The organism is Escherichia sp. E14V7 (assembly GCF_004212225.1).
Taxonomy (GTDB): domain Bacteria; phylum Pseudomonadota; class Gammaproteobacteria; order Enterobacterales; family Enterobacteriaceae; genus Escherichia.
Window position 1 is genome coordinate 1 of record NZ_RHJJ01000020.1, and the last position, 57,671, is coordinate 57,671.

The window sequence follows — 57,671 nt, forward strand, 5'->3', positions numbered from 1 at the left end:
GATCGCTCGGATGAACTGAGTACCCAGAGCAACCGTTATGTTCTGCAACTTGGCGGCGATCTTGCGCAATGGAGCAGTAACGCACTCGATCGCTGGCATCTCGGCCTGATGGCTGGCTATGCCAACAGCAAGAGTCACACGCATTCCAGCCTGACCGGGTACAGCTCACGTGGGCAAATCGACGGCTACAGTGTGGGCGTGTATGGCACCTGGTACGCTAATGAAGCAGACAAAACAGGGACTTATGTTGACAGCTGGTTGCTCTATAACTGGTTTGATAACACCGTCTCCGGCGAATATCTGCCCAGTGAGAAATATCACTCTGACGGCATCACCGCCGCCATTGAAGCGGGTTATACCTTCCGTCTTGGTGAAAGTGCAGATGCGCGTACCAGCTACTGGCTGCAGCCCAAAATGCAACTGACATGGATGGATGTGAAGGCAGACAACCATACGGAAGACAATGGCACGCTGGTTGAGGACAGCACCGAAGGCAACCTGCAAACGCGTCTGGGGGTGAAAGCATATCTGCAGGGTCATCATGCTATTGATGATCATAAAGAGCGTTCTTTCCAGCCTTTCGTGGAAGCCAACTGGATTTATAACTCCCGCAATTACAGCGTGAAGATGGATGGCATCAGTGATGAGATCATCGGCGCGCGTAACGCAGGCGAGTTAAAAGTCGGGGTGGAAGGTCAGCTTACTCCGCGTCTGCAACTGTGGGGTAACGTCGCCCAGCAGTTGGGCGACAATGGTTACAGTGATACCCAGGGAATGCTGGGCATGAAATATCTCTTTTAATGCCACTTTGCCACCTGTCACGTACAGGTGGCACTCTTTTGAGATCCACGGTCTTTGTGATCGCGCTCGCATTCAGTCATTTTTACTATAAATATGATGAAGTTAATTCAGCTTATTTATGGGTGAAATCACTATGGACCCTTTGCACGCCGTTTACCTGACCGTCGGACTGTTCGTCATCACCTTTTTTAATCCGGGGGCGAATCTTTTTGTCGTGGTACAAACCAGCCTGGCCTCAGGCCGTCGTGCAGGTGTACTCACCGGGCTTGGCGTGGCGCTTGGCGATGCCATCTATTCCGGGTTGGGATTGTTTGGGATGGCGACGCTCATTACCCAGTGTGAAGAGATATTCTCACTCATTAAAATCGTCGGCGGCGCTTATCTTTTATGGTTTGCCTGGAACAGTATGCGCCGACAATCAACACCACAGATGAGTGCATTACAGCAGCCGCTTAATGCTCCCTGGTATGTATTTTTCCGCCGTGGACTCATTACCGATCTCTCTAATCCACAAACAGTTTTATTTTTTATCAGTATCTTCTCAGTGACGTTAAGCGCAGAAACGCCGACCTGGGCGCGGTTTATGGCCTGGGCAGGGATTGTGCTCGCATCTATTATCTGGCGTGTATTTCTTAGTCAGGCGTTTTCTTTACCCGCCGTGCGTCGTGCATACGGGCGTATGCAGCGCGTTGCCAGTCGGGTTATTGGTGCGATTATTGGTGTCTTCGCGCTACGGCTGATTTATGAAGGAGTGACACATCGGTGAGCTGATAATTGTAACCAACCCAATTGAGAAATTGGACCGCCATCGAGGCCTCGAACCCCGTACCATACAACAATCCTGGTTGTCGTCTGCTCTTCCTGATGAGCTAATGGCGGTTTTTTGATACGAACCTTACAGCATATTTCCTGTCAGGCCCTGGTGCGATGCATAAGATACAGAAACTGCCCTACGCGAACATGACGGAATTATGATTTTTTTCATATGAATGTCAACTCATACATTCACAAAATATCTTTGTTGATCATTTAGTAAGCAACACTGAGTTTATGTCGGCTGAGCACTTTACACAGGCAGCGAACTCTTGCCCCTGCGCTGAATGTTGTCGCTCTCTTAGTGCCGGAGAGCGACGTTATATGCAGCACTACGCGCTATATTTAATTTTTCAGTCCGTTAGCGTGCCATTATCAATCACAAAGCGATATTTCACATCGCCGCGCAACATTCGCTCATAGGCTTCGTTAATTTGATCGGCCCGAATCATCTCTATATCAGCTACGATGCCATGTTCGGCGCAGAAGTCGAGCATCTCCTGGGTTTCCGGAATGCCGCCAATCATCGAGCCGGCAATTGAGCGACGTTTCATGATCAGGTTGAAAACCTCCGGCGACTTATGCGGCGTTGCGGGAGCGCCAACCAGCGTCATGGTGCCATCGCGTTTCAGCAAAATCGTAAAATCATCGAGATTATGCGGCGCAGCAACTGTATTTAAGATGAAATCGAAACTCTTCACATGGGCCGCCATTTCATCGGCATTACGCGAGTTAACGACTTCATCAGCCCCCAGGGCTTTTGCCGCTTCGCGTTTTGATTCAGAAGTGGTAAACGCCACCACATGCGCCCCCATCGCGTGGGCCAGCTTGATTCCCATATGCCCCAGACCGCCAATGCCGACCACGCCCACTTTTTTACCTGGCCCGGCCTGCCAGTGGCGCAGCGGTGAATAGGTCGTAATGCCTGCACACAGCAACGGCGCAACGGCGGCAAGCTGCTCTTGCGGGTGGCGAATACGCAAAACGTAACGCTCATGAACAACAATTTGCTGCGAATAACCGCCCAGAGTATGGCCCGGCTCGTCTGGCGTCGGCGCGTTATAGGTCCCTGTCATGTGGTCACAATAGTTTTCCAGCCCGTCTTCACACTCTTCGCAGTGTTTACAACTGTCGACAATACAGCCGACGCCTACCAGATCGCCTGGCGCATGTTTTTCCACCTGATCACCAACGGCCACCACGCGACCCACAATTTCATGGCCTGGCACGCAGGGATAAACCGTCCCCGCCCACTCCGAACGGACCTGGTGGATATCGGAATGGCAGACGCCACAATAAGCGATTTCGATTTTGACATCATGCGGTCCCGGTTCACGGCGGGTGATGTCCATCGGTTCCAGCGGTTGTTTAGCGGAATATGCACCAATAGCTTTGATCTTCATTGCGTTTACTCCTGATTAGCTATGTGTATTTGGCGATGCCTGATATGTCATCGCGGCAAAACGCGTCCATTGAATATAGCCAATATTTAAGCCGCCCGATCCAGCCCCAACATACCGCGTACCTGAATGAAACAGAGCAGCAACGTTCCCCACAGGGCCAATAGAGGTGTTTTTTGCCATGCGTAAAAGCGCAAAATAAATAAAACTGGCGATATTTATGTTGGTTTTTGGGCGCAGATAAATTAATTATCTACACAACGTCAATAAGGGCATACTCTTCGAAGATAATGTCCATTTCTGGCGAATAACTTCCTTCCGCCTCGAAAAAACGACGGTGTTCATTACGCCAATATTTAAGACTGAGATCACCTTCGCCTTCCTTACGGGCAAACTCTTCAGTGACATCAGAAAAGCGCAGTAAATGCAGGCCAATAATTCTGATTACACAAACAGGCTCGCCAGCGCTATTTTGCACAATCTTATACTCACCAATCATCGGAAACGCGTTGTCCTCAATACATCCCGCCAGCGAACCACAGGAAGCAGTTTTAACACCAGTCGCAATCAACGTTGCGAGGTGATCGGCCAACGCTGCTGAATCGCCAAAAGTACAACAGGAAGCATGAGGATATTTTTGTGAAATATTTTCTTCTATGGACATGGGAATATTTACGCAATCATGGAAAAATAAATCACATCATAATTACTCTTGATAATAATCAGCAAGAGTATCATTGGTTTTTCTACGCTTAATCTTTTTTATCCGAAGCAGGTCACATTTATGGCTTGATAAATATCTTTGTTAACACTCTTTTTTTGTGTATTTCTCTCAAATAATCCCCTAAAAATTATGCCTGGAGATTATAAAGTTCAGGATGATTCATGAGCAAACCACTGCCGACACACTCATATTCAGATAGCCCCACTCCCTGGGGCTTTAAATCTCTTACTTTCACCGTTGCAAACACATCAAATGCGTATCAACCTGCCACACTCCCCCACACCAGCTGTCCTTTATGGAACGTCGCCGTTCTCGGCGAGATACGCGCCACCGCCTCGGCGGAACAGGAGGCGTCCACCAGCACAAAGCTGGCGTCATCCTGCGCTTTTGGCCATACACGCTCGCCTTTTTCATTCAGCGGCAATACATCGCCAGTGGCTAAAAACAGCGAACGGGAGAGGTTCTGTTCGTTAGGACGAATATAGAGCTGCGCGTACAGATTGGCTTTTTCCAGCATGTCGCCCAGGCCGTAAGGCGACCAGTGGTCGATAACGCTGTCAGTGCCAGTCATCACTTTTACACCTTTGTCGTGCAGCTGTTTAAGCGGCATATGTAACGTGCCAATCGGCACCGTCGAGGCGATAGAAATTTGCTGTGCCGCCATCCGGTGCGCCAGTTCATTTACCTGTTGCTCGTTGAGCGTTGCCAGCGCAAAGGCGTGACTGATGGTCAGTTTGCCTTTCAGCTGTGGCGTTTTCTCCACCGTTTCAACCATATAATTGATGGCTGCCACGCCCGCCGGAGTGGTTTCGTGCAGGTGAATATCGACGCCTTTGTCGTAGTCCAGCGCAATCTGGAACATAGTATCGAGGGATTTTTCCATCGCGCCATCAACACTTGTTGGGTCCAGCCCGCCGACGTAATGCGCCCCTGCCTGCATCGCTTCGCGCATTAAGGGTTCCGATTTCGACAGCAGCAAACCGTGCTGCGGGAAGGCGACGATTTCACACTCGAAGCCCGCCTGACGTCGCGCCAGCACCGCCTGCAAATTTTGCAGATTTTTCAGGCCGGAAACCGGTTCGATATTGCAGTGGCTGCGGGCAATGGTGGTGCCTTTCGACTGTAATAAATCGATCAGCTTTTCTGCCCGCTCCTGAGTGTACGGTTGCAACTCCGGCAGCATTTTTTGCTCGAGTTTGATCATGTCCTGGATGGTGGTGCCTGCCGGGCGATTGAGCGAGCGCCACGGCCCGCCGTAAAAGGTTTTGTCGAGATGAATATGCATGTCGCGGGTGGTGGGCAGCATCAACTTACCGCCAGCGTCATAGTGCGGCAGCGTGGCGTCCGGATGCTGCTTGTTCTCGCGCAGGGCAACAATTTTGCCGTCCTGAATCTCCACGGTCTGGCGCGCCGTGCGGGTCTGCACCGCCACGCCATTTTCGTAGTCAAATCCAGTTTCCAGCAACACGTTATCGAGATAGTAATGCGGGTCAGTGATTTTCATGGTGTTGTTCGCTTCGCAGTTTAGGGTGCCAGCTACCGCCGCATGGGCGAGCGGCACAGAGGTACCGAACAGCGCGGCGGCGGTGACCATCTTACTGCTCTGGCTCAAAAACTCACGACGGCTATTGCTTTCTTTCATCTTACGTCCTTACGTTTTAATAATATGGGTGCCCGTTTCCCCGCGCAGCGCCGCAGGCAGGCATTCCGGCGTGGTGATAATCACTTCTTTGCCGCCCTGTTCCAGGAACGTCAGGCTGGCGATGATTTTTGGCAACATGCTGCCGGGCGGGAAATGCCCTTCCTGCATATAGCGGGTCATGGTGGCAATATCCACCCGATCGAGCGCCTGCTGCTGCGGCTTGCCAAAGTGAATACACACTTTTTCCACGCCAGTGGTGATCACCAGAATGTCGGCGTGAATTTCGCGAGCCAGTAGCGCGGTGGAGAGGTCTTTGTCGATAACCGCGTCCACGCTTTGGTAATCCCCCGCTCCGCTGCGCACCACCGGAATTCCGCCGCCGCCCGCGCCAATCACCACAAAGCCTTGTTGGATAAGCGCCTTAATGGCAGGCGCTTCGACAATACGTTTCGGTTCCGGCGAGGCGACTACGCGGCGATAGCCCCGTCCGGCATCTTCAACAAAACGCCAGTCAGGGTTTGCCTTTTGTAGTTCGTCACGCTGGCTTTCACTGAAGAATGCGCCGATGGGCTTGGTGGGATGAGCAAAACCCGGATCGTTTTTATCCACTTCCACCTGAGTCACCACGGTGACGGCTTTTTTCTCGCCGTGACGCGCCAGTCGGTTGTTCAACGCCTGTTGGATCAGATAGCCAATGCCGCCTTGCGTATCCGCCACACAGTTCGCCAGCGGCGTTAAGGGCAGCCCTTCGCGCTCGTGGGCAATCTCCGCACGGCGTAAATCCAGCCCGACCTGCGGCCCGTTGCCGTGGGTCAGCACAATGTCGTAATCGGAAGCCAGCATTTCCAGCACCGTATCGGCCACGGCTTTCACCGCCTCCGCCTGATGCTCAATCGACTGGCTGGCGTTATCTTTGATAATGCTGTTGCCACCAATGGCAACGACCACAAGTTCTTTCATGTTGTTATGTCCGCTACAGAGGGTGATGAGGTTATGACCAACGCCAAATTGCCTGATGCGCTACGCTTATCAGGCCTACAATTCTTGCGCCATTCGTAGGCCGGATAAGGCGTTCACGCCGCATCCGGCAGTGGTGACAAATGCCTGATGCGCTACGCTTATCAGGCCTACAGACTCTTGCGCCATCCGTAGGTCGGATAAGGCGTTCACGCCGCATCCGACAGTGGTGACAAATGCCTGATGCGCTACGCTTATCAGGCCTACAAATTCTCGGGCCATTCGTAGGCCGGATAAGGCGTCCACGCCGCATCCGGCAATCGTGACAAATGCCTGATGCGCTACGCTTATCAGGCCTACAATTCTCGGGCCATTCGTAGGCCGGATAAGGCGTTCACGCCGCATCCGGCATAGACATGTAAGTCAGACGCCGTAACGTTCGCACCAGCCAAGAATGGCTTTCTCGAAGCAGGCGAATGGTGGATGCACAATGCCCGCGCCAATCATGCCGACGCCCGCATCTTTATGGGCAATGGCGGTGTTGATCACCGGCAGAATGCCGCTGCTGCCCACGCGGGTGATATCGATTGCCGACGGCACGCCCATAAAACCGAGCAGCGGAATGGTGACGTTGGGGTTTTCGCCAAGGGTGATTTCGCGCATCTGACGGGAGAAATCGATAGCTTCTTCCACCGTACCGCCCACCAGCGCGACGATTGCGGGCGCGGTCGCCATAGCAAATCCGCCAATGCCGTAGGTTTCAGTGATGGCGCTGTCGCCGATATCCAGCCCCGAATCTTCCGGCTTATAACCGGCAAACATCGGGCCGATGACCTGCTGCGCTGGGCCGGTAAACCATTGCCCCGGCAGGCCGCTGACCCGCAGGCCGAACTCGACGCCGTTACGCGCCATGGTGGTCACCACGGTGCTGTATTCGATGCCGTGCGCCGCATCCATCGCCGCTTTACACATCGCCATCCACGTCGGGCCGGAGAAGTAATCGCTGCTGGCGACAAACTCAAACACTTCACGCTGTTGTTCGACGGAATAACCTGCCTGAATAATCCCCGGCGTCAGCGCCTGAATCAGCAGCGTCGTCCCGGCATTATTGCGGTTATGGCATTCATCGCCCATATGCAGCGCTTGCGCCAGCATCAAGCGCAGATCGATCTCGCCGATAATTTTCATCGCGTCGCGCAGCATTGGCCCCTGCACATCGCGCATCCAGTTCAGGCGGTCAATCACGCTCTGGTCGTTAGCGCCCATACGCAAAATCTTCGCCATCTGCTCGCTCATATTGGTATAAGCGATGTTGCCGTAGGTTTTGTTTTTCACGATGTGCATAAACATCGAGGCCGAGGTAACACCCGCCATCGAACCCACGCAGTCGTGTTCGTGGCACGGCGAGAAGGTGATCTCCCCGGAAGCCGCCAGGTCAGCCGCCTCGTCGAGATCTTTCGCCAGCCCTTCAAACACCAGCGCCCCGGTGACCGCGCCTTTCATCGCGCCGCACATTTTTTCCCAGGTCACTGGTGGCCCGGCGTGAAGAATGGTTTTCGCCGTCATGCCCGGCACCACGTTAATCGCCTGATCAAAACCAATCAGCACCGGATGCGACTGGATAATGCGTTCCAGCGCCTGCTGGTTAGCGGCGGCGATTTTGTCTGCCAGCGGCGAATCGGCAATGTTATCCAGCGCCTGCACCACCTGCATATTGCCCTGCCCCGGCGGCGTCCAGTCGAGTTGAGTCACTTCTACATGCTGCTTTTTCAGGTCATCGCTAAACATGGCGATGCCGACGTTAATAACGTTCAATGGTTGGCTAAACAGTGACTGGCTCATCAGGCTTCCTCCCCTTTGCAGATAAATTCACGCGCCAGCAATCCGGTATTGGTGCTGCTGCTCGCCAGAATCACTCCGGCATCAAGCAGCATCTGGCTTTGTTGTTCTAACGATGGCGTATCGAGATCGGTACCCAGCACATAGGCGAGAATGATCAACTCGCGTCCTTCGGCTGCGGCGATCGCTTTCGCTTCTTTGATCGCCTCGAGGGTGGAGCCGACCGGATCTTCATGCGATCCAAATCCGAGCACAAAATCCATCACGATCACCGCCACTTCTGGATCGCGCGCTTCTTCGATCAAGCGGCTGATGCGGTTGGTGGGGTCAATCATTGGATGCGGCTTGCCGTTGGTGAAGTCGTCATCGCCAAAGTCGAGGAAGGTGTGTTTGATGCTGCGGTTGATATCTTTCAGGCGGAATTCAGGATCGGGCTGAATGTTGCTGTAGACATCGCCATGTTTTTCCATCACCGCGAACATGGTTTCGTCGCACAGCGTACCGCCGCAGAACAGGCCACGAATGTATTTCTGTTGCGGCTTCAGGCGAGCGCGCACGTCAGCAATCAACGGCTGGTTCAGGGTATGCAGGTCGAGATGTTCTTGTTTCACGCCGGAGAGCATTACCGCTTTCAGCGCCGCTTCTTTGGTGCCGCGAGCAAACTGTAGCCCCTGCTCATCCACTGGCGTTTCGCCACGACCGAGGAAGCAGACCACCACCGGCTTGCGGCAGGCGCGTGCGCGTTCCAGCACTTTGCGGGCCACCGCAGGCGCGGGCGGTTTGGAGATAAGCACAATGATTTCAGTTTGCGGATCGTTTTCCAGCATCCCGATAGCGTCGAGCATCATCAGGCCGCCGATTTTCTCGCTCAGGTCGCGCCCGCCGGTGCCAATCAGTTGCGAAACGCCGCCGCCAAATTCATGGATACGGACGCTCAGTTCCTGGCTGCCGGTGCCAGATGCGCCAACAATACCGATGTTGCCACGACGCACGGCGTTACCAAAACAGAGCGCCGCGCCGTTAATAATCGCCGTGCCGCAGTCTGGCCCCATCATCAGCAGCCCTTTTTCGTGGGCCAACTGTTTGAGCGCCAGTTCATCTTCAACTGAGACGTTATCGGAAAACAACATCACGTTAAGATCGTTTTGCAGCGCCTGACGCGCTTCGCGCGCGGCAAACAGGCCGTTGACCGAAATCACCGCCAGGTTACTTTCCGGGATATGCTTTTTGGCGCTGGCAATAGTGGCGTAACGCGCCTCGTGCGAGCCGCTTTGTGCTTTGGTGTTGAACAGCTCTTCAATCTCCACCAGCAACTGCTCGTTGTCCGCGCCCGCTTTACCGTTGATGACAATCATCAGGTCGCCGTTTTTCGCCTGTTCCAGCTCCGGCGTCAGCAGTCCTAAATTCTTCAACACGCCTTTGTTCATTTCGGTCGCCATCGCCACAAATGCCTGCTCGACGCCGTCGAGTTTATTTGCACGCGTGGAGATAGACATCAGCGAGACAGAATCAAAATAGGTATTCGGTTTAATGACTATTTTAACTGACATAATTCCCTCCGTAGGTTTGGCTCAGCGCACAACCATCGGCCATGCCGTACAGCATGTCGCAGCCGGAACTGGAGCCAATATGTTTAATTTTTTCTATTGCCTGAGTTGCGTTCCCAGGGATGTCATAAATAATGTTGTGAATAAAGCGATGAATATTTTCCCGGCAGCGCTGTTGTAATGCGGCTTCCAGCGTTATGGCACTTAATAACGTGGTATTATTTTTGCCGCGTTGCAGACCGAGATAAAATTCCTCTTTGTATTTTTCCGCCGGATGCCCGGATATAAATAAAATAAGCGCCAGTCCTGTTAAATAATCGTCAGCTGATGGCGTAAGGCCAATCCCTAAGCCCATCATACTGGCGACCGCTGCGGCGATATTTTGTTTTTCGTTTACGGCCTGAATAACTGCTTGTCGTTTAATATGTAGTTCTTTATTTAACGCCTGATAAAACGGATTATCGCCGCGATAATTAAACAGGGTTTCATTTTCCCCCAGGTGCTGATGAATAATGTCGTGCCACTGTTGCCAGGCGATAAGGTGAAAATTCACAGCGGTCATTTGCAAGGTTGGGGACAGCCAACGCCGACAACGACTCATCTCTATATGAAGATGTTGACCAACCGTAATGCCTTGATCGTCAAACTGAACCTTATCACCATGCCGGAACAGACCATCAAAGTGAGTGAGTGCCAACCGACAACTGTTTGGCGCATTGTCGTACTCTTCACAAAGCAGCGTCAGCAACTGGTGGCAGGCCGGGAGTGCGATATTTACCGCTCTGGCAAAGACCTGTTCAACCTGTCCTTGCCCCCGCTGCGCCAGAAAATCTGCATCCGCAGTTAGCGCCCACACACACCGTCTTTCTGGTGTGTTGATAGCCAGCCTCCCGGTTTATGCGCCTGCGGCAATCAGTAACTGCGCAATCTCTTCAAAGCCCCGTTCCCGCGCCAGTTCCAGCGGCGTTTTGCCATATTTATCCGTCATGTGCGGGCTGGCCCCGTGTTCCAGCAATAGCTGGACAATCGCCTGCTGTTTAATCCCGCCATCATTAAGCACAATCGCTTCCAGTAGCGGCGTCCAGCCAACATGGTTGGTCTGGTTAACGTTAATCTCCGTATGCGCCAAAAGCTCTTTTACAATACTTAAATGACCTTTTTCACAGGCAGGCGTCAGGCCGACACCACCGAAACGGGTGACGCAATTAAGGTCTGGTTTAGCCGGTAAAATAATTCGTAGCAGCGTTAAATCACCGTTCAGGCAGCTCATTAAAAAAGGATTTAAACATGTCAGGTCTTGTTTATTAATATCCGCTCCGGCATCAATTAATGCCTGAACGCAAGCATATTGCTGATATAAACTTGCCAGCGTAATTGCCGTTTTCCCCTGGCGATCGCAGGTATTAATATCGACACCCAGCGCAAGACAGGTTTTTACTTTATCGATATCGCCCTGTTGTGCAGCCAATAAATAGTCGGCATGTAGATTTTTTATCGTCATTCACATTCCCCTGGTTTTTGTGGCTGTTTTCGATGAATTGAGAATAGCAACGATAATCTGATAAAAGAACCCGCTTAAATTTAATTCGCCGTATTTCGCCTTTTTGTTGAATGATGTTCAACAATCTTTTCGCAGTGTGCGGTAGTGCAATATTTGTTTCTTTGACCCGATACCCTTTCACTCAATCAGGTTTTATTTCTCTATAGTCTGCACATGTAAGCGCAGCTTTCGTCCATGTCTAACCAGAGGGGAACAAGATGAACGGACTCACTGCAACGGGTATAACCGTCGGTGTTTGTGCAGGGCTTTGGCAGTTAGTGTCTTCACATGTCGGGCTCTCTCAGGGATGGGAATTATTAGGTACGATTGGGTTCGTCGCCTTTTGCAGTTTTTATGCCGCAGGCGGCGGTAAATCGGGGTTTATCAGAAGTCTGGCGGTTAATTATTCCGGGATGGTGTGGGCGTTTTTCGCCGCACTGGCTGCCGGTTGGCTGGCCTCTGTAAGTGGACTGTCCGCGTTCTGGGCGAGCGTAATTACTACCGTACCCTTCTCGGCGGTGGTGGTCTGGCAAGGGCGTTTCTGGTTACTGTCATTTATTCCCGGTGGCTTTCTCGGCATGACGCTGTTTTTTGCCAGCGGGATGAACTGGACGGTGACGTTACTGGGTTTTCTGGCGGGTAACTGCGTGGGGATAATTTCAGAATATGGCGGACAAAAATTAAGCGAAGCGACGACTAAACGCGACGGGTATTAAAAGTTATTCAAAAATGATTATCTATCTTTAACCGATACCTCTACAGTCATAGCTGGAGAAATTCATAGTAGATAATGGCGGGAATGGTTTAATGAACTCAATTTTTACCGAAGAGAATCTGTTGGCATTTACTACCGCTGCGCGTTTTGGCAGCTTCAGTAAAGCCGCAGAAGAGTTGGGTTTAACCACTTCCGCCATTAGCTACACCATCAAGCGTATGGAGACGGGGCTGGATGTGGTGCTGTTCACTCGCAACACCCGCAGCATTGAGTTAACCGAGTCCGGGCGTTATTTTTTCCGCAAAGCTACCGACCTGCTGAATGATTTTCACGCCATTAAACGCAGTATCGATACTATTTCGCAGGGCATAGAAGCGCGTGTGCGCATTTGTATTAATCAGCTGCTTTATACGCCCAAACACACCGCACGCTTATTACAGGTGCTGAAAAAGCAGTTTCCTACCTGCCAGATTACCGTGACGACCGAAGTATATAACGGCGTCTGGGATGCAATTATTAATAATCAGGCAAATATCGCCATCGGCGCACCCGATACACTACTGGACGGCGGCGGTATTGATTACACTGAAATTGGCGCGATTCGCTGGGCTTTTGCTATCGCGCCGGATCACCCGTTAGCCTTTGTGCCGGAACCGATCGCCGAAAGCCAACTGCGTCTCTACCCTAATATTATGGTGGAGGACACCGCGCATACGATTAATAAAAAAGTGGGCTGGTTGCTGCACGGGCAGGAGTCAATTCTGGTGCCAGATTTCAACACCAAATGTCAGTGCCAGATTTTAGGTGAAGGAATTGGTTTTTTGCCGGATTACATGGTCCGTGAGGCGATGACGCAATCCCTGCTGGTTACCCGACAAATCCATAATCCGCGCCAGGATTCGCGCATGTTACTGGCGACTCAGCATTCTGCTACGGGTCAGGTGACGCAGTGGATTAAAAAACAATTTGCGCCAAATGGCATATTAACGGGGATCTATCAGGATTTACTGCATCGGGAGAATTAATCGCTGCCAACCTCCCGATGCGCTGTGAATAGCGGTTTACATCAACCACCTGCTTTCATTACCCATTCAGAGATAAATTTATTACCCGGAACTGGCGGGGAGTACAAATAGCCCTGCAAAAAGTGAACGCCTTTACCGATCATTAAATCCGCCTGCTCCTGGGTTTCTACCCCTTCCGCTACGATACTCAGACCAGGCTTACGCGCCAGTTCGACAATATTGTCGACAATATGACCGGAGATTTCGTCCACGCTCGCCATTTGCACAAATGACTTATCGATCTTAATAAAATCGACCGGGAACGCCTGCAAGTAACGATAGGTCGCATAACCCGTACCAAAGTCATCCAGCGCAAAGGTAATATTGTGCTGATGAAGGCTATCAAATATCGCTCTGGCTTCTGGCGTTACCGGAATAGGATTACGTTCCGTCAACTCAAGAACCAGCTTGATTTTATCGTTACCTAATTTCTTAACCAGGTTCAGACACTCTTTTTCAAATCCCGCAGCCAAAAAACAGCCCGCCGAGACGTTGATACCAATATGGAAGTTGTCCGGCAGCAAATGTTTTACCGGCATCAGAATATCCGCAGTCTGTTTCATCAACTGGCGGGTCATTATGACGATAAGACCAGATGACTCCGCCAGAGGAATAAATTGATCCGGCGGGATGATTCCCGTTTGCGGATGTTCCCAGCGAACAAGCACTTCACAACCTGTCAGTACTCCTGTCTGAGCACAAAATACCGGTTGGATCCATGGTTTGAATTCATGGTTTTCCAGCGCCAGACTGATGGCTTCAGGTGTGACAATATGGTGACAACGGTTGTCAGGAAGATAAATTTTATTTTTATTTCCCGTGGCAGTGGTTACCTGCGGGTGATACTGAAAAAAGATATCCCGCCAGAAGGTAATATCACTCTGGATGCCTAATTTCTCATACAACTGCTTCTTTTGATGTGAAATTGTCTTTGCACTGCGATTTCTGTACTGTGAGATTTCTGTAACCGACATCCCCTCCATTAGCAGCTTGAGTAAAAGCCGTTCTTTTTCGGACACAATACCAGGCAACGTCAAATTCACCGTTGCGCCGAACTCTTCCAAAAAAACACTCAAATCATGCGAAGCCATTGAACACACCTTGATTAAATCTTGTGCGCCAGCTTAATCTGCTTGTCTTCACTCTGGCAGGAAAAGCTGGCTGCAAGAAAATGACACAGAGAGCCGAATTAGCACCCATTCGGCTCTCTCCTTTTACTTATTATTCAGATCAGAATTGCCACTTAACGCCAATCATTGCAGAGGTGTCATTATATCCCTTATCGGCAACCTGAACGCCCACATTTCCCCAGACATTCAGGTTGGCATTTAGCTGTCCTTCCACACCCGTTTTTATCTCGGCAATATTTCGGGCTCCATCCTGAGTGACTGACACGCCATCCATGCTGGTGCTGAAATCCTTACTGTTATGCAGCCAGTTCACTTCTACAAACGGCTGGAACTCGCGGGATTTACCGTCGTCCATTTTATGATGACTCTTCAGCCAGGTTTTTACACCAAGTCGAGTCTGAATGTTGCCATCACCGTTGCTATGAACGAGGGTTCCGTTGCTTTCGCGGTGCTTATCGGCTTTGACTCCCATCCAGGTAACCTGTGCTTGTGGCTGAACATACCATTCATTACGCGTTCCCTGGCTGCCATTAAATTCAGCTAATTTGTGTTTGTATCCAGCTTCCAGTGAAGCGGTAAATCCTTTTGATTTATAGGATTCACTTTGTAAATCATCACCTTTCACTGTGTTATCAAACCAGCTGTACTGCGCCCAACTGTCGAGATACGCGCCATTATGCGATTCGTCATCGGCATACCAGGTGGCATACAGGCCGGTGCTATATCCGTTCACACTCGCTTTTGCACGATAACCGGTTCGCGAGGAAATGGTTTTGCTGTCGCTGTTGCCATATCCCGCCATGACCCCAACATGCCAGCGGTCGCTGCCGTTTTGGCTCCACTGCGCGATATCACCTCCCAGTTGCAGAACATAGCGATTGCTTTGGGTTTTCAGCTGGCCGCTGCCATCGCGCCATTTATTATGACCACCTTCATGGCGCATCCACATAGTGGTTTGTTTCTGCTCACCCGTCACCATGTCGGTATAGTACGTATTACCCAGACGCTCATGCAGACGCGTGGTGAACATGGTATTCGCTGCTGCAAGGTTCGCGATGTAGCTACCCGCCTCCGGTCGCAGGTCATTATCCACATTCAGATCCGGACCCGGCGTAGGTGTCGGGTTAGGGGTCGGCTCTGGATTCGGGGTTGGCTCCGGCTCCGGATTTGGCTCCGGGTTCGGCATCGGCTCTGGCTCCGGTTGCGGTTCAGCTGAATCACCACCACTGGTCAGATACCAGTTTCCGCTGTTTGCCCCCTTACCACGCGCGAGAGTGTAGTCATACGCGCCCGCAACGATACGCCCCGCCTGAACAAATTCCCCCTCAGACTTACCATCAACATGGATAAGTTCAATGCCGTTAAGCGTTTTAGCACCTGTACCACCAGCGTTATTCACCGTAACGGAGGTCGTGCCGCTGGTATCGCCCTCAACAACCAGTTTATCCGTGACTGAATCATCGCCATTCAGTGCCGTATTCATCACCAGTCGGCCGTTATCACCATGGTAGTTCCCCTTCACCACTAACGCGTTGCCCGCTTGCTGTCCAGACTCTCCGGTCATCAGCGTACCGTTGTTAGTCAGGTTGCCGCCAAGGGTGTAATTCACAGGCACAGCCGCTCTTTTTTCAGCGCTATTATTCAACACCAGGGTACCGTTGTTCTCAACATTTGCGCTACCCAATCCCTGTGCATGACTTACCAGAACATTAGCCGAGCTAGCAATATTCATATTAGCCGTCAGGTTGCTGTTATCGCCCGCAAGGTCCAGCGTGCCGTCCTGAATATTCAGCTCCCCGTTACCCGTTAACGAACCGGCTGAAGTCCCCCCGTTGGCAAGAGTCAGGCTGCCGCCGTTTAAGTTCAGCAGCGAATCGGCGCTCCCATTGAGCGTATCCACGGTCTGGCTGTGACCATTCATATCCAGTTCAGTCTCTGCCGCCAGACGCAGTTCACGGGTATTCCCCAACACGTTATCGTTATTCAACAAGAGCGTCCCGCTGCGCAGATCGGTAATACCGGTATAGTCGTTGTCTTTGTTAGAAAGCGATACGGTCTGACCTTTCTGGCTGCTGAATGCCAGGTCACCACTGCCGGTAATCTTTGCGCTGAGATCGGCGGCATTCTCGCTTTTACCGTTAGAGCTCAGCACCAGAGCATCGCTGTCGGTAGCGTGTAAATCAAGCTGGGTCAGGCCGTAACCGATATACAGACCGTCATTGTTTACCCCACTCGTCAGACGATAGTCGTAAGTGCCGACGGCGGCTTTTTTCCCATTCTGCTGAATATCACGTTGGGCGCTGCTGGAGAGGATTTGCCCATTTTTATCCTGCAATTGCAGATTGCCCGCATCGCCCAGAACTTCCGCACCTTGCGCATCAACCAGTTTGATTGCGCTGTTACCATCATCAACTTCAGTAAGCGATAACGCGGAGTCAATATCACGAGATACTGAGCGGACAACGTCACTGTCAGAAACCTGAATCACACCCTCGCCGCGCAAATCCAGCGTTTTACTAACGTTGACCGTCCCTTCTGTCATCTGTGCATCTGCTGTCAGGGCACCAAAATCAACGGTTCCGCCGGAGAATCCCAAAGTGTTAATGGAGTGAGCGCCCTTACCCACCGTTACCAGGCTTCCCTGACCCGCAGTGATCCCGCCTCTCTGCAGAAACTCAGCATTCTTTTCCAGGTTAAATGTCGTGTTCTGGAACGCCAGTGAACCCTGGAACCAGTCTGTATAAGCAAAATCATCGAAGGAGAATTCGTGATTCCCCATGTTTATTTCAACAATGCCTTTACCTTCAAGATCGTTATCAAATACCCAATCTTTGTTGGCATTAATTTGCAATTTGCCATCAACATCCAGATCCGCGTTGCCAATGTTTTTTTCTTCAGAAATAACCGCGACAGCATCGGAAGCAACATCAATATATCCGCTGAATGCATAGTTATTGCCGGTCAACTCCACCGTCCCACTGTCGATACTTATTGTACCGTTGCCGGAGATCTTATTGGCAAAGGTCATGCTATCCTCAGCCTTCAGGTGTAATTTCCCGCGGTTGGTGATATCTGCAGTGCCTATATTTTGGGTGATCCCCAACGCCCCATTTTTCTCAATCGTTACTTTGCCGCTAAAGGCAGAGTTATCACCGGTTAAGTAAGTCGTGCCATTGAGCGCATTGATGTAACCCAGGCCATCGCTGCCACTGACAATATCCGCGGAAATAGTCGCATTTTTATCCGTGTGGTTTAAGGTGATTTTCTTCTCGGATGTCTTTGCCCACACAAACTCAATTTTTTCGGCATCAATAATCCCTGCTGCTTTCGCATCACTCCCTTGCTGTGCACCTAACGCCAACTCAGAGTTGGTGCTTAAACTAATAGTCGGCGCAGAAATTTTACCACCTTCTGAAACAGCAAGTGTTGTATCGGAGACTTGATCATAATAGCCCAGGCTAATTTTCTCACTGGCATTAACTTCACCGCCGTTATTAACTGACAGGTACTGATTACCACCGTAACTGCCGTAAACGCCCATAAAGAAGGTTTTAGAATTTACCTGGCTGCCTTCACCACTGACATTTCCCTGCAAATAGGTCAGACGACTGGTGCCCTTAACATGGATTTTGCCGCCGTTGGAGACGTTAAAATAGCCTCTATCGTGGGTAATATTAGAGTAAGACTCATATAAATCATCAGCATATAACTCACTGCCGGCATTGGAGACGTTCAGAAACCCCGTCCCTTTTAACAAAAAGTTAAGTGGGCCATTGATACGCACCTTCCCTCCGGTGATATCCAGCCCACCACCAGAAGCGAGAGTCAGACGTGGACGAGAAGAGTCTGTCGCATTGATAACCAGATTAGCATTATTGGTCACCGTAATATGGTAATCAATGCTCTTGTTCTCTTTGCCAAAATCAATAGTCGCATCCTGGTTTACGATGACATTATCAGCGAACGCCAGAGATGAATATAAACTTATCGCGCTAATTAAAACAGCCCGGGATTTTTTGCCTTTTATTTTGCTTCCCAGTTCAGAGCAGACGCTCCAACAGTTACGGGACCTGTTCCACTTTAGCCGATATATTTTATTCATCACAATCTCCAGCAATACATCCAAATAAAACCAAGATTGCATAAACAGCAACGCATAAAATGCCATCCCGGTTGCTGCTCATGGCATATATAAATTCAAAAAAATCGCATAACATTGATAACCACATACCTGGGTATGCAGTTCAGAGAGTAATAATAGATTAACTTACTACCGGACACCTATTTCAAATTAACAATCTTAACTTTACCCTTACATTAGCACCCAGTCTCAAACATATGCGCATTATATGTATCTGAAAGCTCAAATCAACTCAAAATATAAACAAGAAGCAGGCATTACACCCATAATATATAACCAACGAAAGTGATAACTCTAATTAGGTATTTAAATATAAGAATTGTCTTATTAAGAAATATATATGCGCATAAGACTGAATCCATTCAGCTTTCATTCATATAAAATCGTTAATTAATAGAATATAAGATTTACAAGTGACTAAGAGGAATTACAAGATATGAAATTACAACTATATATAATATATGCATAAAATTCTACAGTGGGTCAATAATTCCCGTACCATATGCAGAGATGGCGCAGTTTTATGCACGTCCTGGAACATCACACTATTTCCTGTGTGTCGATTGTCAGACCGATGAACAGCTCAACGAACTTGTGCGTAATTGCACCGAAACCGCCTTTCCCCCGTGCGATGCGTACAGAACAGACTACGACGAGACGGCGGGCCGTATACGAACTGGAGGGCCTGCGCGTGGTGGATGCATCAATTATGATTGGCGAGAAGCACGGCTGCGTATTTTGTGGCGAATGGAATGTCGCTGAGAGATAAAAATTCCGTCGCGACTTGATTTGACTGTAGGCCTTGCAAGGTTGAGAGTTACCGTATTGATATGGGACCGAATCCTGCTATAAAAACGTGAGGTAACTCTCATGCTACTCCCTCTCAGCAATCCTCAATAATCAGGTACACCGCTTTCACCGGGCCATGAACCCCGACGACTTTAATAAGCTCAATATCCGCCGTTGAACTAGGACCGCTAATGATGTTAATGCAGGACGGCATACGCTCACCAGACAGCGCTTTCTGATGCAATTTTTCTGCGAGTTGCGCCACACGTGGCAGGATGGTGCTTTTGCGCAGGATAAAAATTGAGGACTCAGGGAGCAAACTCAACGAGCGCCCACGCTCAGCAGCGGAAAAAAGCACCACGCCTCCCGATTCTGTTAAGCCATATTCAGCATACACTACGCCAACTTTAGCCTGCTCTGCCTGCGAGATATTCTCGGCACCTTTCAGCGGGTCCCACACGGCGGCATTGCATTCCTGTTGTAAACGCTCACTGACCCCCAATTCTTCCAGTCGCGAGTCACCGCTAATCACCACCGACTGCTCTCCCAGCTCTTTACACAGGCGTAATACAGCTTCTGCGGCCTGCGCCTCGCTGGTCAGTTCACAACGCGTCAACATGACATCACTGGCAAACTGGATAAAAGCGTCACAGCGCTGTTGCTGGTTAAGTTCAGTAAGACGCTCGTTAGCATAGTTGTTAAGCGGCACATCTTCCGATTGCGGTTCGAGTCGCAGCGGGCGGCCCAGTGCCTGAGCAACGTTTTGCAAGAATTCGCTTCGATTATCCATTTTTTTTCTCCTGCGCCTGATGTTTCTTAAACCAACTACGGAAACTCTCGCCGTCAGCTTCAGGAAGATCGCGGGCTTCCATCCAGTCGCTAATCGCACCGATCCTGAGTGGTGTTTTGCCACCACTGATAAACCAGCTTGCCGCATGAGCGCCTGCCATCATCCCGACTTTCCACAATCCCGGATGGCTATTGGCATAAGCGAACATTTTGATCGCCCGTTGCTCTGCTTTTGCGGTGATCCCTTTTTCAGCCATCACCCGACGATGACGCAAAATCAGTTTTGACAGAGGAATACGCACCGGACACACGCTGTCACAGGCCGTGCATAAAGAGCAGGCGTAGGGTAAATCTTTAAAATCTTTATAGCCGCCAAGTAGCGGAGAAATCACCGCGCCGATTGGCCCTGGGTAAATTGAGCCGTATCCGTGACCTCCAATGTGGCGATATGCCGGACAAGTATTCATACAGGCTCCGCAACGAATACAGCGCAGCACATCCCGAAATTCAGAGGCCAGCACTTCAGAACGCCCGTTATCAACAATAACCAGATGAAACTCTTCAGGCCCGTCCACATGCCCCGCTTCGCGCGGCCCTGTCAGCCAGGTGTTGTATCCCGTCAAACGTGCGCCAACGGCACTACGCGCCAGCATGGTGATCAATACATCAACCTCGGCAAACGTGGGGGCAATACGCTCCATCCCCATCACCGCGATGTGCGTTTTAGGTAGCGTGGTACACATTCGCGCATTGCCTTCATTGGTCACCAGGCATACCGAACCGGTTTCTGCTACCGCGAAATTACAGCCGGTTATACCGATTTCGGCACTGAGGAAATCTTCACGGATCTTTTGACGAATGAATAAGGTCATCGCTTCAGGCGTCTCCGGGCCATCATAGCCCAGACGTTCGTGTAGCACCCGGCGGATCTGGTGGCGATCTTTATGGATAGCCGGGACCACAACATGAGATGGCGGATCTTGATCCAACTGAAGAATGTATTCACCCAGATCGGTTTCAATCACCTGAATGCCAGCATCCTGCAACACATGATTGACGCCAATCTCTTCGGTCACCATCGATTTAGATTTCACCACCTTCCGGGCATTTTTGCGTTGGGCGACCTGTAAAATGTAGCGGGTAGCGTCTTCTTTGGTTTTTGCAAACCAGACGTGACCGCCGTTTTGCGTCACTTTTTCGGAGAGCTGGTACAGATAAGCGTCGAGATTACTCAGAACATGATCACGTATCTGGCTGGCACGATCGCGCCACTCCTCCCAGTGACCTAATTCATCGACCATTTTTTGCCGATTTGCTCCAATACGCTGCTGCGCGTTTGCCACCGCTTTGCGCATGATCGGATCTTCAATTTGCTGACGGATGCGTGTCTTGAATTCTGTATTACTGGTTTTGATCGACATCTTTATACCCTCAGCGGCTCATCAGCACTTCAGCAATATGCATCACTTTGACTTTCTGCCCTTCCCGTTGTAATCGCCCACTTATATTCAGCAAGCAACTAATGTCGGCACCAATTAAATACTCAGGACAGACCTCCATCAGGTGTGAAACCTTTTCTTTCACCATCTCGCCGGAAATTTCGGCCATTTTGACCGAGAACGTACCGCCAAACCCGCAGCAAGTATCCTGTTCGGCAAAGGGCAACAGCTCCAGTCCACGTACATTTTTTAGCAGCGTAAGTGGTTCATCCTTCACACCCAGCTTACGGGCCAGACTACAGGATGGATGATATACCGCCCTCCCTTGCAAGCTGGCGCCTACATCGACTACCCCTAATGTATTGACAATAAAAGAAGTGAGATCCTGCATACGTGCGGCGACCTTTTCTGCACGTGATGCCCATTCTGGTTCGTCAGCCAGATATGTTGGGTAACTTTTTACGGCGTAAGTGCAGGAACCGGCGGGAGAAATAATGGGATCGTCGTTATCTTCAAGTGCAGCGATCAGATTTTTCATTCCTGGGATCGCTTCTTTGATATAACCACTATTGATCGCAGGCTGACCGCAGCATCCCTGTTTCTCAGGAAAATTTACGCGACAGCCGAGTTTTTCCAGGAGCAGCACGGAGTCTCGTGCCATCCTTGATTTCAGTGCATCACCGATACAGGTAACAAAGAAATTGACATTCACAACCAATACTCCATTGCTTCATTTCTATTTATGCCTGATCGCAACCACCCCTTCTGGGTTTTCAGACATCAATAAAAATGGCGGCTTTTTTATTGAGTAGCAGAATACAAATTCAATCCGATTTGTATGACAAATCAATAATCCATCATTGGATACCTGGATGCAATAGCTAATTTTATTTCTTTCGGCGCCGCTCACATTTTTATAATGATCGCCACTAACAACGCGGAATCATCCATTCGATATAATAACGTCATGAATCCAATATAATTTATCTTAAATAGCCATTTAGAGTTACTCATTTGGCATCTATTAAAACAGACCCCAAATGAGTATAAATAAAATCATTAACAATAATTACACAACCATTAATAATTGTAATTTTATCTTACTGAAGCGATTCAGTGTGTATTCTTTATTTTCATTATGAGATCCCGCCTTCGGAAAACATATAAAACACCTGCTATAGGTTATATTTTCAGAGTGCGGGTCAGGTAGCATCCTGATAAGTCTAATTAGTTATGTATTTTTACGCCAAGACAGCCACGAACAAACTCAGGATTAAAATGTTTTACGGATTCGCCAACATACCCCAGATCAAGTGAGCTTATTTGCGCCATTTCTTTCTCTGTCAGTGAAAAATCCCAGATAGCGAAGTTCTCTTCAATACGATGCTGATGAGTCGATTTTGGAATAACAACCACTCCCCGTTGAATATTCCAGCGTAGAATTACCTGAGAAATCGATTTTTGGTGGGCATTTGCAATACCCTGAAGCAGGCTGTTTTCAAATGGTTTATGTCTTCCACCGCCTAATGGTGCCCATGCTTCAGGCTGCACGTTGTAGTACTTCATGGTTGCCAGCGCTTCTGGTTGGGCAAAATAGGGATGCAACTCAACCTGGTTGACCATTGGCTTAATTCTGACTGTTTCACAAAAGTTTGCCAGAACATGAGGATAGAAATTGGAAACCCCAATCGCTTTCAGTTTGCCCTCTTCATAGGCCTCTTCCAGTGCACGCCATGCACTGAAATAATCGCGCATTGCCTGGTGCAATAAATAGAGATCAAAGTATTCAAGTCCCGATTTTTTTAATGACGCTTCAATACCTGCTTTTGCCGTATCCTGATCAACCATGTCCTGCACCCACAGTTTAGACGTAATAAATAACTCCTCGCGGGTACAGAAACCTTCCGAAATGGCTTCACGAATAGCGTCGCCGACGGCGTCTTCATTACCATATACCGCTGCAGTGTCGATGAGTCGATAACCGGTTCGGATAGCATTCAACACTGATTGTTTACATACTTCTTTATCGGTAACCTGAAAAACACCAAATCCCATCATCGGCATTTTCAGATTGTTGCTTAATACGGAAAATTCCACTAGCAGTCCCTCCATTACATATGAATCATTAGTCTACGTTAAAACATGACCGCAGATTAGTATGTGGATTTTGATATCACTTATGTAAAAATTTCATTAATAATAGGGGACTGTAATTTCTCTATTTTCGGGGACAATGAAGCAGACGCTATCAGTGCTTTTGCCTCGTGCCTTGCTGTTTTTGATACACTTAGGGCCCTGGACATAACAAAAATGTGCGATATGACGAAGAATTAATGGAGAATGTGATGATCAGGCAGAAGATTCTACAGCAGCTCCTGGAGTGGATTGAGTGCAATCTCGGTAACCCTATCTCAATCGAAGATATCGCACAGAAATCAGGCTACAGTAGACGCAATATCCAGCTCCTGTTCAGAAACTTCATGCATGTGCCGCTGGGAGAATACATTCGCAAACGAAGACTTTGCCGGGCAGCTATTCTTGTCCGACTCACAGCGAAATCTATGCTTGATATTGCACTATCTTTGCATTTTGATTCACAGCAGTCATTCAGTCGCGAATTTAAAAAATTATTCGGCTGCACTCCCCGAGAATACCGACTCCGTGATTATTGGGATCTGGAAAATATCTTCCCTCCATTTTTAGCACGCCAACATACAAAAACTGATTGCATATTAATTCATTTCCCTGAAACACGTATTTTTGGCAATTCATTTAAGTATGATACTGAAATATCGAATAAATCACCGGATGAAGAAGTCAAATTGCGACGTCATCATTTAGCCAAGTGCATGAAGGATTTTAAGACGGATATCTATTTCGTCTCAACGTTTAAACCATCAACAAAGTCGGTCGATTTACTCACAGTTGAAACCTTTGCTGGTACGGTATGTGAATATGCTGACATGCCGAAAGAGTGGACAACGACCCGAGGACTTTATGCCTCTTTCCGTTATGAAGGAAATTGGGAACATTACTCTGACTGGGTGCGGAACATCTATCTGATAGCGTTGCCTGCCAGGGGGTTAGCCAGAGTGAACGGCAGCGATATTGAGCGATTTTATTACAATGAAGATTTCGTAGAAAAGGATGGCAATGATGTTGTTTGCGAAATTTTTATCCCCGTTCGTCCGGTTTAGTTTGTCACCATGTCTTATTGAGTTTTATCCTGGCCTGCTACTGTTTAATCAGTATCAGGCCAGGTATTCAGTGAATAATGGCGTTGAACATATCAACACCATTATTCTTTATTAGATCGTAACGTTCATACTATTCAAATTATGGCATCTCCTCCTCGCCCTTTTCAGTCTCTGCAGCCACGGCGTTAATTGTCACCTTCACAGGCTTCATTTCGTACCCGCCATACGTCAGTGCGTTGTATGTGAACGTATAGACACCTGGCTTGCTGGTACTAAATGTACGCGTGATTTTCCCACCCGAGAAATGGTCAGCCTTCGACGGCAAGAATTGATAATCCGCCTCTGTCACCCCTTCCGGAGCCTCAATGTCGACCCACACATTCCCCCCAACAGGGTTATTTGCCGAGAACAGGGTAACCGTCATTGTTGCGGTCTGTACCCCATCCGCCACCAGAGAATCTACATTAGATGATGCGGCGAGCTCCGCGTTTTTATCATCCGCGACGAATTTAGATTCGGCAGTTTTCGTCGATACCTGACCGTTGCTCTGACTCACTTGCGCCGTGAGTGTATATTTCGCTGCGACAGTAGTCGTGGCGGTAAAAATAGCCTGCCCTTGCTCATTAGTTTTCGCCGTCCCATCGGGAGCCAGAACTAAATTTGCCGGGCTGGCAGTCAGCGTCACGTCGCTATCTTTCAACAGGTTGTTATTGGCATCAGTCACCGTAACTTTATACGTCTGTTTGGCTTTGCCATCCGCCAATGCATAGTTGCCAATCACCTCAATACCGGAGACGGTTGCGGTAGCCTTATCGGCCACAAACGTTATAGTCTGCGCATCCGAAGGCTTGTCATTTCCTGCCGACGCCGTGACCTCATACGTTCCGGCAGTCACGGAAACCACTTTCAGTACCGCTTTACCCTCCTTGTCGGCGTTCACCATAATATTACCGTCTGCAAGCGGTTTGACGCCCCGAGGCAGATTAAAGACGACCACAGCGCCAGGAAGAAGGTTGCCGTATTGATCCTTAACCGTTGCCGTCAGCGTAAAGGCATCATTGTCGTTTGCCACTTTTGGCGTGCTGCCATCAACCTCCAGGGTCGCCTGACCGGTACTGAAATCCGCCTTGAATTTCACCGTAACCGTCTTCTGAGTATTATTCACTGAGGCCGCGATGCTGTGTTCCCCGGCAACCGTTGACATCAGCTCAATGTCGGCTTTACCTGCCGCATCGGTTGTTACCGTATTCCCCGTCTTGCTGGTCACACCTTTCGGCAGAGTCAGCGTCACATTTTGTCCCTGCAACGGGTTACCATAGGTGTCCACAACGGTCAGGGTTACCTGGTTAGTCGACTGTCCATTTGCCAGCTGGTTATCAACCTTCACCGTCATATCACGAATCTCAGCCTTAGATGCGTCACCAGCAACGTTCAGCACCAGTGGCTGAGCAACGGCATTTTGGCCGTTCACTCGCGGCATCACAGACAGCTGACCCGCGGCAGATCCCAGAGTTAAGGTCGCCACGTAGACCCCATTACTTTTCTCTGTCCAGTTTCCTGCTGAAGGTCGCTCTGTCCCCGTGCTGGCGGCACCGCTAAACACTGGTGCATCGAGCTTCAGGTCACTAACAGGGTTCCCGTACGCATCCTTCGCGATGAAGGTGAGTTCCGTCGTCGCTTTGACGGTCGGAGCCTCATTGTCAGCAACAAGCGTAGAGTTCGCTGATGACATCTCCCCCGCAACGACAGTCAACCGCGCAGCATCGGTGGCTGCTGGCTGACCGTTGAATAGCGGCATAACGAGAAGCTCACCTGTCTTTCCGCCTGTGGTCAGCGTAGCGACATAGGAACCATCGCCTTGCTCGGTCCAGTTGGATACCGTCGCCCCTTCAGATGCAGCACCTGTCAGGCTTGCCGACAGGGAAAGGCCGCTGATAGCGTTGCCATGCGCATCTTTTGCAATAAGCGTCACGGTTGTGCTTTCGCCTGCTTTTACGTGATCTTTTGCCACAGAGACTGTCGACTGGCCTGAAGATAACGCATCAGCCACCACGGTCACTTTAGCCGCATTCGCTGCCGCGTTCTGCCCATTGAGCTTCGGCATAACCTCTAATTCACCCGCCGTAGTGCCGAGAGAAATCTGCGCAGTCCAGGTCCCGTCGCCATTATCCGTCCAGCCTGAGGCCTTAGAACCTGCAGCGGCTGCGCCCGATAATGACGGTGCATCCGGATTGAGGCCAGTTACAGGGTTGTCATTAGCATCTTTTGCCGACCAGATTGCCGTAACTGTACCGCCAACCACCGGTTTATCCGGATTCAGGGCGATGGTCGAATGTGCTGCATCAAGCGGCCCGGCGACAAACTTCAGCGTTTGTTGTAATGAGCCCAACTGATACTGCTCGCTAAAGGCACGCACAACAACGTTTCCGGCACGGGTCGAAGAAACCGTAGCGCTGTAAACGCCTGGTTTTACCTCCGAAATGGTACCAATGGTGACACCGCTGCTATCCTGCGGAACAAATCGCAAGCGGCTGGCCTCTCCCGTCACCGGGTTGCCATCAGTATCCACCGCAGTCAGCATCAGCGTGTGGGATTGCTGACCATCGGCAACCACGTCTCCTGAAGATTCATTCACGCTCAGAGTAGACTTCGACACATCCATCATCGTGGCGCGCAATTCTGCAGTGACGGTTTTGCTCATGCCATCAACGCTAACCGTAATCGTTGCCTCACCTGATTGCGTTCCGGTAGTAAAGACAGACTGGTACACCCCAGCTTCAGTTTCGGTGAACTCACTCAGTGTTGGCTGTGCCTGTGATTTAGTGGCCTTCAGGGTACGAGTCACAATATTTCCAGCTGGCTTGAACGTCAGCTCAGACTTGATCTGATCTTTCATACCCGTGACTGGCTGCCCCTCGGCGTCGCGCAGAGAAAGCACCAGTGGCTTTTGCTCACTACCGTTAGCAAGCATTTGGATACGGCTCTGACCGTCAAGCGTTAACGCCGTGCGCTCGGCACTCATACCTGCTCCGGTAATGACCACTTCTGTCTGCACGCGTTTTGAGGCATTGCCTTTGTTATCGTAGGCAACCGCAGAAATCGCATAATAATTGTCTTTGCCTGCCTGGTAAGCCGGGAGCGTCACTTGCCACTGATTACCCTGCCCGGTAATTTTTCCGCCTGCGGCCAGCAAAGATGGCGCTTCCCATTGAACATTTTTCAGACCGTGAGTTGCTTTGCTCACCACAAGCCCCAGGGAAACCGTCTGCCCGCCCTTACCTTCAATGCGCTCAGGCAGAGCAATACGGATCACTTCAGATTTGCGATACTCAAGAACGATGTTGTTATTACGCTCAACCAGGTCATAGCGGCTGCCTGCCAGTACCCGACGCTCGCGAATGCTATCCGTATCGAGTTGTTTCGCCAAAGGTTCGCCAATTCGGTAGTTAACTTCCAGGCCAAAGCGAGTGTCATTCTCACCGCTCTTGCCCTGCTTATGCCCGGCGCTCAATGTCAGAAGAGGCACTGGTGTATAGGTCACCTCGGCAGAAATAGCATGTGGATCTTTCTGGCGCTTATCTTTACCAAACAGCCCAACTTCATCGCCATAATACTGTTCATACATCAGGCTTGCGCCAAGCTGCGGCCAGGCAGGTAAATAGCCCTCTGCGCGGATATCCCAACCATTCGCCGGGCGTTCCTGATAATCCTCAATATCCGGCGATTTTTTCCAGCCAGAAGCCCGAATATAACCATTGGCGCTCAGTTTCAGATAATCGCGCCAGTATTCCGCACCAACACCAATGCGGGTATGACTACGGGATAAATCATGGTCGATAAAGGTGTTCACCCCCGCCATCCAGTCATTTCCTGAAAAATGACGCCAGCCAAAACCAATATTTGACTGAGTACGATCGTCTGTACGATGTATTGCCCCCTGAGTGAACAACATATTTGTCGGCGTATCATAAATCGGATAAAGCATTTCCAGCGAAGAATCCTTCAGCGAGAAATCTTTATCGACATTCAGTTTAACGCGCGCAGTACCATATTTCCCGAGCCACTCCTGGATTTCCTGGGTAGCTTTAGTGGTGGCCATCCCGGTAATAAAATTACGTGTCGCATCGCTATCTGGCTGACTACTCAAAAATGTCCCGGCATTTGCGGCAAACGACGCGACATTTTTCTCCACATTATTATCAGCAGTTACCGTAGTATTTTCCATGCTCAACCGTGGCTGAACCGCATTCTGCGCACGTGCCGCCATTACTGGCGTAAAGGTGACTGCAAGTGGAAAAAGAACCTGAACAGAGATATTTGCCCACGCCACGCAGCGGGCCAGAACTGAATAACGAAATCGTGGTTGTTTATGACCTGTTTTATAACGTGACATTGAGATAATTTCCTGATGAACGAATTAACGAACATAGGCAGACACAAATAATGGCGTCCGCTTGTCAGAAAAACCGGGAATTTCCCGGTTTCCTTTTCCGCAGAAAAGGAAATACCTTTATGTAAGAAAGTACACCGCCACCTAATATATCCAGTGCCTGTAGCCACTCATCAGGTGGTTGGGCGCGGGATTATATTTTTATTTATGGGTGAAAATTTAGCTTTTTGTGCAAGTCATTAAATAGATACCTAAGTTATATTTCTTAGTCTGCGGACAGTGAATAATTCATTATTCAGAGTGAATAATAATGACCTGCCTTTAATTTATCACGATTGGCAATACGTCGAAGTAGGTATATACGCCAGGATAAACCAATATATTTTTTATGGATATTCATTTTCCTTCATCAGACTGTAAATTCCGGGGATATCGAACTTGCACTGCTCATCTCAACACTCAAACAGATTTATGAATTTCGTTCATAACCCCTGACAAATCCTGCCGTCTAATCGAGCTCTTCCCTTTAGGTTATGCTTCTCATGAACGATAACGGAAGGATAACACCATGCAAAAAGTAAAACTGAACAACGGTATTGAAATGCCCCTGCTGGGCTTTGGTGTATTTCAGATGACCGATGCCGCCGAATGCGAAAGAGCGGTCATTGACGCTATTAACACCGGTTATCGACTGATTGACACCGCCGCCTCCTATCAAAATGAAACCCAGGTCGGGAACGCACTGAAACAAAGCGGCATTGCGCGTAACGAACTCTTTGTCACCACGAAACTCTGGTTGCAGGATACCAGTTACGAAGGGGCCAAAGCCCAGTTCGAACGCTCTCTGAATCGACTGCAACTTGATTACGTTGACCTGTATTTGATTCATCAGCCTTACGGTGATGTCCACGGTGCCTGGCGCGCCATGGAAGAACTGCAACAGGCAGGCAAGATCCGCGCTATTGGCGTCAGTAACTTCCATCCTGACCGACTGGCTGACCTTATCGCCTTTAATAAAGTCGTTCCGGCGGTAAACCAGATTGAAGTTAACCCCTTCAACCAGCAATTACAGGCCGTTCCGTGGATGCAAAGTCGTGGCATTCAGCCAGAAGCCTGGGCACCGTTTGCGGAAGGGAAAAATGGTCTGTTCCAGCATCCTGTTCTCACGGCAATTGGCGAGAAGTATGGCAAAAGCGTGGGCCAGGTTGTTCTGCGCTGGATCTACCAACGAGGCATTGTTTCACTGGCAAAATCAGTGCGCAAAGAACGCATGGAAGAGAACATCAACATTCTCGATTTTGAACTCAGCCCTGAAGATATGCTGCAAATTACCGCCCTGGATACCGCAACCAGCGCGTTCTTCTCTCACCGCGATCCCGCAATGGTGGAATGGCTGACTGGCCGCAAACTTGATGTTTAAGCCGCGATAAAAGAGGTATTCATTCAATGCAAAAACGTTATCTGGGTAAATCCGGACTCGAAGTCTCCGCCCTTGGGCTCGGTTGCATGGGTTTAAGCCACGGCTACGGCCCGGCGACCGATACCCGTCAGGCTATCGAACTTATTCGTGCTGCGGTTGAACGTGGCGTCACCTTCTTCGATACCGCCGAAGTGTATGGTCCGTATCTGAATGAAGAAGTGGTCGGCGAAGCCTTAAAACCGTTTCGTGACCGTGTGGTGATTGCCACTAAATTCGGTTTTACCTTCGGCGATGATAATAAGCAGCAGATTTTAAACAGCCGCCCGGAACATATCCGTGAAGCCGTTGAAGGCTCATTACGCCGCCTTAAGACAGATGTTATTGACCTTCTGTATCAACACCGTGTTGATCCGGATGTTCCTATTGAAGATGTTGCAGGAACGGTGAAAGACCTAATTGCAGAAGGTAAGGTCAAACATTTCGGCCTGTCTGAAGCGGGAGCACAAACCATTCGTCGTGCACATGCGGTACAACCTGTCACCGCCCTGCAAAGCGAATATTCCATGTGGTGGCGTGAGCCTGAACAGGAAATTCTGCCGTTGCTGGAGGAACTGGGGATTGGTTTTGTCCCCTTCAGCCCACTAGGTAAAGGTTTCCTGACGGGGTCGATTAAACCAGGAACCACTTTCGGCAAAGATGATTACCGCAGCACCGTACCGCGTTTCGCAGCACAAGCCATTGAAGCCAATGAAAAACTGGTCACCTTGTTAGGTGAACTGGCCGCGGAGAAAGGGGTAACATCTGCACAAATCGCACTGGCATGGCTGTTAGCACAAAAGCCGTGGATTGTTCCCATCCCTGGCACCACTAAACTGCATCGGCTGGAAGAAAACCTGGGTGCTGTCGACATTGTTCTTTCGCGCAATGATACGCAGCAGATAACCGAGGCACTGGAAACAATTAAAATCGTCGGTGAACGTTACTCGCCTGAGCACCAGGCACGCGTAGGCCGTTAATGCCCAGACGGGTCCACAACAAAATGTGGACCCGTTACTCTGAATACGATCAACAGCGCAAAAGCTGGCGGATGCTGCTTGCGACTGGGGTAGTAAAGGTAATATCCGGGAAAAGTTGGACACCCCTCCTGCAACATATGAATAAGCTTGCCTGACTTTACATACTTCTGAACCATGTCTTCAGGGAAAGCGATCCCAAACCCTGATAACGCGGCATCAATTCTTACTGGCAATGGGCTACACGTCAGTTGCCCCTCAACCTTGACGCGAAGTGGTTTCCCTTCTCGCTCGAACTCCCAGTGGTAAAGCCCACCGGCGGTTGGCAAACGCATATTGATGCAGCGATGATTTTGTAGCTCGTGAGGCGTTTCAGGTAAGGCGTTAGCGGCAAAATACTCCGGTGCCCCCACCACGGCCATCCGCATCTCTGGTCCAATCCGCACTGCAATCATATCCTTATCCACACTTTTCAACGCGCACTCATGAAGGGCGTTCATAGATACAATTATTTTAGCCACATTACTGACAATTATGATAATTGATAATCTGTATGTATCGAAAATAAAGATTAATTATCATGAGGTTTACCATGAAAATACTCGTTGCAGGAGCAACAGGATGCATCGGTATTCATGTAGTAAATACCGCTATTGCAATGGGTCATCAGCCCGTGGATCTGGTCAGTACCCTGAGCAACGACGCCGCTAAAAATAAAACATTCGAACTGGTCGCAGAACGAGGAGAAGCGCAGCAGGATCTGCCCCCTCTGTTTGCAAACCTGCAGAGTGATAATCCTCAAAAAAACGATGGGGTTTTGGATATAGACAATATGCCTCTGCATGAAGAACCTGAATGTATTATTAATGACCTGAATCTGCACACCAAGGTTAACTAATTTTAAAATATGACAATTTTATCATATAGCGGTCAGTATTATGACAGCTTTAATCTGTACAATTATCAGGAAAGAGACGTTCTCTCCTATATTAATTCATTTTCAAACATATAACTTAGATTAGGTATTAGTTATGAAAACACTACTTGTTACTACATTAGTCATGGGCCTTATTTCGGTGAATGTTGCATTTGCAGCGCAAGAAATTAATCATACAGATGGCAAAGAAAAGATTGGTGTAATCTCAGCCAGCAATGCCTTGACGCTTGATGAGTTATCGAATGCGCTTTCTCGTAAGGCTGATGAGCAAGGAGCAACGTCGTTCAAAATCCTGTCTACTACGGGGAATAACAAACTGCACGGAGTTGCTGAAATCTATAAGTAAATAGTAAATGATGTGCCATGGACTGATTATCATGAGCATCGGTTCCATGGCTTGTCCTTACGACGAAAATGCAGTCTCAGCAGATTGTAAACACGGTACATTTCTAATGTGTGAATAGCACAATTATGCGGGGATCATACAAGGAGAGCAGCGTAATCCTCAGGGCCAATCTCAGCCTAAACTATGGATCACTTGTGTGCGATTAGTAATAATTGATGTAATACATCTTTCCAAATTTGTGATACAGTTCAAAAAATTGGTTGACCAAACTCGTTATCTATATAAGAGGCGCTTATGAGGTGCGCTCTTTTTTAAAGCGAGGAAATACCAATGAAAGAGAATAAGATACAAGAAATCAGTAATAAGCTGATTAATATTGTTGTTTTGGTTGCAGTTGTAGAATATGCTTATTTATTCCTCCATTACTATTAATTACATCTAAAAACAATTCCCTTAGGTGATATTTAAAATATGTATCCTCCACCTACTTTGTAAGAGTTATGTCAGTGGGGAAGGATATTCGTACGGTTTCGAAGGGAAGTTTAAAGAAACCGTATTTGTGCCGCACTAAAAGAGATTGCGCATTGAGTCAGCACTTTAGTTACCCAATGCGCATGTTGGTTCACCAAATTGTTACTTTGGCTGCGTGATAAATAATCAGCCGGTAAAGCAAGGCTCACCCACATTCTCAATGCGTTCATACCGATCAGCGGGTAGTGACATAAATCAGCAGTTCGGCTACTGAATAGTGCCGTCACCAACGATAGCCAACAACATCTCTCACTTCCGGCACGTTCAGTTAGCTGCGGGAATCCCACATATCCAGACTGTCAGATTGTGAAGCGAAAAGGACGGCTATATATCATTTGCAAATCTAATCCACGCTTTAAGGCTGTTCAGAGGCGCAAGAAAAAGCGTTAACTCTGAGTTTGAAGGTTCAACGACACCTGGCTGGCTGCATAATCATGCCTGATTAATGCTGGTGTATTCAGTACGCCAGCATTAACTTTCCTGCAAACGTATCTTCTTACTCATTAATGGCTTGCTACCTGCTGATGCTGTGTATGAGCCGCATCAACCGCTTTTTGATACCATTTTTTAGCCAGTTGTGGATTTTTCTCTACGCCCAATCCCAAAGAATAAATATCACCTAAAGCCACAAAACTGGGAGCAGTGATATGATCCATTCTGCTGATATGTTTAAGATAAAGGTTTATCGCTTTTTGATAATCGCGTTTTACGCCATTACCTTGTTCATAAAGTTTAGCCAGACGATACTGCGCCGTAATATCATTATTTTTATCGCCTTTCTTATAATATTTCGCCGCTTTATTATAATCCTGAGGAACGCCTAATCCTCTTTCATAAATAATCCCAAGATAACGTGCAGCTTTCATTTCTCCCGCCAGGTCAGCTTGCTCAAAAAGGCTTAAGGCTTTTGCATAATCATACGGTACGCCATATCCATTAAGATATAAAATCCCTAAATCCAGTTTCGCGCGGGGGTTTCCGCTGGCTGCTGATTTCGTCAACCATTTAAAAGACTCAGTATAATTCACCGTTTGATTGTAGTTTCCATTCAGGTATGCTTCCCCCAATCTGGCTTGCGCTTCTGCATCTCCCTGAGCAGAGCGCGTTATTATTTCATCAAAATTCATTTTTGGTGGAGTATCTGCATATACAGATGCAGAAAAAAATAGAATTACAAATAATAACGCCTTCATTCTGTCTCTCGGTAAAAATGACTGCCAACACGATACCTGATGACAGTCTGGCCTACACTTTATTGTTTGCGTTGGTTAAATAACCATTCACGAACTGGTTCTATGCTGTAAGCAATACGCCATGTGTTACGATGCCCGCTGGCACCTTCTCGCGAAGAGTATTCATCAAATACACTGTCTTTTATAAAAACGGTATAACGGATATTACTTTGTTCTTCAAACAATGTGTCGGCAGCAAATCGATATTGTTCAGGGTCCCATTGACCATTCCATGCTGCACGAGAAACTTTTCCCCCAAACTGCTCAAGACGTTCAGTAATCGCGTTGAAGCTGGGAAAAGCCCCTGCATCATCTTCTGAGGCCATAAACCACAATTTGTTTTTAGCTATTGGAGCAACCTGTTCCGCATCCCATTTTCCTGCAACCAGGTAACTCGCTGTGAAAAAGTCAGGATATTTGATATTCATAGCGATGGCCAGCATACATCCCCCTGACTGACCAGTAACATAAATACGTTCAGGATCTATTTTATATTCTTTCATCAAAGACTGAACAAGATTTATTGTTGTATCAAGCAACGTAGATGTACGCCAGTCATCATCAGCAATGATTTCATTATACTGAGGAGCTAAAACATAGCAGGGACGTTTCAGTTGTTCTTCCGGTTCTGCCCAAATTACTGCGCCTAGCCCCTGAAACAGAGTCGTTGTTATTTGTGCACTGGTAGCCCCTGCATCATGCATAAAAAGAACCAATGGTAATGCTTTATTTTGCTCTTCAGGCATAAAGAAATTATATTCTAGTATTTTTCCGCTTTCATTGTCTTTATATTTACCTTGTCTAAAACTATCGACCACCAGATTTGAAACGGCGTTAGTTTCCAGCGTGGTATTTTGTGTAATCACAGTTGCAGATGCATCTTTATATCTAATAGTTTGGTTTAGTTTTTCTCCTGCAACCCAGGAGGGTTTACCTTGCCCTTGTTTGGGAACTGCTTTTTGTATTGTTGGGTCCGTTATAGTTTCTTGCCATTCATTTTGTGGTTTGCTGTAGTCCAGTTCAAGAATCGCGTACTTACCTGATTTTGCCTCAACCAAAGCTGTTGACTGACTGATAAACACTTTATTGATATGATAATTTTTTACGCTAAACTCTGTTGACGAAAGTTCTTCCTTATTTATAGGCTTTTCAAATTCTACAGCTATCGCAATAAGTCGAACTCCGTCACCAAAAACTTGTGTAATAGCTGTAGCCTTTATTGCCTTGTTGTTTGTGTTTGCGAATACAATGCGAGGCATTGAAACAACTAAAGCACCCGCAACACTTTTAATTAAAAACTCTCTGCGCGTCGGCATAAATGACCTCTTTACTTTTGATAAAAATTAAATGAATATCAGCATGATACCAGGACTATATTTTTTCAACTTTATCATTCGTACTTGTATTTAACTTATCTTCAGTGCTAACTCTGTACCTCGTTTTATCGGCAATGTTATAGAAATAAAACCATTCTGTGGATCACGAATATAAGATAAAAAATCTGGTTCTGCGTTATCATTTAATATATATCCTCCTACTCGTAACTGCGGCGCAACGATCTCAGTAACCTTACGAGCGAGGCTTGGGCCATCCGCAAGAGGGAAACCATCAATAAGAATAAAATCGACAGGACCACCGAGATCTTTCAGCGTTTCTCTCGCATCACCGACACGAATATCAACAAAAGACGTAAGACCTGCCTCTGCCAGATTTCGAGACGCGACTTCAGCCTTTTCCCGTACCATTTCAGAACCAATCACCAGTCCGCCACCATTATCTTTCATCGCAGCGGCAAAATAGAGCGCTGACATACCTACAGAAGTTGCAAAGTCCACAACGCGAGTGGCTTTCATTGCCCGGCACAGTAAGTAGATAAGTTCCCCCTGTTCTGGGGCTATGGAAAAGCCATAACTGGAAAATTTTTCAGGATCAAGTGCCGGAGCTTCGCGAAACAGTTCCTGCGGGGGATGTTTGCGTTCATTATTCATGCGTTCCAGAACACGTATAACCTGGGGATCACGAATGGGGCAGATACTATTATTTAATCGACTCATAAATAAGGACCTGTATTTTATGAAGTGATGTTACCTAGTTGTTTTCATACACCATGTTATGATCATTGCTTATGTTGTTGGTATAGTGATACCATTTTTGGTACTGGTCAAGTACCAAAAATGAATGCAGGAGTAAATGTTTTGAAGAACAAGAGCGAAGTGAGGACACAGGTGCGACGGGGAAGACCTAAAAGTGCGGGGCTTGATGAGCGTAAGAAAGCGATAGTTATTGGCGCGTATAGTGCCTTCATTGAGCTTGGTTTTGCCCAAACCTCAACCACAGAAATTGCTCGTCGGGCAAAAGTATCAAAAAGAACAATTTATGAGGTATTCAGTAATAAGAAGGAAATTTTTTCTGAAGTAATTAAAGAATATAAAGCCCTGTTCCTCGATCTCCCAAGACCGGAAAACGAGATGCTCCCCATTAATGAAACTCTGTTTCGTATATTCCGATTAGATATAAGTCAAGAAGAAGCTAAAGAGAGAGAAGCACTCTTAAAATTAATGACACGTGAATCAATTCTCTTTCCAGAGCTTTCAGACTATTTATATGCCACTAAAACGCTTCGCTCAAGAGAACTGTTAATCGAATGGCTGGATCTTCAGCAATCTCAAGGGCGTATTGCTGTTAAAAATACGGGTAATTGTGCTGGAATGCTAATGGATATTGTTTTTGGCGCATTGCTTCCTCGTCGATGGGTTTTGGATGTTAACGAAGATCAGACATTAACACCTGAAGGTCGTCAGCAACAACTTGAGGAAATAAAAGAGCGTATCGAAACTGTTATACAAGGGATTGAAGTGGTCAACAAAAACTAGCCACGATTATGCGGGATACTTACACAACATCATAATCCCCAAAATTGAGTCCATTCCGTTTAGGGAGATATACAAAAATGATAGCAAGCGCATGCCTGGTATGACTAAAATACGCCATGAATCTGAATCGTTTTTGCTATTTGCTCCTCCTTTTAACGGCTGCCAGCAGTGTGTTACTGGCGGAGCCGTTTGCTGCGTGGGTTACATGCGTAAACCTGCTCACCCTGGTAATTTATGGTACTGATAAGCTGGCTGCACGTAGAGGCTGGCGCAGAGTGCCAGAAGCAACTCTGCTGGTGTTTGGCTTTGTCGGAGGTTGGGTTGGTGCAATTATTGGTCAACAGGTCTTTCGACATAAAACACAGAAACAGCCATTCAGAACCTACTTCGCAATCAGCGTCGTATTGAACGTGATGATCCTGTCAGTTGTGATATATGAATTGTATCAACCATAAAACCCGGTATCCGCTCCGGGAGTTACAGGCAGTAGTTCCATGTTATTTCACCGGCGCTTTACTCATGCACTTATTTGGATCCTTACGACCAGGAAACACTAGAGGATAATTTCCTGTCATTATCTGAAGCGTTTTGAGTATTGTAATTGCCTGAATTGAAAGCGGAACAATATGTGGTCGCCTCATTTTCATCCGTTGCCCAGGGATCTCCCATATCGCTTTATCGAGGTTGAATTCGCTCCAGAGCGCCGCTCTCCACTCTCCGGTTCGAACACCTGTAATAATCAACAATCTCGCCACCAAAACAACCAGCGGACTACCTGTGTAACCAGATAACGCATTAAAGAAAATACGGTTGATAATGGAAGATAAGGAACGGGCAGTGAGCTGTAGTATGTGCGGGGTCAATTGACTTAGATAGACCTGGGAAGAGTTTGAAATGGTGCCGATAAGAGGAGTCGAACCTCCGACCTTCGCATTACGAATTATAAGAATCCATTTCTAATTCAAAGCATTACCCCATCAACACTGCGCTCACACGTCCCACCACATCAAAACATGTAAAGTCTTGCAAGCCATTGTGAGGCCTTATGTGTCCCAGTTTTGTCTCATCAGCCACACCAAGTATCGATCAATTGATACTTGGATGATAGACTTCGTGTCTTTTGGAACTCATTGGTTAAATAAATGTTAGAGTTGTTTGTAAGGTACACATCTATAGGTGTGCTGAACACACTTATACACTGGGTGGTTTTTGGTGTATGTATCTATGCCGCGCATACCAGTCAGGCCCTGGCAAACTTCACAGGTTTCGTAGTGGCTGTGAGCTTTAGCTTCTTCGCGAATGCAAGATTCACATTCAAAGCATCGACTACAGCGATGCGCTACATGTTATACGTGGGATTCATGGGAATATTGAGTGCGATTGTTGGTTGGGCTGCTGATAAATGCTCACTTCCTCCAATAGTCACTCTTATCACCTTCTCCGCCATCAGTCTGGTGTGCGGTTTCGTCTATTCAAAGTTCATTGTCTTTAGGGATGCGAAATGAAAATATCTCTTGTCGTTCCTGTCTTCAATGAAGAAGAAGCGATACCTGTTTTCTATAAAACAGTACGTGAATTCCAAGAGTTGAAGCCATATGAAGTAGAAATTATATTCATAAATGACGGAAGTAAAGATGCCACAGAGTCAATTATTAACGCGCTGGCTGTTTCAGACCCGCTAGTTGTTCCGCTGTCATTTACACGCAACTTTGGTAAAGAACCAGCCTTATTTGCAGGGTTAGACCATGCAAGCGGCGATGCTGTAATTCCTATTGATGTCGACCTGCAAGACCCTATTGAGGTTATCCCTCATCTTATTGAAAAGTGGCAGGCTGGTGCTGACATGGTGCTTGCGAAACGTTCAGACCGCTCAACTGATGGACGACTGAAACGTAAGACAGCTGAGTGGTTCTATAAGTTACACAACAAAATAAGCACCCCAAAGATCGAGGAAAATGTCGGAGATTTTCGACTCATGTCTCGTGAGGTTGTGGAGAACATTAAACTGTTGCCTGAGCGCAATCTTTTCATGAAAGGCATACTGAGCTGGGTGGGTGGTCAGACGGATGTCGTTGAATATGTACGAGCAGAGCGCGTTGCTGGCATATCAAAATTTAATGGCTGGAAATTATGGAATCTGGCACTTGAAGGTATCACAAGTTTTTCAACCTTTCCTCTTCGCGTATGGACTTATATAGGCTTGTTTGTTGCAAGCATTTCATTTTTATATGGTGCATGGATGATTATAGACACTCTTATCTTTGGTAACCCAGTACGCGGGTATCCCTCCCTTCTTGTATCAATACTTTTCTTGGGTGGAGTGCAGTTGATCGGGATTGGTGTTCTCGGTGAATATATAGGCAGAATCTATATTGAAGTAAAAAATAGACCCAAATATATTATTAAGGATAAGAAATGATTAAATCAAATTACATATGCTTTCTTTTGCTTTTTTTTATTGGTTTAACTATTCTTCATTTAAATCAATATACACTAGTATCAGATGACATTTGGTTTTCCGAGAAATCAATATCAGAACCGGATCACTTCAAGTGGCTCATAGATAGATATTTCACATGGTCATCACGAACATGGATTGAATATGCATTAATAAATCTTATTAATCATTTTTATGCTTGGTCTTTAATTAATGCAGCAATGTTTTCATCATTAATTATTGGCATTTGCTCTATCTTTCAGAGAGAAAACAACCTTTACTATAAAATAAACACTTCAATCATGTCATTATTACTGATTGTTATGATGCCAAGCGATGTTTTTTTCAATGCCGCGATTTGGATAACAGGATCATTCAACTATCTGTGGCCAAGTGCTATTGCATTTATTGGTTATTCTCTACTTATAAAAAAAATCAATATGGAAAACCACGAGAAAACTCAATCCATAATTTGCTATTTGTTAATTTTTTTATCATCATTCAATGAACAGATAGCTGTAGTCAATGTATTATTATGCACCACACTGTTAATTTTTTGCAAAACAAACAATTACAATGCAAAACCATTATTAAATGCGATGGGGATTTCACTATTAGTTATTATTTATATTGCAACTTGCCCAGGAAATAAAGTCAGGTATTATGCAGAGATAGAACATTGGTTTAAAGAGTATGGTAATTTTAATATAATCCAAAGATCTATGCTTGGACTTAACTTATATGCAGATATGTTATTTTCTGTAAAATCAATTATCCCTGCATTACTAGCCTTTTCCAGTACTATTATATGCAAGAAAAAAACAAAAATATTTCCTCTAATTTCTTGCTGTATCTTGATTACACTATATATTATACATACACCGCCAGTTATTTTTCAAGCCATACATTTTTCTGAAAACAATCTTTTCTCGACACTCTCCGTGTTTAGGGTGTCTTTTGCCATGATACTTACAGCACTCATTATATTCCCAACCGTAATATCACTTAATTTTAATGTCACTTCAATTTTCATATCCACAATGATTATTGGAACCATTGCCACAACATCTATGTTAGGATTATCACCAAGCATATATGCTTCTGGTAATAGAATTTATTTTATTCCATATTTGCTTCTTATAACAGCAATTGTTGTTTCAACCCCAATCGCAATAAATAACATAGTAGCAAGTTTTGCTAAGAGCCATTATAAAATTTGAATTAAATTTAAAAGCCACCTCCTTTTTTTGGGGGGGGCTTAGAAATAAAAACAAATTTAATTGGACTTTTATTGGTTATAACACATTCCTCTATACTGCTCATCACCCGACTATACTAGGATTTTCGTCATTTTTTGCTGAACCGCTCTCATGAAATCCTGACAACAAAGTCATGTTTCACGTCAGGATACTTCTTCTGGCATGGAAATATACCGTGTGCAGCTGATGCATATTTATATTTCAATATAATACGATATTGAATGGCCTGCACCACTGGTAGTTCAGGCCAAATAACATCCGACGGTTTCACGATGAACTACGGCAAAAGAATATCAGAGCCCTCATTCCTCCCCGAAAGGGAGCGGGCTCTGGTCTGGTAAGTATGCAGATTATGGCCATGGTGCGAGAGTGGCAGCTATGCCAGAAAGAGTGTGTATTGCCTGAGACTCTAACCTGATGCAGAGACGATTGTCTTGAACCTGATTTATTCAACAAAGCCGCTGGCAGGATGTTACGAAAATTATCGCGACCACAGGCTGATTTGAAATCGATACTATCGGTGGTACTGCGGAAGTAAATGCCTATATAGTGCGACTTTGAAAAATAATAAATTAATATTGAAGTCGTTGATTAAAATCATAAACTTTCAGGCATTCATATTTACAATGAGTGTTTGAAAACCACACAAAACTGGAGATCCTACTTTAAATGTATAATAACAAAATCGACAGCAACAGAAAAATAAGACATGATTGGGTTGATGCTTTAAAATTTCTCGGTATTTTTGCTATATATTTAGGTCACCTTGGTTTGGGGGCTGGCAAATTGTATCCTTTTGTTTTTAGTTATCACGTCCCACTATTCTTTTTCGCTGCTGGTTTTTTTACTATCAAAAAAAACGACTTATCTATTTTCGATTATATCAAGTCAAAGTTTTACAGATTAATGATTCCATATTTCACTTTTGCATTTACTATATTAATAATAAACACAATTAACTCAGGTGAGACGATTGATTATATATATAGCCACATTTATGATATAATATATGGTGTTAGAAACAACCAATTTGTAGGAACAATATGGTTTATAAACTGCCTTTTTGTTATAATAGCAATTGATGCAATCTTTAAAGAAATAGTCAAGAACAATATAGTGATTTTAATCATATCACTATTATCGTTCATGTTGTCACAAACAGTGCTCAATCATAACCCATTACTAGATCCTCAATGGTTTTGGAACATAGACTCCGCTATGGCATACTGGTGGTTATTACCTCTCGGTAGATGTATGTTTTTAGAATTAACACGTGACAGGTTTTTTGGAAAATCAAAAATTGGTTTCATTGTCTTCTCAATTACCGCGATAATGAGTGCGTATCAACTCCTTAACCAGAAACCTTTGCTTTTAAAGATTATCTCTATATTCAATGCAGACATAATATCAAGTAGTTATATTCAAGCTATTAATACTATTATCACCACGGTAGGCTTGATAATCTTCAATATTTTTATAGCAAAAATAATTTGTGGGAATGACTTTATTGTAAGAGCTGGAAGAAATACTCTTAACATATGTGGAATGGAGTATATCACCAAATTATTTATCCCTATGGCTTTAGCAATCATAGGCTTCAGCGTGACCATTCCAAATCCTATCTGCGCAATCATATATACCTGTATTTGTGTATATGTATCAGATAAAATTGGCCATTGGCTATCGAGGACAGTCGGTGGGCCATTTTTGATAAAATGATAAAAAGGCGCAATTAATTGCGCCTTTTTATAGATATATAGCGCATATTTATGCTCAGATTATACTGTTAAAATTAATGCGCAAATGTTACGGGTTTTTCTTTCCTGGCAACTGAAGAGAATGTTCGAAGTGCAAACACAAAATTACCCCTTCACTGAACAGATATTCAGCCGGCCAACACATGAGAAAGAAATACACCAGATGAATTAAAATATCATATACTTATTAATCAAAGAAATAAAAGCATGAACAGTAGGTGGTGACGCTGATAAACTGGCTATAAAAAGCCAGGAAGGTGATGAGCTATCGCAATATAATTTATTGGTAAATTATTTGAAGTCGATTGATAACACCAGTGCTCAAAAGCCCCCCGGTAATCATAAGTAGCTAATATCTAGTACAGTTTCGATATCTATTATCGTTACTGCGTCGATATAGTCTAAATAGCTGCACCAAATTCTGTCACACTTGTCGTTTACTGATGGGTAATATGTTGCGTATGGGCAACAAAACTCAAGCCAGATATAACACAACCTAGCTGAGAACACCGTCCTGATACCTCGCCCAGCAAGGGCTGAGCGAAAGTGGAGCACTTTTCTGCGCAGCTATTTAGTACAGTATTGAGTCATATTGTTTATGTATGAGTTAAGTTTCGTAATATCAATTAAATAAGTTGAAGTCATTGTAGAAGTGAGCATTATACCCAGGCTATCTGGACCTGCTGAAAAATGCGTGTTATTCCAACAATTACCCTAGATTAACAAGTCTATTTATTTGGATGCATAGGCCACTCGGGTTTTACTACATTAACACGCATAAGCAGCACCCGATATTTTTTCCATGCCAGTAACAGTTTCGTTTCATCATCTGTTGCCATATCTAATTCAACCGCATCCTGAAGCGGCGCTATTACATTCGTTGCCTCTGCTATCAGTGCAGATTTCTTTTCATCATTTATTAAGGCTAATTGTTCTGGTGTTGGAGAAGGACGGTCAACAATGACAGGGTGACCGTTCTCACCACAGGTAATCATTTTTGTTACACTCTGTGAATTAATCAGTGTTTTCCACTCTGATTCCGAGATTTCCACTGCATCATCAGGAATATTGGTGCCGTGAAATTCAGTCGAATAAAATCCGTTTGTCGATGCAGAATAAAAATATGACATTTCGTTAATATCCCATTGCAATGTAATACGCATCAGCAGATGAACCATATCCTGAACCGGGCGACACCGTAATATTAAATCCAGTGTTCTGGACACTTGTCGCCGATACAGTCGGCTGCCCTGCCGCGCCAGTAACGTTTAATGTAACTACGACAGCAATGACTCTTGAGAACGTCATCGGAAACCTCATCCCGTATGTTGAAGATACATTCGGGGCACCATTCAACTGACCGCACTGTAAAATTAATCCAGACGGAAATTTTTGCGCAGCAGCCGTTACGGTATTAATTGACGCGAACAGGCTCATATCAGGTATCTGATTCGCCCCTGTACCTACATTCCTTTTAGCCGCTTCTCCCAAACCAAGGTTTGCGAGAGCCGTTGGTACCGTGCCATCCGATTTGATATCGCCAAACGGATTTTTGCGGCTTAACAGCAGCGCACGAAGCGCGGTAAGCAACTGGTCGTGCCGCCCCTTCTCCAGGCTGGCACCGGATGCCTCCACCACGCTGCAGAGCTCTTCCTGCAACATGTCAAAGTAGTCATCATCCAGATCGGTGGCAGGCGTGCCGGTCTGGGGGTTACCACGGGTAAAACCGTTCTTACCCGCGCCGAACTTATCCTTCTGCGCGGTTTTCGTGTCTATACGATGCATGGATTACTCCGGATATTTAAAAATCACATAGGTATGCGACGGGCAGAGTTTGTTAAGAACACACTCGACAACGGTGTCCCCCCAGAAGCGCAGCGCGGAATCACAGGGATCACCACATGTCATCCAGGTGGTGTTGGTGGCGGCTGGCATGTTGACCTGCCAGTAATACCGCCATTCAGGCGCGTTCACAGCGTCAGTACAGGCCGATGAGCAGGTGAACGTGCTTTTGTCGTATCGCGTGATGGTAGCATCTGGTCTGCCCAGGGCAGCAAGCTGTGCAAGATAAAAATCCTCGTTGATGCCACCCGACAGGTTAACCTTCGCATCCAGCCGTTGCTGACGCTGGCGAAGGGTCTGTGTCCCTGTAGGAATACATTCATCCGGCAGGCCGCACAGACGCTCCCAGCGGTTTATCAGTTCGGTGGTGGTGCGCGGATCCAGCTCCCGCATCAGGGCATCCGCACGCTGATGAACGCGGGTTAATGACGGTGCTGCACCGGCAATCGCCGGATCGCTGGCTGACCACGCCGGACCGGGCGGCAGCAGTGCCGACAACAGACGGATGTAATCATCGTTTGTCACGTCCATGAAATCGTCCCCAGAACCGCCAGTTCATTTTTTGCAATGGAGATATTGTCCGCCGGTGCAAGCAATTGATGGCTGTATTCCCCGTTCGCACCGGAAATCGCCTCACTGATACGCGATACCTTCAGTTCTCCCTGCGGATAACCATCACGCAGCAGGAACGAACGCAACTCCGCGGTAATGGCAGCCCGTATTTCTGGTGTGTCCGGCGTCACGCGGATATGAAAATCCACCGTATGTGCCACCGGCCTGAATACATACAAATCAGAGCCTGCCACCGGGGCCAGTGGCCCGATATGTTGCCTTGCTGCCGTTTCCGTTGATTCTTCCGGAATGGGATTAATCAGGTCACTGCTGGCAATCATCACACCGACAGTTCCCGTTCCCATCCAGTGACGGTATGTCCATGCGCGGGTAATGCCGGGCACTTCTTTAGCCCAGACGACATAGTCCCCGTCAGCCCCGCCCTGAGGCGTCCAGTAATACCGCTCAATGACGCGGGCGCGCCACGTTTCCAGCTCTTCAGTATCAAATCCGCCTGTCAGGGTATCTGCCACGCCGGAAGACGTCAGACCATTAACCGGCGTGACCAGGATTAATGACGTACCGTCGTCAGCGTTACCGACCGCGCCTGCACTTGAGCAGGCGATCGGCACGCGCAGGACACCACCGGAGCTGGTTGCATCGGCAGTTGCCGTGTACTGAACCAGGTCATCGCGCTGAATAACACTCCCGGCGGTCACCTTCAGGCCATCGCTGACACCTTCCCAGCGCATATACCCGCTGGCAGCCGTGGCCCCCTTGCGCGGACACCGTTTCATCGCAGCATGTCGCGCCAGCCAGGACTCATCGCACAGGTCAGGCAGCATGTTCATTGCCAGATAATCGATGTACCCGTAAACCGTATGCAGCGCCGCCGCATACACCTTTGCCCGCACGTCTTCATCCATGCGCCGGAGCGTGTCGCTGACGTCCAGCCTGGCGAATAAATCGTTACGGAGCATGCTGATATTTTCTGCCAGCGTCGGGCGCTGAAATTCACTGTCCGCCATGCGTTATCGCACTCCACAGATCATCAAAAGAAATCATTACCGGTCCGTCACGACGCCAGAGGGTGATACTGTTACCCAGTTCATTAATCCCGGTGCGGCGGATATCCAGATCAATACGGGACACCACGCCGTCATCAATCATCCATTGCAGGCATTCGCGGATATACCCCCTTACCGTCTGCACCAGCTGATTGGTCAGTTTGCTGCGCTGAAGCAGCCACAGCCGGGAGCCGTAACGGTCATTCTGTACCGCAGGCCAGGTATCCCCCCACCATCCCATCGGGACGTCGGCATTGTCATCAGGCTCCGCCCGCCGCCAGGTGAACAGGGAAATCACCACGGCGCGAATCAGCGGATCCAGCGGTGCGCTGGCGCAGGTGCGTTTACCGTTCACCGTCAGCCACAGTTCCATCATGCCTCCATCGCTTTATCAGGTTTGTCGGTGTTACTGCCCTGACCGTTCTCTCTGTGACGATGCCCGTTATAGGCAAGCCGCATCGCTGACATGGTGGTGCCGGTAGAGTCGCACATGTCTTTCACCTGCCCCGTCACTTCCAGATCCATTTCAAAACGTGCTTTAGGTGAATTGCGAAACGTGATCGTTTTACCTGCACCGTCCACCACGATCCCCTCCCGGGTCAGCGTCACGGACTGCCCCTGATCGTCATAGACAGCCACCTCACCCGTATGCAGCCCTTTCAGGCGGTAGCGCCGGTCCGACACCGTAACAACCACCGCATGAGAACGGTCGCCATCCGGAAACAACACCACCGCTTCCGCACCGCTGTTTGCCCTTGCGGTAAAACCGTAGGGTTCAAGATGTTCAACCCCGGCTTTGGGTTCACCGGCAATCAGGGACACATCCACGGTCTGACATTTCGTGGCGGCACTGATGCTTTTCACCACTGCCCGCCCAATCAGGCCGAGGAGTTGTCGCTGCATGGCTTCAATCGTCCTCATCAGAACGGGTCCTCCTGTACTCTGGCTTTTTTCTTTTTCCGCGCGCCGGGGGCTTCGGGTTCAGGCAGATAAGCATCAGGCGGGCCGACACGGATTTCCGTCAGTGTGCCATTCTGGTCCTGAGTAAACGTGACTTCCGAGACAAGCAGTTCGGTATTGTCGAAACCACAGACCGGATCGAAGACAATCACCCGCTGGTTGGGCTGCCACAGCGTACCGTTACTCTGTCGCCAGCCCTGCACCACATAGGTGGTTTCATCCGTCCGCGCCGCCCGTTGCCGGGCTTCAAAGTCAGCACGCGCAATACAGCCTGCCCCCGTAGCCTGCCCTGTCTGCCTGATATACATCGGACGGTAACGGGCAATAAATGCGTCCTCTGTGCGGGCCCGCAGCGCGGTGGTGGTGGCCTCACCGAAATCATCGTCGTTTCCGGCACGCTGCCCCGCCACCTGGTAAACAGAAAACCGCTCCCGGATACTCTTCTCCGTATCGCAGGAAAGGATGTTTTCCCCGAGTACCAGCGCAGTATGTGCCCGCGTTGAGCCAATACCGCCAATCACCAGCCTGCCGTGCGGGTCGTCGTAAGCCAGTGCCTGCTGCTGACCGAGTATTTTGTTGATTACCTCAATCACCGTTTCACCGTGATCAGGCTGGACATCAGGAATAACACCCGACGGCGCACCGTTGTTCACCACCTCAATGCCGAAAGGCGCAGCAAGCGCCTGCGCAATCTGTACCAGCGATCGTCCGTTAAACTGTGTCGGTTCGGCTGCACAGTCAATCAGGTCAGCAGTCAGACTGCGCCCGGCAATACCAGTGCTGACCGAACGGTGCAGCGCCGGGTGGCATGGATAAACCCGGAAGAGAGTAAATCAAACCGCGCTATTGGCGTTGCGCTAAACGATACTGCATGTCGAGTATTGAAAAAACAAATCGGGAATCATCACCGTTGGGTATTTGTGTACAAGGAAAGCTGTACCAAACCAGACGGAACGAAAGCGCCAACAGTCAGGAAGATGCGGTATGACGCAAACACAGCCTGGAAAGCGGCGCTGAGACGAGCTGGTATTGATGATTTCAGACTTCACGACTTGAGACACACCTGGGCAAGTTGGTTGGTTCAAGCCGGAGTCCCATTGTCAGTGTTACAGGAAATGGGAGGCTGGGAGTCTATCGAAATGGTTCGTCGATATGCTCACCTCGCACCTAATCACCTTACCGAACACGCACGGCAAATAGACTCGATTCTGAACCCATCGGTCCCAAATTTGTCCCAGTCAAAAAATAAGGAAGGTACTAATGATGTGTAACTTATTGATTTAAATGGTGCCGATAATAGGAGTCGAACCTACGACCTTCGCATTACGAATGCGCTGCTCTACCAACTGAGCTATATCGGCCCTGAAAGGACATGTTCACGAACGTGAATCACGGTGGACAAGGTTAAAACTAACCGGGCGATGCGTCAATGGCCTTGTGAATCAAATGGCTACTTTTGCATCACCCGGTTTTATTTACGCACGAATGGTGTAATCACCAATGCCGATCCACTTGTAAGTGGTCAGTGCTTCCAGCCCCATTGGGCCACGCGCGTGGAGTTTTTGTGTGCTTACCGCCACTTCCGCACCCAGTCCAAACTGGCCGCCGTCGGTAAAACGCGTAGAGGCGTTAACGTAAACAGCGGACGAATCCACTTCGTTAACAAAACGCTGGGCGTTGCGCATATCGCGGGTCAGGATCGCATCGGAGTGTTGTGTGCCGTGTTCACGAATATGGGCGATGGCATCGTCAAGATCGCTGACGATTTTGACGTTCAAATCTAATGACAGAAACTCATCGTCATACTCTTCCGCTTTAACAGCCACCACCTTCGCGGGGCCTGTCTGCAACTGCGCCAGTGCGGCAGCATCTGCGTGTAATGTCACGCTGCTTTCCGCCATTTGTTTGCTTAATGCGGGCAGGAAGCTATCAGCGATGTTTTTATTCACCAGCAACGTTTCTACCGTATTACATGTGCTCGGACGCTGGGTTTTCGCGTTGACGATCACTTTTAATGCTTCAGCGATCTCTGCACTTTCATCAACGTAAATATGGCATACGCCTATACCACCTGTGATCACCGGGATCGTCGACTGTTCGCGGCACAGTTTATGCAAACCAGCCCCGCCGCGCGGGATCAGCATGTCGATGTATTTATCCATACGCAGCATTTCACTGACCAACGCGCGGTCAGGATTATCAATTGCCTGTACTGCACCTGCCGGTAAACCGCAGGATTTCAGGGCGTCCTGAATCACCGCCACCGTTGCAGCGTTAGTGCGACAGGTTTCTTTGCCGCCACGCAGGATCACCGCGTTACCCGTTTTCAGGCACAGCGAAGCGACATCAACCGTCACGTTCGGCCGCGCTTCATAAATCACGCCAATCACCCCCAGCGGCACGCGACGACGCTCCAGACGCAGTCCGCTGTCCAGCACACCGCCGTCAATCACCTGCCCTACCGGATCGGCGAGGTTACACACCTGGCGCACATCATCGGCAATGCCTTTCAGCCGTGCGGGCGTCAGTGCCAGACGGTCAAGCATCGCTTCGCTGAGGCCATTAGCACGCGCGTCAGCAACATCCTGGGCGTTAGCGTTGAGGATGCTTTCGCTTTGTGCTTCCAGTTCATCAGCAATCTTCTCCAGCACGCGATTTTTTTCGCGGCTGGAGAGTTGCGCTAATTTATACGAGGCTTGCTTCGCGGCAATGCCCATTTGTTCCAGCATCGGCCTGCTCCTTAACGGGTAATCATGTCATCACGGTGAACGGCAACCGGGCCGTATTCATATCCCAGTATTGCATCAATTTCTTGCGAGTGGTGTCCGGCAATACGGCGTAATGCATCGCTGTTGTAACGACTGACGCCGTGGGCGATATCGCGGCCTTCAAGGTTGCAAATGCGGATGACTTCACCACGCGAGAAATTGCCAGTCACGCTTTTAATGCCTTTCGGCAACAGGGAGCTGCCGCGTTCCAGAATGGCGGCAGTTGCCCCTTCATCTACCGTGATTTCACCCGCAGGCGGCGCACCGAAAATCCAGCGTTTACGGTTTTCAAGCGGAGTCGCCTGGGCATGGAACAGCGTACCGACGGAAATGCCTTCCATCACATCACCAATGACGCCCGGCTTGCTGCCCGCGGCAATAATGGTGTCGATACCCGCACGGCAAGCCACGTCAGCGGCCTGCAATTTGGTGCTCATGCCGCCGGTTCCAAGACCTGAAACGCTGTCACCGGCAATCGCGCGCAGTGCGTCATCAATGCCGTAAACATCTTTAATCAGTTCTGCCTGCGGATTGCTGCGCGGGTCAGCGGTATACAAACCTTTTTGATCGGTCAGCAGCAACAGTTTATCGGCACCCGCCAGAATCGCCGCCAGCGCAGAAAGGTTGTCGTTGTCACCAACTTTAATTTCTGCCGTAGCGACAGCATCGTTCTCATTGATTACTGGAACGATGTTGTTATCGAGCAGCGCACGCAGCGTATCGCGAGCGTTCAGGAAGCGTTCACGGTCTTCCATATCGGCACGGGTCAGCAGCATCTGCCCGACGTGAATGCCATAAATCGAAAACAGCTGTTCCCACAGTTGAATCAGTCGACTCTGCCCTACCGCCGCCAGCAGTTGTTTTGAGGCGATAGTCGCTGGCAGTTCCGGGTAACCCAGGTGCTCACGTCCGGCGGCAATCGCGCCCGACGTCACAATGACTATCCGATGCCCGGCGGCATGTAACTGCGCGCACTGGCGAACAAGTTCAACGATATGGGCACGGTTCAGGCGGCGCGATCCACCTGTTAGCACACTGGTGCCGAGTTTTACCACCAGCGTCTGGCTGTCACTCATGATTCTCTGCCATTCAATTTTAGGAAAAATGATATCAAACGAACGTTTTAGCAGGACTGTCGTCGGTTGCCAACCATCTGCGAGCAAAGCATAGCGTTTTGTTGCGCGGGATCAGCAAGCGTAACGGCAGTTGTTTACGCTTTTATTACAGATTTAATAAATTAGCACATTTTAAGAATATTATTAATCTGTAATATATCTTTAACAATCTCAGGTTAAAAACTTTCCTGTTTTCAACGGGACTCTCCCGCTGAATATTCGCGCGTTAATTAAAATCAGGAATGAAAATGAAAAAGAGCACTCTGGCATTAGTGGTGATGGGCATTGTGGCATCTGCATCCGTACAGGCCGCAGAAGTATATAACAAAGACGGTAATAAACTTGATATTTATGGCAAAGTTAAAGCCATGCATTATATGAGTGATAATGACAGTAAAGATGGCGACCAGAGTTATATCCGCTTTGGTTTTAAAGGTGAAACACAAATTAACGATCAACTGACTGGTTATGGTCGTTGGGAAGCAGAGTTTGCTGGTAATAAAGCAGAGAGCGATACCGCACAGCAAAAAACACGTCTCGCTTTTGCCGGATTGAAATATAAAGATTTAGGTTCTTTCGATTATGGTCGCAACCTGGGCGCGTTGTATGACGTGGAAGCCTGGACCGATATGTTCCCGGAATTTGGTGGCGACTCCTCGGCGCAGACCGATAACTTTATGACCAAACGTGCCAGCGGGCTGGCGACTTATCGTAACACCGACTTCTTCGGCGTTATCGATGGCTTGAATTTAACCTTGCAATATCAAGGGAAAAACGAAAATCGCGATGTGAAAAAGCAGAATGGCGATGGCTTCGGCACCTCGTTAACCTATGACTTCGGCGGCAGCGATTTCGCCATCAGTGGGGCCTATACCAACTCTGATCGCACCAACGAGCAAAACCAGCAAAGCCGTGGCACGGGCAAGCGCGCAGAAGCGTGGGCAACGGGCCTGAAATACGATGCTAATAATATTTATCTGGCCACCTTCTATTCTGAAACACGCAAAATGACGCCAATCTCTGGCGGCTTTGCCAATAAGACGCAGAACTTTGAAGCGGTCGCACAATATCAATTCGACTTTGGTCTGCGTCCATCGCTAGGTTATGTGCTATCGAAAGGGAAAGATATTGAAGGCATCGGTGATGAAGATCTGGTCAATTACATCGATGTCGGTGCTACGTATTATTTCAACAAAAATATGTCAGCGTTTGTTGATTATAAAATCAATCAACTGGATAGTGATAATAAGCTGAATATCAACAATGATGATATTGTCGCGGTTGGGATGACGTATCAGTTTTAATGAATATTGCCGGATGCGGCGTGAACGCCTTATCCGGCCAACGAAAACCAATATTTCAGGCCGGAAGAGATGCTCTAACATCGCATCCGGCACATTTCATTCACGCCGTTAACTTCACCGGCTCGTCACGAAAATCATCCGCCGGTTCCAGTTTCAGATTCAACGTCACCAACAGTTCACGCAGCTTCTCGTGAAACTCACGCAAGGTATACTCCAGCCGCTCTACCACTTCGGCATCTTTTACCGGAACACTCGTCCAGTCGCCTGCTTTATCGAACAGACCAAACTGATAGCTGTATGTAAAACGGGATTCCTGCGCTTCCAGTTCCATCCACCAGCCCCAGAACTCACGCACTTCCGGCGCGGGTTTCACGTTGACGCATACAGCCAGACAATCGAAAAAGAATCGATTATCTTCGCACTTACCTTCACGAATATACGGGCCTAGTGCGGTAAATTTTTTGATCAATCTGCTTTTCGGGTGTCCACTCGGTAACGTCATTGCGATCTCCTGTTGTGATGCAACTGTTTTACCAAATTGACAAAATTTAGCAAATTTTTAACACAATCGCTTTTCGATCCAGTCAGTGATTTCCTGAAGTGCCTTGTCAAAATTCCGATACACCGGGTTAAACGGAATCTCTAACAATTTACCATCAGCAGATGACGACGTGATTAAGCGTGAGTCCTCTTCCGGGCTGAACGGATCGTTCTTCCAGTAGCCTGATAACATTGGCGTTGGGCAACGACGCCCCAGCAATCCTTGCACTTTTAATGAGTAGCGATTCAGCTCAACACGCAACGCTTCATCAGATGCATCATGCATTCCCAGTCGGCTTGCCAGAACGTCAAGATACATTTCTGGCACTTGTTGCTGGCACTTAAAATCACTCAGCAAAGTGTGAACCACCGGGCCAAGACAGGCCACCGCTTTCAAACGTGATGCCTCGAGATAAGCCAGGCGTACAGCAACGTTAGCACCAAAACGGAAACCAAAGGCTGCGACGCGCGTGTGATCTACCCACGGCACGTTTGGCAACGCCTTTAAGACATGTTGGTGCAGTAGGCTGGAATCCTGGGTGAGTTTCCATTTTGAGGAAAAACCGACCGAAGGCATATCAATAGTCAGCATCGCAATGCCGCGCGGTGCAAAATAGCGCTCATAAAGGGAGTAATAGTCTGTTTGCATCGCATCCAGACCACCACACATTAATACTGTCGGGAATGGGCCATCACCTTTTGGCATATGCAAAAAGCCAGTGATGGGCGCGCCCCCCGGAACGGTAAACTCCATTTGCCGCATTGTTCCAGGCAGACGTTGCGCAGCTTCTTCATACGCGCGATTTGACAACGCCTGTACCTGTTCAGCCAGATCATCGCCCTTCAAGTGCGGATAGGCGGCAATATTGTACAACGTAGCTGCGTGCAGCCAGTGACGCCCGCTGAGTTGCGGATCTTCTTCCGCACAGGCTTTCTGTTGCCACACCATCGCCTGGGTGGCCCACTCGTAAATCCAGTTGCCGCCGCGGTAGCCAATCACCGTATCGTATAAATCATTGTCGGTGCGTTCAGCATCGCTCATCACAATGCGCGCCTGGACGTCGAGGATTTCACGCGGATCAACACCTCGCCAGATCCACATCAGGCGGTTAATCATGCGATACCAATGAGGAATATTTTTGCCATCGAGGGCCGACTGCACCGACGGTTGCGCACCGTGGTTAAAACGGCGGACTAGCGTCGAGGTTTCAGGATGTTTAAAGCGGGGTTTGAACAGGGTTTCGCTCAGGTTAGCCTGTGTCATGGATGCAACCTCCAGGAATACTTACTGGAAGCTATTGTAACCTGCCTGACGTTAAAAAGAACAACGCCCGGCAGTGCCAGGCGTTGAAAAGGTTAGCGACCAGAGATAGGCGGGACGAACACAACGCCCATATCCCACGGCTGCTCAATCCAGGTATCTTGTGGGATATCAACCACATAATCATCTACCAGAGGACGACCAGCCGGTTTCGCGAAGATAGTCACAAAGTGTGCTTTAGGATACATTTCACGAATCGCAACCGCAGTACCACCGGTATCTACCAGGTCATCAATGACGATGAAGCCTTCGCCATCGCCTTCTGCGCGTTTCAGTACTTTCAGTTCGCGCTGGTTGTCGTGATCGTAGCTGGAAATACATACGGTATCGACATGACGAATACCCAGTTCACGCGCCAGTAACGCACCCGGTACCAGACCGCCACGGCTTACGGCAATAATGCCTTTCCATTGTTCAGAAGGCATCAGTCGGCTTGCGAGTTTACGTGCATGGATCTGCAACATGTCCCAGGTGACGATGTATTTTTCGCTCATGTGAAGTGTCCCAGCCTGTTTATCTACGGCTTAAAAAGTGTTCGAGGGGAAAATAGGTTGCGCGAGATTATAGAGATCTGGCGCACTAAAAACCAGTATTTCACATAAGTCCGCGTCTTTTTACGCACTGCTACTACCTGTCGCTAGATAAAGTGGTATTCTCAAACATATCTCGCAAGCCTGACTTGTGCTGACAACATTTTCTGCTAACCCTGTGACCTGCAATACTGTTTTGCGGGTGATCGACAAGGAGACTTAACGTGTCTGAACTGTCTCAATTATCTCCACAGCCGCTGTGGGATATTTTTGCAAAAATCTGTTCTATTCCTCACCCGTCCTATCATGAAGAGCAACTCGCTGAATACATTGTAGGTTGGGCAAAAGAAAAAGGTTTCCACGTCGAACGCGATCAAGTGGGGAATATCCTGATTCGTAAACCTGCCACCGCAGGTATGGAAAACCGTAAACCGGTTGTCCTGCAGGCTCACCTCGATATGGTGCCGCAAAAAAACAACGACACCGTGCACGACTTCACCAAAGATCCTATCCAGCCTTATATTGATGGCGAATGGGTTAAAGCGCGCGGCACCACGCTGGGTGCAGATAACGGCATTGGTATGGCGTCTGCGCTGGCGGTTCTGGCTGACGAAAACGTGGTTCACGGCCCGCTGGAAGTGCTGCTGACTATGACCGAAGAAGCCGGTATGGACGGCGCATTCGGTTTACAAAGCAACTGGTTGCAGGCTGACATTCTGATTAACACCGACTCCGAAGAAGAAGGTGAAATCTACATGGGTTGTGCGGGGGGTATCGACTTCACCTCCAACCTGCATTTAGATCGTGAAGCGGTTCCAGCTGGCTTTGAAACCTTCAAGTTAACCTTAAAAGGTCTGAAAGGCGGTCACTCTGGTGGCGAAATCCACGTTGGCCTGGGTAACGCGAACAAACTGCTGGTTCGCTTCCTGGCGGGTCATGCGGAAGAACTGGATCTGCGTCTTATCGACTTCAACGGCGGCACACTGCGTAACGCCATCCCGCGTGAAGCCTTTGCGACCATTGCTGTCGCAGCTGATAAAGTTGACGCACTGAAATCTCTGGTGAATACCTATCAGGACATCCTGAAAAACGAGCTGGCAGAGAAAGAGAAAAATCTGGCCTTGTTGCTGGACTCTGTTGCGAACGATAAAGCTGCCCTGATTGCGCAATCTCGCGATTCCTTTATTCGTCTGCTGAACGCCACCCCGAACGGTGTGATTCGTAACTCCGATGTAGCCAAAGGTGTGGTTGAAACCTCCCTGAACGTCGGTGTGGTGACCATGACCGACAACAACGTAGAAATTCACTGCCTGATCCGTTCTCTTATCGACAGCGGTAAAGACTACGTGGTGAGCATGCTGGATTCGCTGGGTAAACTGGCTGGCGCGAAAACCGAAGCGAAAGGCGCATATCCTGGCTGGCAGCCGGACGCTAATTCTCCGGTGATGCATCTGGTACGTGAAACCTATCAGCGTCTGTTCAACAAGACGCCGAACATCCAGATTATCCACGCGGGCCTGGAATGTGGTCTGTTCAAAAAACCGTATCCGGAAATGGACATGGTTTCTATCGGGCCAACAATCACCGGTCCACACTCTCCGGATGAGCAAGTTCACATCGAAAGCGTAGGTCATTACTGGACACTGCTGACTGAACTGCTGAAAGAAATTCCGGCGAAGTAATTATTTGATTTGCTGCCGGATGGCGTTTAATCGCCTTCCGGCAGTTTCATCCTTCATTATCCTTCGATAAATGCCATCCCTGTGAACGTTCGTCGCGGGTTGCCACGTTCAATCTGGTGATGGAACATTCGCCGCTGTGATTTCAGCACCGCGCTATTTTCCTGTTGCTGCTGCTCCAGCTTCCAGGCAATCAGCAATCGCGCCAGCCGTTTGTTAGCATGCTGGCTGCGCTCTGACTGAACCTTCACGCTAATCCCGGTAGCCAGATGCGTGGCGCGCACCGCCGAGTCGGTTTTATTGACATGTTGACCACCCGGCCCCGACGAACGCAGCGTCTCATACCGGATCGCATCCGATTGTTCCTGCTCATCAGCGGTAAAACGCCCAATGCCCAGAAACCAGTTTTTACGCCCGTGATGTGGGCGATACGGGCTCGGACAAATCCACTGAATGGCGGGCGTTATTTTCATTGCAAGCTGGATTTAATGTTGCGGTTTATATCGCATATAAAAATTAGTAAACCACGCTCCCCGGCATTCAACGTGCTGCTGCTTAACTACCTGAAAATCATGACGTTCAAAAAAGGGTTTTGCGGTTATGCTGGCATCCACCGTAAGTTCGGATTCAGACTTAATCAAAGGTTTTAACAAAGCGCTGGCAACCCCACGGCGGGTGTATTCAGGGTCAACAAATAACATATCGATATGACGTTCAATGCGGGAAATAAAACCAACCGGTTGTGCATTAATGATTGCAACCCGCACTTGTGATTTCGCGAGTTTCTCTTTCCAGCGAGATTCGTCAATCTGCGCCCATGCGGCAATTTGTTGTGGAGAATAATGCTGACTGGCAGTCATCGTAACCGCTCTAAGGAAAATAGCGCATAGTTGCTGAAAATCGCCAGGCTGATAGTTTCTTATTTGTATGTTATTCATAATCCCAGCACCAGTTGTCTTTCCATTTGAGGGTCAAGCAACGTCACATGCAGCCCCACCAGCCGCACACCGCGCCCGCCGCGACGTTCATCCCAGGTTTTACGCGCGATGGCGATTAAGTCAGCTTTATTCAGCCGCGGCCAGACGTGCTCCTGAGTGGTTTGCTGAAAATCATCAAACTTTAATTTCACTCCCTGACGGGCGATCAGTAAATCAGGTTTCACCTTTGCCAGACGGCGTTCAAGTTCCGGATACAGCCGCTCGATAATCGCTTCACATTCAGACCAGTGATGAATATCTTCCGCCATCGTGCGTTCCACGCCGACGGATTTT

51 protein-coding genes, 1 tRNA gene and 7 pseudogenes (1 of these 59 running past the window's edge) are annotated in these 57,671 nt (G+C 48.1%); 21 read left to right on the forward strand and 38 right to left on the reverse strand.

Translation table 11 applies throughout. From position 1 onward, the window contains the following. Both D9741_RS20480 and D9741_RS20485 read left to right on the forward strand, forming a co-directional pair. A partial coding sequence (locus D9741_RS20480; RefSeq protein ID WP_130238357.1) for an autotransporter outer membrane beta-barrel domain-containing protein occupies positions 1-801 on the forward strand: 801 nt, incomplete at its 5' end. A gap of 133 nt (positions 802-934) precedes the next feature. Continuing rightward, a complete protein-coding gene (locus D9741_RS20485) occupies positions 935-1,567 on the forward strand; it encodes a LysE family transporter (RefSeq protein WP_130218317.1) in 633 nt (210 codons plus the stop codon). A gap of 400 nt (positions 1,568-1,967) precedes the next feature. Here D9741_RS20485 and yahK read toward each other — a convergent pair whose 3' ends face one another. The 10 genes and pseudogenes from yahK to D9741_RS20530 form a co-directional block, all read right to left on the reverse strand. Further along, positions 1,968-3,017 (reverse strand): NADPH-dependent aldehyde reductase YahK, encoded by a 1,050-nt coding sequence (gene yahK, locus D9741_RS20490; RefSeq protein WP_130218319.1) that lies wholly within the window; start codon positions 3,015-3,017, stop codon positions 1,968-1,970. 86 nt (positions 3,018-3,103) lie between these two features. Further along, positions 3,104-3,178 (reverse strand): annotated as a pseudogene (locus D9741_RS23660) (hypothetical protein); the annotation flags it as partial. Positions 3,179-3,267: 89 nt separating this feature from the next. Next, positions 3,268-3,678 (reverse strand): ASCH domain-containing protein, encoded by a 411-nt coding sequence (locus tag D9741_RS20495; protein ID WP_130218321.1) that lies wholly within the window; start codon positions 3,676-3,678, stop codon positions 3,268-3,270. Between the two features lie 319 nt (positions 3,679-3,997). Next, positions 3,998-5,380, reverse strand: a complete 1,383-nt coding sequence (locus tag D9741_RS20500; protein WP_130218323.1) for an amidohydrolase family protein — start codon at positions 5,378-5,380, stop codon at positions 3,998-4,000. Positions 5,381-5,389: 9 nt separating this feature from the next. Then, positions 5,390-6,340 carry a carbamate kinase family protein gene (locus D9741_RS20505; RefSeq protein WP_130218325.1) on the reverse strand — a complete coding sequence of 317 codons (951 nt, stop codon included), beginning with the start codon at positions 6,338-6,340 and terminating at the stop codon, positions 5,390-5,392. Between the two features lie 75 nt (positions 6,341-6,415). Continuing rightward, a pseudogene (locus tag D9741_RS23815) lies at positions 6,416-6,735 on the reverse strand (hypothetical protein). 25 nt (positions 6,736-6,760) lie between these two features. Then, the gene (locus D9741_RS20515) at positions 6,761-8,179 is read right to left on the reverse strand and encodes a DUF1116 domain-containing protein (protein WP_130218329.1); all 1,419 of its coding nucleotides are present in this window, start codon (positions 8,177-8,179) and stop codon (positions 6,761-6,763) included. Then, on the reverse strand, positions 8,179-9,726 hold the full coding sequence (gene fdrA / locus D9741_RS20520) for an acyl-CoA synthetase FdrA (RefSeq protein WP_130218331.1): 1,548 nt from the start codon (positions 9,724-9,726) through the stop codon (positions 8,179-8,181). The genes D9741_RS20515 and fdrA overlap by 1 nt, the downstream gene beginning before the upstream one ends. Further along, entirely contained in the window at positions 9,716-10,579 is an 864-nt protein-coding gene (locus D9741_RS20525) for a DUF2877 domain-containing protein (protein WP_130218333.1), read from the reverse strand. Before D9741_RS20525 ends, fdrA begins: the two co-directional genes overlap by 11 nt. A gap of 39 nt (positions 10,580-10,618) precedes the next feature. Next, a complete protein-coding gene (locus tag D9741_RS20530) occupies positions 10,619-11,224 on the reverse strand; it encodes an ankyrin repeat domain-containing protein (protein WP_130218344.1) in 606 nt (201 codons plus the stop codon). 257 nt (positions 11,225-11,481) lie between these two features. Here D9741_RS20530 and D9741_RS20535 point away from each other — a divergent pair, with 257 nt between their 5' ends. Both D9741_RS20535 and D9741_RS20540 read left to right on the forward strand, forming a co-directional pair. Beyond that, complete coding sequence (locus D9741_RS20535) at positions 11,482-11,979, forward strand: DUF1097 domain-containing protein (protein WP_130209780.1); 498 nt, start codon at positions 11,482-11,484, stop codon at positions 11,977-11,979. A 91-nt stretch (positions 11,980-12,070) separates the two neighbouring features. Next, complete coding sequence (locus D9741_RS20540) at positions 12,071-13,003, forward strand: LysR substrate-binding domain-containing protein (protein WP_063069923.1); 933 nt, start codon at positions 12,071-12,073, stop codon at positions 13,001-13,003. Positions 13,004-13,044: 41 nt separating this feature from the next. On the opposite strand, the gene D9741_RS20545 is transcribed toward D9741_RS20540, so the two are convergent. Beyond that, positions 13,045-14,133 carry an EAL domain-containing protein gene (locus D9741_RS20545; protein ID WP_130209778.1) on the reverse strand — a complete coding sequence of 363 codons (1,089 nt, stop codon included), beginning with the start codon at positions 14,131-14,133 and terminating at the stop codon, positions 13,045-13,047. A gap of 139 nt (positions 14,134-14,272) precedes the next feature. Next, entirely contained in the window at positions 14,273-18,274 is a 4,002-nt protein-coding gene (gene ehaA, locus D9741_RS20550) for an autotransporter adhesin EhaA (protein ID WP_130218346.1), read from the reverse strand. Positions 18,275-18,871: 597 nt separating this feature from the next. Here ehaA and D9741_RS23665 point away from each other — a divergent pair. Beyond that, positions 18,872-19,101 (forward strand): annotated as a pseudogene (locus D9741_RS23665) (choline dehydrogenase); the annotation flags it as partial. A 95-nt stretch (positions 19,102-19,196) separates the two neighbouring features. Here the strand turns inward: D9741_RS23665 and D9741_RS20560 are convergent. From D9741_RS20560 to D9741_RS20575, 4 genes are all read right to left on the reverse strand, one after another. Beyond that, positions 19,197-19,892, reverse strand: a complete 696-nt coding sequence (locus tag D9741_RS20560; protein ID WP_130218348.1) for a lactate utilization protein C — start codon at positions 19,890-19,892, stop codon at positions 19,197-19,199. Beyond that, entirely contained in the window at positions 19,885-21,312 is a 1,428-nt protein-coding gene (locus D9741_RS20565; protein ID WP_130218350.1) for a LutB/LldF family L-lactate oxidation iron-sulfur protein, read from the reverse strand. Before D9741_RS20565 ends, D9741_RS20560 begins: the two co-directional genes overlap by 8 nt. A 10-nt stretch (positions 21,313-21,322) precedes the next feature. Next, on the reverse strand, positions 21,323-22,042 hold the full coding sequence (locus D9741_RS20570) for a (Fe-S)-binding protein (RefSeq protein WP_130218352.1): 720 nt from the start codon (positions 22,040-22,042) through the stop codon (positions 21,323-21,325). Between the two features lie 515 nt (positions 22,043-22,557). After that, positions 22,558-23,427, reverse strand: a complete 870-nt coding sequence (locus D9741_RS20575; protein WP_130218354.1) for an aldo/keto reductase — start codon at positions 23,425-23,427, stop codon at positions 22,558-22,560. Positions 23,428-23,675: 248 nt separating this feature from the next. Between D9741_RS20575 and D9741_RS20580 the strand changes: the two genes are divergently transcribed. Beyond that, positions 23,676-24,527: a helix-turn-helix domain-containing protein gene (locus D9741_RS20580; protein WP_130218356.1), complete on the forward strand. Its 852-nt coding sequence runs from the start codon at positions 23,676-23,678 to the stop codon at positions 24,525-24,527. 139 nt (positions 24,528-24,666) lie between these two features. Here D9741_RS20580 and fdeC read toward each other — a convergent pair whose 3' ends face one another. Then, the gene (gene fdeC, locus D9741_RS20585; RefSeq protein ID WP_130218358.1) at positions 24,667-28,920 is read right to left on the reverse strand and encodes an inverse autotransporter adhesin FdeC; all 4,254 of its coding nucleotides are present in this window, start codon (positions 28,918-28,920) and stop codon (positions 24,667-24,669) included. Positions 28,921-29,485: 565 nt separating this feature from the next. On the opposite strand from fdeC, the gene D9741_RS20590 reads away from it, so the two are divergent. Further along, positions 29,486-30,337, forward strand: coding sequence for an aldo/keto reductase (locus tag D9741_RS20590; RefSeq protein ID WP_130218360.1), 852 nt, complete (start codon positions 29,486-29,488; stop codon positions 30,335-30,337). A gap of 26 nt (positions 30,338-30,363) precedes the next feature. Then, on the forward strand, positions 30,364-31,353 hold the full coding sequence (locus tag D9741_RS20595; RefSeq protein ID WP_130218362.1) for an aldo/keto reductase: 990 nt from the start codon (positions 30,364-30,366) through the stop codon (positions 31,351-31,353). Here D9741_RS20595 and D9741_RS20600 read toward each other — a convergent pair. Further along, a pseudogene (locus D9741_RS20600) lies at positions 31,350-31,823 on the reverse strand (LysR substrate-binding domain-containing protein); the annotation flags it as partial. The gene D9741_RS20595 and the pseudogene D9741_RS20600 sit on opposite strands and share 4 nt — an antisense overlap. Positions 31,824-31,942: 119 nt before the next feature. Between D9741_RS20600 and D9741_RS20605 the strand changes: the two are divergent. The 4 genes and pseudogenes from D9741_RS20605 to rpmJ form a co-directional block, all read left to right on the forward strand. Continuing rightward, positions 31,943-32,248 (forward strand): hypothetical protein, encoded by a 306-nt coding sequence (locus tag D9741_RS20605; RefSeq protein ID WP_130218364.1) that lies wholly within the window; start codon positions 31,943-31,945, stop codon positions 32,246-32,248. Positions 32,249-32,381: 133 nt separating this feature from the next. After that, complete coding sequence (locus D9741_RS20610; protein ID WP_130218366.1) at positions 32,382-32,633, forward strand: DUF1471 domain-containing protein; 252 nt, start codon at positions 32,382-32,384, stop codon at positions 32,631-32,633. Positions 32,634-32,963: 330 nt separating this feature from the next. Beyond that, on the forward strand, positions 32,964-33,065 hold the full coding sequence (gene ykgR, locus D9741_RS20615) for a small membrane protein YkgR (RefSeq protein ID WP_064530486.1): 102 nt from the start codon (positions 32,964-32,966) through the stop codon (positions 33,063-33,065). A 387-nt stretch (positions 33,066-33,452) separates the two neighbouring features. Continuing rightward, a pseudogene (gene rpmJ / locus D9741_RS20620) lies at positions 33,453-33,554 on the forward strand (50S ribosomal protein L36); the annotation flags it as partial. Between the two features lie 113 nt (positions 33,555-33,667). Here the strand turns inward: rpmJ and D9741_RS20625 are convergent. The 3 genes from D9741_RS20625 to D9741_RS20635 form a co-directional block, all read right to left on the reverse strand. Continuing rightward, positions 33,668-34,357, reverse strand: a complete 690-nt coding sequence (locus D9741_RS20625; protein ID WP_130218368.1) for a tetratricopeptide repeat protein — start codon at positions 34,355-34,357, stop codon at positions 33,668-33,670. A gap of 59 nt (positions 34,358-34,416) precedes the next feature. Next, positions 34,417-35,712, reverse strand: coding sequence for a PHB depolymerase family esterase (locus D9741_RS20630; RefSeq protein WP_130218370.1), 1,296 nt, complete (start codon positions 35,710-35,712; stop codon positions 34,417-34,419). A gap of 90 nt (positions 35,713-35,802) precedes the next feature. Beyond that, positions 35,803-36,450, reverse strand: coding sequence for a class I SAM-dependent methyltransferase (locus tag D9741_RS20635; RefSeq protein WP_130218372.1), 648 nt, complete (start codon positions 36,448-36,450; stop codon positions 35,803-35,805). 120 nt (positions 36,451-36,570) lie between these two features. Here D9741_RS20635 and D9741_RS20640 point away from each other — a divergent pair, with 120 nt between their 5' ends. After that, positions 36,571-37,269 carry a TetR/AcrR family transcriptional regulator gene (locus D9741_RS20640; RefSeq protein WP_130218374.1) on the forward strand — a complete coding sequence of 233 codons (699 nt, stop codon included), beginning with the start codon at positions 36,571-36,573 and terminating at the stop codon, positions 37,267-37,269. Between the two features lie 116 nt (positions 37,270-37,385). Continuing rightward, positions 37,386-37,724: a DUF1294 domain-containing protein gene (locus D9741_RS20645; RefSeq protein ID WP_130210782.1), complete on the forward strand. Its 339-nt coding sequence runs from the start codon at positions 37,386-37,388 to the stop codon at positions 37,722-37,724. A 48-nt stretch (positions 37,725-37,772) separates the two neighbouring features. Here the strand turns inward: D9741_RS20645 and D9741_RS20650 are convergent. Continuing rightward, positions 37,773-38,145 (reverse strand): annotated as a pseudogene (locus D9741_RS20650) (tyrosine-type recombinase/integrase); the annotation flags it as partial. Positions 38,146-38,411: 266 nt separating this feature from the next. Here D9741_RS20650 and D9741_RS20655 point away from each other — a divergent pair. The 4 genes from D9741_RS20655 (at position 38,412) to D9741_RS20670 (ending at position 42,684) form a co-directional block, all read left to right on the forward strand. After that, complete coding sequence (locus tag D9741_RS20655) at positions 38,412-38,774, forward strand: GtrA family protein (RefSeq protein WP_130218376.1); 363 nt, start codon at positions 38,412-38,414, stop codon at positions 38,772-38,774. Continuing rightward, the gene (locus D9741_RS20660) at positions 38,771-39,688 is read left to right on the forward strand and encodes a glycosyltransferase family 2 protein (protein WP_130218378.1); all 918 of its coding nucleotides are present in this window, start codon (positions 38,771-38,773) and stop codon (positions 39,686-39,688) included. Before D9741_RS20655 ends, D9741_RS20660 begins: the two co-directional genes overlap by 4 nt. Then, the gene (locus D9741_RS20665) at positions 39,685-40,926 is read left to right on the forward strand and encodes a DUF6056 family protein (RefSeq protein ID WP_130218380.1); all 1,242 of its coding nucleotides are present in this window, start codon (positions 39,685-39,687) and stop codon (positions 40,924-40,926) included. Before D9741_RS20660 ends, D9741_RS20665 begins: the two co-directional genes overlap by 4 nt. 708 nt (positions 40,927-41,634) lie before the next feature. Continuing rightward, positions 41,635-42,684 carry an acyltransferase family protein gene (locus D9741_RS20670; protein ID WP_130218382.1) on the forward strand — a complete coding sequence of 350 codons (1,050 nt, stop codon included), beginning with the start codon at positions 41,635-41,637 and terminating at the stop codon, positions 42,682-42,684. 766 nt (positions 42,685-43,450) lie between these two features. Here the strand turns inward: D9741_RS20670 and D9741_RS20675 are convergent. From D9741_RS20675 to D9741_RS20705, 7 genes are read right to left on the reverse strand one after another with little or no spacing between them, the layout of a single operon-like run. Continuing rightward, positions 43,451-43,885, reverse strand: coding sequence for a tail fiber assembly protein (locus D9741_RS20675; RefSeq protein WP_165383471.1), 435 nt, complete (start codon positions 43,883-43,885; stop codon positions 43,451-43,453). Then, complete coding sequence (locus D9741_RS20680; protein WP_130218386.1) at positions 43,857-44,507, reverse strand: hypothetical protein; 651 nt, start codon at positions 44,505-44,507, stop codon at positions 43,857-43,859. The genes D9741_RS20675 and D9741_RS20680 overlap by 29 nt, the downstream gene beginning before the upstream one ends. Positions 44,508-44,510: 3 nt before the next feature. Beyond that, positions 44,511-45,095, reverse strand: coding sequence for a YmfQ family protein (locus tag D9741_RS20685; RefSeq protein WP_042093431.1), 585 nt, complete (start codon positions 45,093-45,095; stop codon positions 44,511-44,513). Beyond that, the gene (locus tag D9741_RS20690; protein ID WP_130218388.1) at positions 45,086-46,144 is read right to left on the reverse strand and encodes a baseplate J/gp47 family protein; all 1,059 of its coding nucleotides are present in this window, start codon (positions 46,142-46,144) and stop codon (positions 45,086-45,088) included. The genes D9741_RS20685 and D9741_RS20690 overlap by 10 nt, the downstream gene beginning before the upstream one ends. Then, positions 46,131-46,556: a phage GP46 family protein gene (locus D9741_RS20695; protein WP_000424721.1), complete on the reverse strand. Its 426-nt coding sequence runs from the start codon at positions 46,554-46,556 to the stop codon at positions 46,131-46,133. Before D9741_RS20695 ends, D9741_RS20690 begins: the two co-directional genes overlap by 14 nt. After that, on the reverse strand, positions 46,556-47,104 hold the full coding sequence (locus D9741_RS20700) for a phage baseplate assembly protein V (protein ID WP_130218390.1): 549 nt from the start codon (positions 47,102-47,104) through the stop codon (positions 46,556-46,558). Before D9741_RS20700 ends, D9741_RS20695 begins: the two co-directional genes overlap by 1 nt. Further along, a complete protein-coding gene (locus D9741_RS20705; protein WP_240780415.1) occupies positions 47,104-47,796 on the reverse strand; it encodes a phage tail protein in 693 nt (230 codons plus the stop codon). The genes D9741_RS20700 and D9741_RS20705 overlap by 1 nt, the downstream gene beginning before the upstream one ends. A gap of 138 nt (positions 47,797-47,934) precedes the next feature. Here D9741_RS20705 and D9741_RS20710 point away from each other — a divergent pair. Then, positions 47,935-48,414 (forward strand): annotated as a pseudogene (locus D9741_RS20710) (tyrosine-type recombinase/integrase); the annotation flags it as partial. A 14-nt stretch (positions 48,415-48,428) separates the two neighbouring features. Here the strand turns inward: D9741_RS20710 and D9741_RS20715 are convergent. The 3 genes from D9741_RS20715 to proB all read right to left on the reverse strand — a co-directional run bounded on the left by D9741_RS20715 (position 48,429) and on the right by proB (position 50,987). Further along, a tRNA-Thr gene (locus D9741_RS20715) sits at positions 48,429-48,504 on the reverse strand. Between the two features lie 114 nt (positions 48,505-48,618). After that, positions 48,619-49,872, reverse strand: coding sequence for a glutamate-5-semialdehyde dehydrogenase (proA, locus tag D9741_RS20720; protein WP_130218394.1), 1,254 nt, complete (start codon positions 49,870-49,872; stop codon positions 48,619-48,621). 11 nt (positions 49,873-49,883) lie between these two features. Further along, a complete protein-coding gene (gene proB, locus D9741_RS20725) occupies positions 49,884-50,987 on the reverse strand; it encodes a glutamate 5-kinase (RefSeq protein WP_001285288.1) in 1,104 nt (367 codons plus the stop codon). Positions 50,988-51,274: 287 nt separating this feature from the next. Between proB and phoE the strand changes: the two genes are divergently transcribed. After that, the gene (phoE, locus tag D9741_RS20730; RefSeq protein WP_130218396.1) at positions 51,275-52,330 is read left to right on the forward strand and encodes a phosphoporin PhoE; all 1,056 of its coding nucleotides are present in this window, start codon (positions 51,275-51,277) and stop codon (positions 52,328-52,330) included. A 100-nt stretch (positions 52,331-52,430) separates the two neighbouring features. Here phoE and crl read toward each other — a convergent pair whose 3' ends face one another. From crl to gpt, 3 genes are all read right to left on the reverse strand, one after another. Beyond that, positions 52,431-52,832: a sigma factor-binding protein Crl gene (gene crl / locus D9741_RS20735; protein ID WP_130209675.1), complete on the reverse strand. Its 402-nt coding sequence runs from the start codon at positions 52,830-52,832 to the stop codon at positions 52,431-52,433. Positions 52,833-52,889: 57 nt separating this feature from the next. Further along, on the reverse strand, positions 52,890-54,134 hold the full coding sequence (frsA, locus tag D9741_RS20740; protein WP_130218398.1) for an esterase FrsA: 1,245 nt from the start codon (positions 54,132-54,134) through the stop codon (positions 52,890-52,892). Positions 54,135-54,226: 92 nt separating this feature from the next. Then, positions 54,227-54,685 (reverse strand): xanthine phosphoribosyltransferase, encoded by a 459-nt coding sequence (gpt, locus tag D9741_RS20745; RefSeq protein WP_001291990.1) that lies wholly within the window; start codon positions 54,683-54,685, stop codon positions 54,227-54,229. 260 nt (positions 54,686-54,945) lie between these two features. Here gpt and pepD point away from each other — a divergent pair, with 260 nt between their 5' ends. After that, positions 54,946-56,403 carry a cytosol nonspecific dipeptidase gene (gene pepD / locus D9741_RS20750; protein ID WP_130218400.1) on the forward strand — a complete coding sequence of 486 codons (1,458 nt, stop codon included), beginning with the start codon at positions 54,946-54,948 and terminating at the stop codon, positions 56,401-56,403. A 56-nt stretch (positions 56,404-56,459) separates the two neighbouring features. Here pepD and prfH read toward each other — a convergent pair whose 3' ends face one another. The 3 genes in view from prfH to dinB are tightly spaced (at most 12 nt apart) and all read right to left on the reverse strand, a layout consistent with a single transcriptional unit that may run on beyond the window. Further along, entirely contained in the window at positions 56,460-56,873 is a 414-nt protein-coding gene (prfH, locus tag D9741_RS20755; protein ID WP_276319966.1) for a peptide chain release factor H, read from the reverse strand. Positions 56,874-56,885: 12 nt separating this feature from the next. Then, on the reverse strand, positions 56,886-57,338 hold the full coding sequence (locus D9741_RS20760; protein WP_130218402.1) for a GNAT family N-acetyltransferase: 453 nt from the start codon (positions 57,336-57,338) through the stop codon (positions 56,886-56,888). Beyond that, positions 57,335-57,671 carry the 3' portion of a DNA polymerase IV gene (gene dinB, locus D9741_RS20765; protein WP_130218404.1) on the reverse strand. The gene runs 719 nt beyond the window's last position, so only the last 337 of its 1,056 coding nucleotides appear in the window; its start codon lies beyond the right edge, outside the window — the gene reads right to left on this strand; it ends in the stop codon at positions 57,335-57,337. Before dinB ends, D9741_RS20760 begins: the two co-directional genes overlap by 4 nt.

Excerpts from the sequence above, each read along its gene's own strand:
- D9741_RS20485 (WP_130218317.1), top strand. The coding sequence starts at position 935 with ATGGACCCTTTGCACGCCGTTTACCTGACCGTCGGACTGTTCGTCATC.
- yahK (WP_130218319.1), bottom strand. The coding sequence starts at position 3,017 with ATGAAGATCAAAGCTATTGGTGCATATTCCGCTAAACAACCGCTGGAA.
- D9741_RS20495 (WP_130218321.1), bottom strand. The coding sequence starts at position 3,678 with ATGTCCATAGAAGAAAATATTTCACAAAAATATCCTCATGCTTCCTGT.
- D9741_RS20500 (WP_130218323.1), bottom strand. The coding sequence starts at position 5,380 with ATGAAAGAAAGCAATAGCCGTCGTGAGTTTTTGAGCCAGAGCAGTAAG.
- D9741_RS20505 (WP_130218325.1), bottom strand. The coding sequence starts at position 6,340 with ATGAAAGAACTTGTGGTCGTTGCCATTGGTGGCAACAGCATTATCAAA.
- D9741_RS20515 (WP_130218329.1), bottom strand. The coding sequence starts at position 8,179 with ATGAGCCAGTCACTGTTTAGCCAACCATTGAACGTTATTAACGTCGGC.
- fdrA (WP_130218331.1), bottom strand. The coding sequence starts at position 9,726 with ATGTCAGTTAAAATAGTCATTAAACCGAATACCTATTTTGATTCTGTC.
- D9741_RS20530 (WP_130218344.1), bottom strand. The coding sequence starts at position 11,224 with ATGACGATAAAAAATCTACATGCCGACTATTTATTGGCTGCACAACAG.
- D9741_RS20535 (WP_130209780.1), top strand. The coding sequence starts at position 11,482 with ATGAACGGACTCACTGCAACGGGTATAACCGTCGGTGTTTGTGCAGGG.
- D9741_RS20540 (WP_063069923.1), top strand. The coding sequence starts at position 12,071 with ATGAACTCAATTTTTACCGAAGAGAATCTGTTGGCATTTACTACCGCT.
- D9741_RS20545 (WP_130209778.1), bottom strand. The coding sequence starts at position 14,133 with ATGGCTTCGCATGATTTGAGTGTTTTTTTGGAAGAGTTCGGCGCAACG.
- ehaA (WP_130218346.1), bottom strand. The coding sequence starts at position 18,274 with ATGAATAAAATATATCGGCTAAAGTGGAACAGGTCCCGTAACTGTTGG.
- D9741_RS20560 (WP_130218348.1), bottom strand. The coding sequence starts at position 19,892 with ATGGATAATCGAAGCGAATTCTTGCAAAACGTTGCTCAGGCACTGGGC.
- D9741_RS20565 (WP_130218350.1), bottom strand. The coding sequence starts at position 21,312 with ATGTCGATCAAAACCAGTAATACAGAATTCAAGACACGCATCCGTCAG.
- D9741_RS20580 (WP_130218356.1), top strand. The coding sequence starts at position 23,676 with ATGATCAGGCAGAAGATTCTACAGCAGCTCCTGGAGTGGATTGAGTGC.
- fdeC (WP_130218358.1), bottom strand. The coding sequence starts at position 28,920 with ATGTCACGTTATAAAACAGGTCATAAACAACCACGATTTCGTTATTCA.
- D9741_RS20590 (WP_130218360.1), top strand. The coding sequence starts at position 29,486 with ATGCAAAAAGTAAAACTGAACAACGGTATTGAAATGCCCCTGCTGGGC.
- D9741_RS20595 (WP_130218362.1), top strand. The coding sequence starts at position 30,364 with ATGCAAAAACGTTATCTGGGTAAATCCGGACTCGAAGTCTCCGCCCTT.
- D9741_RS20605 (WP_130218364.1), top strand. The coding sequence starts at position 31,943 with ATGAAAATACTCGTTGCAGGAGCAACAGGATGCATCGGTATTCATGTA.
- D9741_RS20610 (WP_130218366.1), top strand. The coding sequence starts at position 32,382 with ATGAAAACACTACTTGTTACTACATTAGTCATGGGCCTTATTTCGGTG.
- ykgR (WP_064530486.1), top strand. The coding sequence starts at position 32,964 with ATGAAAGAGAATAAGATACAAGAAATCAGTAATAAGCTGATTAATATT.
- D9741_RS20625 (WP_130218368.1), bottom strand. The coding sequence starts at position 34,357 with ATGAAGGCGTTATTATTTGTAATTCTATTTTTTTCTGCATCTGTATAT.
- D9741_RS20630 (WP_130218370.1), bottom strand. The coding sequence starts at position 35,712 with ATGCCGACGCGCAGAGAGTTTTTAATTAAAAGTGTTGCGGGTGCTTTA.
- D9741_RS20635 (WP_130218372.1), bottom strand. The coding sequence starts at position 36,450 with ATGAGTCGATTAAATAATAGTATCTGCCCCATTCGTGATCCCCAGGTT.
- D9741_RS20640 (WP_130218374.1), top strand. The coding sequence starts at position 36,571 with ATGAATGCAGGAGTAAATGTTTTGAAGAACAAGAGCGAAGTGAGGACA.
- D9741_RS20645 (WP_130210782.1), top strand. The coding sequence starts at position 37,386 with ATGAATCTGAATCGTTTTTGCTATTTGCTCCTCCTTTTAACGGCTGCC.
- D9741_RS20655 (WP_130218376.1), top strand. The coding sequence starts at position 38,412 with ATGTTAGAGTTGTTTGTAAGGTACACATCTATAGGTGTGCTGAACACA.
- D9741_RS20660 (WP_130218378.1), top strand. The coding sequence starts at position 38,771 with ATGAAAATATCTCTTGTCGTTCCTGTCTTCAATGAAGAAGAAGCGATA.
- D9741_RS20665 (WP_130218380.1), top strand. The coding sequence starts at position 39,685 with ATGATTAAATCAAATTACATATGCTTTCTTTTGCTTTTTTTTATTGGT.
- D9741_RS20670 (WP_130218382.1), top strand. The coding sequence starts at position 41,635 with ATGTATAATAACAAAATCGACAGCAACAGAAAAATAAGACATGATTGG.
- D9741_RS20675 (WP_165383471.1), bottom strand. The coding sequence starts at position 43,885 with ATGCGTATTACATTGCAATGGGATATTAACGAAATGTCATATTTTTAT.
- D9741_RS20680 (WP_130218386.1), bottom strand. The coding sequence starts at position 44,507 with ATGCATCGTATAGACACGAAAACCGCGCAGAAGGATAAGTTCGGCGCG.
- D9741_RS20685 (WP_042093431.1), bottom strand. The coding sequence starts at position 45,095 with ATGGACGTGACAAACGATGATTACATCCGTCTGTTGTCGGCACTGCTG.
- D9741_RS20690 (WP_130218388.1), bottom strand. The coding sequence starts at position 46,144 with ATGGCGGACAGTGAATTTCAGCGCCCGACGCTGGCAGAAAATATCAGC.
- D9741_RS20695 (WP_000424721.1), bottom strand. The coding sequence starts at position 46,556 with ATGGAACTGTGGCTGACGGTGAACGGTAAACGCACCTGCGCCAGCGCA.
- D9741_RS20700 (WP_130218390.1), bottom strand. The coding sequence starts at position 47,104 with ATGAGGACGATTGAAGCCATGCAGCGACAACTCCTCGGCCTGATTGGG.
- proA (WP_130218394.1), bottom strand. The coding sequence starts at position 49,872 with ATGCTGGAACAAATGGGCATTGCCGCGAAGCAAGCCTCGTATAAATTA.
- proB (WP_001285288.1), bottom strand. The coding sequence starts at position 50,987 with ATGAGTGACAGCCAGACGCTGGTGGTAAAACTCGGCACCAGTGTGCTA.
- phoE (WP_130218396.1), top strand. The coding sequence starts at position 51,275 with ATGAAAAAGAGCACTCTGGCATTAGTGGTGATGGGCATTGTGGCATCT.
- crl (WP_130209675.1), bottom strand. The coding sequence starts at position 52,832 with ATGACGTTACCGAGTGGACACCCGAAAAGCAGATTGATCAAAAAATTT.
- frsA (WP_130218398.1), bottom strand. The coding sequence starts at position 54,134 with ATGACACAGGCTAACCTGAGCGAAACCCTGTTCAAACCCCGCTTTAAA.
- gpt (WP_001291990.1), bottom strand. The coding sequence starts at position 54,685 with ATGAGCGAAAAATACATCGTCACCTGGGACATGTTGCAGATCCATGCA.
- prfH (WP_276319966.1), bottom strand. The coding sequence starts at position 56,873 with ATGAAAATAACGCCCGCCATTCAGTGGATTTGTCCGAGCCCGTATCGC.
- D9741_RS20760 (WP_130218402.1), bottom strand. The coding sequence starts at position 57,338 with ATGAATAACATACAAATAAGAAACTATCAGCCTGGCGATTTTCAGCAA.